Origin of the sequence: Burkholderia sp. BCC1998 (assembly GCF_905339875.1) — a bacterium.
GTDB lineage: Bacteria > Pseudomonadota > Gammaproteobacteria > Burkholderiales > Burkholderiaceae > Burkholderia.
The window spans coordinates 222,962-279,941 of record NZ_CAJPHE010000008.1; the positions used below are offsets into that span (position 1 = coordinate 222,962).

The window sequence follows — 56,980 nt, forward strand, 5'->3', positions numbered from 1 at the left end:
CCTGTACGACATGATCGGCAACGCATGGGAATGGACGAAGGACACGTACACGGGCCCGCATCAGTCGCACACGAACGGCGACACGGCGGCCGTCGCACCGCCGACGCGCCGGCACGACACGCCGATGGTGATCAAGGGCGGCTCGTTCCTGTGCTCGCGCGATTACTGCGTGCGCTATCGCGCGTCGTCGCGCGAGCAGCAGGAAGCGGATCTCGGTGCATCGCATATCGGGTTCCGCACGATTCTGAGGGATGCGTCATGAAGCGGGTGATGCATTGCGTAGCCGCGTCGCTGATCGTTGCATGCGGTGTCGCCCATTCGGGCTGGATCGTTGCGGCCGAAACCGTCACGTCGACGATCCGCGTCGGCGTGACGCGCGGCGTGCATGCGGACATCCTGGACGAGGTGAAGCGTGTCGCCGCCACGCGCGGGATGAGCGTCGACGTCGTCGAATTCGACGACGCGTCGCGCATCGATACTGCACTCGCCGACGGCAGGATCGACGCGGCGAGCTTCGAGGACGCGCAGCGCCTTGCCGCGACGCGCACGGCGAAAGGTCATGCACTGAACGCCGTCGCGCCGACCGTCACGCTGCCGATGGCGCTCTATTCGCGCAAGATCAGGAGTCTGAACGAACTGCAGCCGGGCGCGACGGTCGCGATCCCGGCCGATTCGCGCGGGATGGCTCGCGCGCTCGTGCTGCTGCAGAACGACACGCTGGTGACGCTGCGCGACCAGGCCGGCCTGCATGCGACGCTGCGCGACGTGACGGGCAACCGGCTCGCGCTGAAGCTCGTCGCGCTGCGCCGCGACCGGCTGCATGCGGCGCTCGACTCGGCCGCGTTCGTCGCGATCGACTACGAGGACGCCGCGCGCGCGGGGCTGCAGCCGGCGCGCGACAGCATCAATCTCGAGGATGCGCGCTCGCCGTATGCGAACGTGCTGACCGTGCGCGACGCCGACCGCACGAAGCCGTGGGTCGCGCAGCTCGTCGCCGCGTATCACTCGGACGACGTCGCGCATTTCATCCTGACGCGCTACCAGGACTCGGTGCGGCGGCCGTGGTAGACGACTACCGCCTCGCGTGCAATGCGTGCGGCCGCTGCTGCAACAGCGCGCCGACGCTGTCGTTGCGCGAACTGTTCCGGCATCGGCACCGCTTCGTCGGCGCGCTGACGATCCATCGTGTGCCGAAGCGGCGCATCGGTGAACGAACGCGCGCGGGCGGACGCGAGCATGCGCTCGACGCGGACGACATTGCCGCCTGCGATGCGCTCGCGAACGCGTTGTTCCACCGCGCGCGCGGCGCGAGCGACGAATGGATTGCACTGACGCTCCAGGGCTACGACTATCCGTCGCTCGGGCGCTGTCCGGCATTGGCCGACGACGGCCGCTGCAGGGTGCATGCGGACAAACCTTCGATCTGCGGCGCCGTGCCGCTCGATCCGATGCTGCCGGACCGCCTGCAATCCCGCGTGCTCGCCGGGCGGCGCGACGAGACGGCGTGGCTCGGTGCGAATTGCATCGTCGGCGCGGACGGCGGCACGGCTTCCCTCGATATGGCGTCGGCGCTGCCGCTCGTGACGGCAGGGCAGGTCGCGGACCGCGCGGCGCTCGACACGTTTCGCGATGCGCTCGCGTTCGAGCGCGCGGTATGGCGCGACGCGGTATTCGCATCGCTGATCGACGGCGGACCGCAGGTGCGCGCGGCGTTGGCGCGGCTTGCGCCCGGCGGCTACTTGACGATGTCGATCGTGCCGGTGCTGCTGGCCGTCGCATCGGTGTCCGCGCATTGCCGCGCGTTGTGCATCGACTTCATCGACGCGCAGCGCGTGTTGATCGACGCACGTATCGAGGCGGCACTCGCACGCCGTCGTCTCGACGATCGGCCGGCGACGGCCGAATTGCGCGGCTTTGCGCAGGCACTCGAACGTGCGGGGCGCGCACTCGCCGCCATGCCGGCCGCCAAGGCGGGCACGCGCACCGACGCCCCGCGCATCGATGCGTGGCTCGACGATCGGCACGCCTCCATCGCGCTCACCGCGTGACACCGGCGGCACGCCGCGCGTGCCTTACACTTGCGCTCTTTCAACCGTCTCCGATGGGGCGCGCATGTACGCATCGACCTTCATTTTCCGCGCAGGGCAATACGACGACGAATTCCACCGCCTCGACCGGCAGATCGCCGACATGGCGCGCGCGACGCCCGGCTACCTCGGCGAGGAGACGTGGGAGAACGCCGAGGCGGGGCTGATCCAGAACGTCTACTACTGGGAATCGGAGGCGGCGCTGCGGCAGTTGATGCAGCATCCCGCGCATCTGGAAGCGAAGGCGAAGCAGGCGCGCTGGCTGGACGGCTATCGCGTGGTGATCTCGCAGGTGCTGCGCGAGTACGGCGACGGCAAGCTTGCGCAGCCGCATGCGCGGCAGCCGGCGTAAGCCGATCGCCGAACGGGCGCGTCAGGCGCCGTGCGTGATCCGCCCGGCATTCCCACACCACATCAAAGCGCCTCGACCAGCAGCCGGTTGCTCTTCTCGCAATACTCGTGACACGCGGCGCGCGCCGCGATCGACGCGCCATGCACGAACTTCGGCGCGTCCGCCCGCCGCGACATCGACACGACGATCGACGGCGGCGACGGCTGCAGCGGCAGCTCGACGACCTCGCCGCTCGCGATCAGCGCATCCACGAACAGCACCGGAATCGCGGCGACGCCGAAGCCGTCGCGTACGAGCTGCACGATCACCGAGATCGACGGCGAGCCGGTGATGCGCGTCTCCGACAGCGGCACGCCATGCGCGTGCGCGAGCGTGCGCACGATGTCCTCGAGCGCACGGTGCGGCGCGGTACCGCGCCCGTAGGTCAGGATCGGCTGGCGGAGCACCTGCCGCGCGAGGCCGGTGCGCGCAGTCGGCAGCAGCCCCGCGCGCGCGATCCAGCGCACCGGATAGTTCGCGAGCGCGTCACAGACGACCGACGCTTCGTCGCTCCCCTCCACGCGAATGATCAGGTCCAGTTCGCCGGCCATCAGCCGGCGCTGCAGCACGACGCTGACGTCGACGGTCAGGTCGATCTCCAGTTGCGGATAGTCGGCGGCGAGGCGGCGCAGGTAATGCGGCAGCCAGCTGTGCACGACCGTCTCGATCACGCCGAGCCGCAGCTTGCCGCGCAGCGCGCTTTCGCCGGCCGCGGCGGCCTGCAGCTCGTGCGTCGCCTCTACGACGGCCTTCGCATAGCCGAGCAGGTACTCGCCGTTCGGCGTGAGCCGGAATTCGCGGCTGTCGCGATCGACGAGCACGGTCTGCAATTCGTCCTCGAGCGCCTTCAGGCGCTGCGAGATCGCGGCCGGAGTCGCGTGCAGCGCGGCGGCCGTCGTGCGGAAGTTGCGCAGCTTCGCGAGCGTGACGAAGGTTTCGAGGAAACGCGTGTTCATGGCGGTCGGCAAGGCGTTGGGCGCGCAGCTTGCCCCGCTGAAAAAATGAACGGGACTGGGGAAAACCCGGCTTCGTGTAAAGAAATTCTATACACGCGACGCAAAAAAACTCGTTGGCGACAAAATTTTTTCTTTTCTATTCTTCGCCGTATCCGCTGACGCAACCGTCATTCCGACGACCTATCGATCTGCCCGCGACCATCATGACGCCTTCCGAATTCCGCCAGTCCGTGCGCAACGGCACGTTCCGCAGCCCGACGGCCGGCCAGTGCGGCCCGTTCGCGCAAGCGAATCTCGCGATCCTGCCGAACGCGTACGCGCACGATTTCCTGCGCTTCTGCCAGGCGAACCCGAAGGCGTGCCCGCTGCTGGGCGTGGGCGAACCTGGCGCGTTCCGGCTCGACGTGCTCGGCGAGGATCTCGACATCCGCACCGACGTGCCGAGCTACAACGTCTACCGCGACGGGCGCCTGACCGAGCGGGTCGAATCGCTCGAAGCGCTGTGGCGCGACGATTTCGTCGTGTTCGCGATCGGCTGCTCGTTCTCGTTCGAGGACATGCTGGCGCGCGAAGGGATCGGGCTGCGCCACATCGAGGAGGGTCGCAACGTGCCGATGTACCGTACGACGATTCCGAACCGGCGCGCGGGAATCTTCGGCGGCCAGCTGGTCGTGTCGATGCGGCCGCTGCGCGGCGCCGACGCGATCCGCGCGGTGCAGATCACGAGCCGGTTCCCGGGCGTGCACGGCGCGCCGGTCCATATCGGCCATCCGCAGGAACTGGGCATCGCCGATCTCGGCGCGCCCGATTTCGGCGACGCGGTGACGGTGCGCGACGGCGAACTGCCGGTGTTCTGGGCGTGCGGCGTGACGCCGCAAACCGCGCTGATGGACGCGAAGCTGCCGCTCGCGATCGCGCATACGCCCGGCTACATGCTGATGACCGACATCACGAACGCGTCGCTGGCCGTGTTCTGACCGACCGACGCCGGCGGCCCGCACGGGCGCCGGTCCGGCCCCGACGCGGCGGCATGCCGCGACCGCAGACGATCCGCCCGCCCGGAGGGCGGCGCGCAGCCGCGGCGCGACGCGCGCAAGCAACGCACGACGCAAGCAACGCACGACGCCGACACACCACGCGAACACACGACGCAAGCAACACACGACGCAAGAAGCGCACGACAAACACGACACGCACCACCCGCACCACCCGCACCACACGCACCACACGCACCACACGCAAGGTTTCGACCGCATATTTCGACAGGAGCTTCACCATGGAAAGCAAGATCCTCGCGGCGCCCGCCGCCGACCCCGCGGGCCCCGCACGCAACGGCCTGTTCGGATGGTATGCGGACGCGCAGCCGCGCGAACGCCGCGCGTTCTGGAGCTGCAAGGTCGGCTACATGCTCGACGGGATGGATACGCAGATGCTGTCGTTCGTGATCCCGACGCTCGTCGCGACCTGGGGCATCTCGCTCGCGGACGCCGGCTTCATCGGCACGATGACGCTGCTCGCGTCGGCGCTCGGCGGCTGGATCGCGGGCATCCTGTCCGACCGGATCGGCCGCGTGCGCACGCTGCAGCTGACGGTGCTGTGGTTCGCCGTGTTCACCGCGCTGTGCGGGCTCGCGCAGAACTATCACCAGCTGCTCGCGGCGCGCGCGCTGATGGGCTTCGGCTTCGGCGGCGAATGGACGGCCGGCGCGGTGCTGATCGGCGAAGTGATCCGCGCGCGCGATCGCGGCAAGGCGGTCGGCCTCGTGCAGTCGGGCTGGGCGATCGGCTGGGGGCTGTCGGCGCTGCTGTATGCGCTGCTGTTCTCGGTGCTGCCGGCCGAACAGGCCTGGCGCGCGCTGTTCCTCGTCGGCCTCGCGCCGGCGCTGCTGGTGGTCGTGATCCGCCGCTACGTGAAGGAGCCGGACGTCTACGAGAAGGAGAAGGCCACGCAGGCGAAGGTAGCCGACGCGCCGCGCCTCACCGAAATCTTCGCGCCGAAGCTGCTGTCGACGACGCTGCGCGCGGCGCTGCTGACCACCGGCGCGCAGGGCGGCTACTACGCGATCACGACCTGGCTGCCGACCTTCCTGAAGACCGAGCGGCACCTGACCGTGATGGGCACCGGCGGCTATCTCGCGATGATCATCTTCGGCTCGTGGGTCGGCTACCTGACGAGCGCGTACCTGACCGACCGGCTCGGCCGCAAGCCGAACTTCATCCTGTTCGCGCTCGGCTCGATGGTGATCGCGTTCGCCTACACGTCGCCGGTGCTGCACCTCACGAACGCGTCGATGCTGTGGCTCGGCTTCCCGCTCGGCTTCTTCGCATCGGGCATCTTCTCCGGGATGGGCGCGTTCCTCACCGAGCTGTTCCCGACGCGGGTGCGCGGCTCGGGCCAGGGCTTCTGCTACAACGTGGGCCGCGCGATCGGCGCCCTGTTCCCGTTCCTGATCGGCGCGCTGTCGAAGCACTACGGGCTCGGCGCGAGCATCGGGATCTTCGCGGTCGCCGCCTACGGCGTGTTGATCGTCGCCGCGCTGACGCTGCCCGAGACGCGCGGCCGCGAACTCGACGCCGCATAACGCCGCATGGGCGGGCGCCCGCCCGCCGCCTTTCTACCGCTCCCTTTTCATCGAAGCCCTCACGCGGCGCGCGACGCGCGCCGTGCGGCGGCGCTCGTCCTTCGTTCAACGACGCATCGAGTTCATCGCCATGACTGACCGACACACTTTCCCCGTTTCCTCCGACGCCGCGCGCTGGCAATTCTGGATCGACCGCGGCGGCACCTTCACCGACATCGTCGCGCGCCGGCCCGACGGCTCGCTCGTCACGCACAAGCTGCTGTCGGAGAATCCCGAGCAGTATCGCGATGCGGCCGTCGCCGGCATCCGCCACCTGCTCGGCCTCGCCGACGGCGAGCCGATCACGCCCGAGCGCGTCGACATGGTGAAGATGGGCACGACGGTCGCGACCAACGCGCTGCTCGAACGCAAGGGCGAACGCACCGCGCTCGCGACGACGCGCGGCTTTCGCGACGTGCTGCGCATCGCGTACCAGAACCGGCCGCGCCTGTTCGATCTCGACATCGTGCTGCCCGATGCGCTGTACGAGACCGTCGTCGAGGTCGACGAGCGGATCGGCGCGCACGGCGACGTCGTCGTGCCGCTCGACGCGCAACGCGCGGAAGCGGCGTTGCGCCGCGTGTTCGAATCGGGCGTGCAGGCGCTGGCCATCGTGCTGATCCACGGCTATCGCTACACCGCGCACGAGCGCGCGCTGGCGGATCTCGCGCGCCGGATCGGCTTCACGCAGGTGTCGGTGTCGCACGAGGTGTCGCCGCTGATGAAGATGGTGTCGCGCGGCGATACGACCGTGGTCGACGCCTACCTGTCGCCGATCCTGCGCCGCTACGTCGAGCAGGTCGCGCACGAGATGCCCGGCGTGAACCTGCAGTTCATGCAGAGCAGCGGCGGCCTGACGCGCGCCGACGCGTTCCAGGGCAAGGACGCGATCCTGTCCGGCCCGGCCGGCGGCATCGTCGGGATGGTGCGCGCCGCGCGCGCGGCCGGCTTCGAGCGCGTGATCGGCTTCGACATGGGCGGCACGTCGACCGACGTGTCGCACTACAACGGCGAATTCGAGCGCGTGTTCGAGACGCAGGTGGCCGGCGTGCGGATGCGCGCGCCGATGATGAGCATCCACACGGTCGCGGCCGGCGGCGGTTCGGTGCTCGGCTTCGACGGCGCGCGGCTGCGCGTCGGGCCCGAATCGGCCGGCGCGAACCCGGGGCCGGCCGCCTACCGGCGCGGCGGCCCGCTGACGGTGACCGACTGCAACGTGATGCTCGGCAAGATCCAGCCCGATCACTTCCCGCGCGTGTTCGGCCCGCATGCGGACCAGCCGCTCGACCGCGACGGCGTGGCCGCGAAATTCGCGGCGCTCGCCGACGAGATTCACGCGGCGACCGGACGGCGCGACACGCCCGAGGCGCTGGCCGAAGGGTTCCTGGAAATCGCGATCGGCAGCATGGCGAACGCGATCAAGAAGATCTCGGTGCAGCGCGGCCACGACGTGTCGCGCTACGTGCTGACGACGTTCGGCGGCGCGGGCGGCCAGCACGCCTGCGGCGTGGCCGACGCGCTCGGGATGACGCAGGTGTTCGCGCATCCGCTCGCGGGCGTGCTGTCCGCTTACGGGATGGGGCTCGCCGACCAGACCGCGATGCGCGAGCGCGCGGTGGAAGCCGTGTTGTCCGATGAATCGTTGCCGGCGCTGAACGCGGCGCTCGACCGGCTGGCCGACGACGCGGTCGGCGCGCTGCTCGAACAGGGCGTGGCGCCGGAGCGCATCGCGACCGAGCGGCGCGTGCACCTGCGCTACCAGGGCACCGATTCCGCGCTCGACGTGCCGGCCGGCAGCGTCGCCGCGATGCAGCAGGCGTTCGAGGCCGCGTACCGGCAGCGCTATGCGTTCCTGATGCCCGGCACGCCGCTGGTCGCCGAGCTGGCATCGGTCGAGGCGATCGGCCGCTCGGATGCGCCGGTCGAGATCGCGCCGCTCGTGCCGCGCGACGCGGGCGCGGCGCCGCGCGCGCACAGCGCCGTGCGCTTCCATTCCGGCGGCCAATGGCACGACGCGGCGCTGTACGTGCGCGACGCGCTGCTGGCCGGCGACACGATCGACGGCCCGGCGATCGTCGCGGAGAAGAACGGCACGACCGTCGTCGAACCCGGCTGGCGCGCGCAGATGACCGCGCAAGGCAACCTCGTGCTGACCCGCACGACGCCGCTGCCGACGCGCCGCTCGCTCGGCACCGATGCCGATCCGGTGCGGCTCGAGATCTTCAACAACCTGTTCATGTCGATCGCCGAGCAGATGGGGCTGCGGCTGCAGAACACCGCGTATTCGGTGAACATCAAGGAGCGGCTCGACTTCTCGTGCGCGATCTTCGACGGCGACGGCAACCTGATCGCGAACGCGCCGCACATGCCGGTGCATCTCGGCTCGATGGGCGAAAGCATCCGCACGGTGATCGAGCGCAACCGCGGCCGCATGCGCGACGGCGACGTGTTCATGCTGAACGACCCGTATCACGGCGGCACGCACCTGCCGGATGTCACCGTCATCACGCCGGTGTTCGCGGACGGCTCGGACACGCCGCTGTTCTACGTCGGCTCGCGCGGCCACCATGCGGACATCGGCGGCACGACGCCGGGCTCGATGCCGCCCGATTCGACGCACATCGACGAAGAGGGCGTGCTGATCGACAACTGGCAGCTCGTGTCGGCGGGCGTGCTGCGCGATGCCGACACGCGCGCGCTGCTCGCATCGGGCCGCTATCCGGCGCGCAACGTCGAGCAGAACATGGCCGACCTGCGCGCGCAGATCGCGGCGAACCAGAAGGGCGTCGACGAGCTGCGGCGGATGGTCGGGCAGTTCGGCCGCGACGTCGTGCTCGCGTTCATGGGGCACGTGCAGGACAACGCGGAAGAAGCGGTGCGGCGCGTGATCGGCGCGCTGCAGGACGGCGCGTATCGTTATCCGCTCGACAACGGCGCCGAGATTCGCGTCGCGATCCGCGTCGACCGCGCGGCGCGCCGCGCGGAGATCGACTTCACCGGCACGTCCGCGCAGCTCGACAACAACTTCAACGCGCCGAAGGCCGTCTGCATGGCCGCGGTGCTGTACGTGTTCCGCACGCTGGTCGGCGACGACATCCCGCTGAACGCCGGCTGCCTGAAGCCGCTGACGGTGATCGTGCCGGCGCGCTCGATGCTGAACCCCGAGTATCCGGCGGCCGTGGTATCGGGCAACGTCGAGACGTCGTCGGCGATCACCAACGCGCTGTACGGCGCGCTCGGCTGCGTCGCATCGAGCCAGGGAACGATGAACAACTTCACGTTCGGCAATGACCGCTACCAGTACTACGAGACCATCGCCGGCGGCAGCGGCGCGGGCGACGGCTTCGCGGGCGTCGGCGCGGTGCAGACGCACATGACGAACTCGCGGCTGACCGACCCGGAGGTGCTCGAATGGCGCTATCCGGTGCGGCTCGACTCGCATCGGCTGCGCGCGGGTTCCGGCGGCGCCGGGCGCTGGCGCGGCGGCGACGGCGCGGTCCGGCGGATCCGCTTCCTCGAGCCGATGACCGCGTCGATCCTGTCGAACAACCGGATTCACGCGCCGTTCGGCGCGGCGGGCGGCGAGGCCGGCGCGCTCGGCCGCAACACGATCGAGCGGGCGGACGGCACGGTCGAGACGCTCGAGCATATCGGCCGCGCGCAGATGGCGCCGGGCGACGTGTTCGTCGTCGAGACGCCGGGCGGCGGCGGGTACGGCGCGGCGGGCTGAGCGACGGGGTGTGACGTACGCGGAAAGCGGTGCGGCGGGGCGCCCGCCGCACCGCTTTTCGCGCGTTCCGGGCGGCAATCGCACCGGTTCCATTCATGCTGCTGCATCGGCTGCGCGGCCCGGCGATCTATTCGCTCGCACCGATCGACGCGATGTTGCAACAGCGCTGGGAATAAGGGCGCGCATTCACGCACGAACGGGCAACGAGAATCCCCGATTCCGCGCGCGGCGCAATGCGATCCGACCCCGCCGCAGCGCCGTGCCGACACATCGCTGCCGGGATGCCTCGATTTCCCGCAAACCGCCGTCCGGCGGGGCGCTCCGGCGATTCCACCGGCCGGGTTCGACGCGTTCGCGACCGGCTTCGTGCCTCCCGCCGATCACGAAAAATCCGTCATGCCAACCGAGTTCCGATTCCTTGACACCCCGTTCCAAATGTGAGTGCCAATCTTCTTCGTCATTTGATAAGATGGGTTCCATCATTCGTTTGGAAAACCTGCGCGCGAGATGCGCGAACGCCGGGTCGCATTGGTTGGAAACAAGTACGGAACGAGGGCCACTGGCACGGTCATCACGACTGCCCCGCCGGGTACGCGCGCTGCGCGCGCGGGGATCGGGGGCGGCCGGCTCGCCTCCGTCTACACTGTGCGTTTTTTCTGGATCGGGGCGTGTCCATGGATGACGAAAACGATCGCGCCGTGCTCGAAGCGCATCTCGGTACGCATAGCCCGTGCTGGCGGCTCGGCAGCGACAGCAATGCACTCGAGCTGGCCGCCGTTCGCGGCCTGACCAATGTCGCGGTGGCACTGACCGGCGAGCAGGCCGCGCGGATCCGCGCGCTCACCGGCGTCACGTCGCACCTCGTGCTCGAACTCGCGCTGTTCGGCGATCCGGTCAGCCTCCATCTGGTCGGCAGGAAGGTCGACACCGCCAATTGGGCCGGCACCGCCTCCGCCTATTCCGATACCGCGTCCGTCGCGGGCGACCTCGCGCACGGGCTCGCGTTCGCCGAGCAGGTCGTGTCCGAAGTGAATTCGCTCGTCGTGATCCTCGACCGCAACGGCATGGTGCAGCGCTTCAACCGCCTGTGCGAGGAAGTGACCGGCAAGCGCGAGGTCGACGTGATCGGCCGCAGCGCGTTCGAGCTGTTCATGAGCCCCGACCAGGGTGCGCAGTCGCGCAGCAACATCACCGGCTTTTTCGCGAGCAACCGGGCGTTCGAGGTCGAGCGCTACATCAACACGGTCAACGGCCCGCGCCTGTTCCAGTTCCGCAACAAGTTCGTGCAGAGCGGCAGCGGCGCCGACGAGCAGTTCCTGATCTGCTCGGGCGTCGACGTCACCGAGGAGCGCAACGCGCAGCAGCGGCTCAGCGAACTCGCGAATTCCGACGTGCTGACCGGCTTGCCGAACCGTCATGCAATCAGCGAGCGCATCCGCGTCGCGCTGGCCGCGGACCGCACCGACGTGCGCGGCCAGGTCGGCATCCTGTTCCTCGATCTCGACAACTTCAAGCGCGTCAACGACCACTACGGGCACATCACGGGCGACCGCCTGCTGCAGGACGTGTCCGCGGTCATCGGCGGCTGCCTGCCGTCCGGCGCGACGCTCGCGCGGCTCGGCGGCGACGAATTCCTGGTGCTGTTCGAGCACGGCACGCGGCCGCTGCTCGAGGCGACCGCGCAGATCATCCTCGAGCGGCTGCGTACGCCGATCCACCTCGGGCTGGTGGAGGTCTACACGAGCTGCTCGATCGGCATCGCGATGTATCCGCAGCACGGCGACTCGCTCGAAACGCTGATCCGCAGCGCCGACACCGCGATGTACGTCGCGAAGGAAGAGGGCAAGCATACGTACCGCGTGTTCTCGCTGGAGATGAACCAGAAGGTCGCGAAGTACATGTGGCTCGACACGAACCTGCGCAAGGCGCTCGAGGAAGAGCAGTTCGTGCTGCACTACCAGCCGGTCGTCGACATCGCGACCGGCGACGTGCACGCCGTCGAGGCGCTGATCCGCTGGCAGTCGCCGGATCGCGGGCTCGTCGCGCCGATCGAGTTCATCCGCTTCGCCGAGGAATCGGGGCTGATCGCGCCGCTCGGGCGCTGGGTGATGCGCACCGCGGCCGCGCAGGCCGCCGCGTGGAAGGCGAAGGGGCTCGACGTGCGGATCGCGGTGAACGTATCCGCGCGGCAGTTGCAGGACATGAACATCGTCGATCAGTTCGCATCGATCCTCGACAGCGCCGGGTTGAAGCCGAGCCTCGTCGACATCGAGCTCACCGAAAGCAGCTTCATCGAGGATGAGGAAGCGGCGCACGAGCTGATGAAGCAGTTCCGCCACCTCGGCGCGGAGATTCACCTCGACGATTTCGGCACCGGCTATTCGTCGCTGTCGCAACTGTCGCGGCTGCCGCTCGATTCGATCAAGCTCGATCGCAGCTTCATCACGGGCATCGACCGCAACCCGCGCTCGCAGGCGCTGGTGCGCTCGGTCGTGTCGCTCGCGCGGGCGCTGAGTTTCTCGGTGGTCGCCGAGGGCGTCGAGACGCACGCGGAAGCCGAATTCCTGAAGCAGATCAACGTCGACCACGCGCAGGGTTTCTACTTCGCGCGGCCGATGCCGGCCCAGGCCTTCGAGGCCTGGCTCGCGGAAACGAGAAAGCTCAGGCTGATCGCCTGAGCTTCCCCGCATGACGGGCGCCGCCGGTTACGCGGCGGCGCGCCGCTCACGTCACACCGTGCGCAGCTTCGACACGCGCCGGTTCTGCAGCATCACCAGGCGTTCCATGTACGCGAGATCCTTCGGCTCGATCGTGAACGCCGCGTGAACCCAGTCCTCGGTGATGTCCATCAGCTCGGAACGCGTGAGATGGAACACGCGTTCGCGTGCGCGCAGCATCGCGCGGATGCCGTTCAGCTTCGGCTTCATCACGTCGATGAAGGTGCGTGTCGCGAGATATGCGTCGCCCGCGTCGAACGTCTGGTCGATCAGCCCGCGATCCTCGTACCACTCGGCCGCATGCGCCTCGCCGGACGAGATCAGCGATTCCGCGAGCCCGCGGTCCGCCTTGCGCGCGACCAGCGAATAGCCGCCCATGCCCGGGAACAGGTTGAACGCGATCTCGGGGAAGCCGAGCTTCACGCCCTTCTGCGCGAGCATGTAGTGGTGCGCGAGGGCGGCCTCGAAGCCGCCGCCCAGCGCGCTGCCCTCGATCATCGCGATCGAGATCGCCCCGGTGCCGAAGCCCGTGTAGATCTCGTATACGCCGTCGATGCACGAGCGCGCGTAGGCCATCAGCTGGTCGCGACGGCCGCTGCGGATCGCGTCGACGAAGAAGCTCAGGTCGCCGCCGACGTTGAACAGCTCGGGGACGAGCGAGCCCGTCACCCAGAAGTCGAACGGCAGGCCCGAGTCGCGAGCGACGCGCGCGAGATGGATGATGTCGGTGACGAGTTGCTGGTTGAAGCACGGCCGCGGCTCCGATCGCAGCATCATCCACATGACGTTGCGGCCTTCTTCGTAGAACGCGGTCAGCTGCGTGAGTTCGCCTGCTTCGTAAAACGGACGGCACGCCGGATGGGATTGGAGTTGCATGGTATGTCCTCGAGAGATGTGGTTTTTCAGAGACCGACGCGGCCGACGACGTGGAAACCTGCCCCCGCACGGCGCCGGCCGCGGGGCACCGCCATTGTTGCGCGCGCACAAATGTCGAATTGCGGGGAACAACGCATGACGGGGACGCGTGCGGGTATCGCGTCCGGCGCGAACCGTGCGGGTCATGCGGGCGATGCGAACGATGTGGTCGATGTGATCGCCCGGCGGGAGAACCGTGATGAGAGGTGGGCGGGATCGGGCCGGTGGTCGTCAGGGGCGGTGAAGGTGGTGAAGGCAGCGAAGGCAGCGAAGGCAGCGAAGGCAGCGAAGGCAGCGAAGGCAGCGAAGGCGGCTGCGATGACGATGCCGTGCGCGATCCGCGCGATCCGCGCGATCCGCGCGATCGGCCGACGCGCGGCGTGCCGGCCGCTTACGCGTTGAAAGCGGCGCCGTGCCGCCGACCACGTCTCATGGATTGTGCGGACTGGTGCAGCGGCCGGGCGTCGGCTAGCTTTAGAGGATGACGCCGCCGCGCCCGGCGTCCCGGGAGGGGACCGTGACCGCATTCCAGAAGATGTGGCAGCTGCTCGTCGGAAAGCCGCTGGACCCGCTCGATCCGCGCACGCGCCATGCGATCGCGGTGACGCCGTTGCTGGCCTGGGTCGGGCTCGGCGCGGACGGCCTGTCGTCGTCGTGCTACGGCCCGGAGGAGGCGTTCCTCGCGCTCGCGCACCACACGCCGCTTGCGCTGTTCCTCGCCTGCGCCACCGCGGCGACCGTGTTCATCATCGCGCTCGGCTACAACCAGGTGATCGAGCTGTTCCCGACCGGCGGCGGCGGCTATCGCGTCGCGACCTCGCTGCTCGGGTCGAAGCCGGGGCTCGTGTCGGGCGCGGCGCTGCTGGTCGACTACGTGCTGACCGTCGCGACGTCGCTCGCGAGCGGTGTCGACGCGTTCTTCAGCCTGCTGCCGGTCAGTGCGCAGGCGTTCAAGCTCACGACCGAGATCGTGCTGATCCTGCTGATGACGGGGCTCAACTTCCGCGGGATGCGCGAATCGATCATGGTGCTGCTGCCGATCTTCATCGGCTTCGTCGTGCTGCATTTCGGGCTGATCGTATACGGCGTCGCGATGCACGGCAGCGCGCTGGCGACGATCGTGCCCGACGCGGTGCACGAGGCGCACGGGATGTCGCAATCGCTCGGCGTGTTCGTGATGCTCGCATTGCTGATGCGCGCGTTCTCGCTCGGCGGCGGCACCTATACGGGCCTCGAGGCCGTGTCGAACAACGTGAACATGCTCGCGGATCCGCGCGTGCCGAACGGCAAGGCGACGATGTGGTACATGTCGACGTCGCTCGCGTTCACGGCCGGCGGCATCATCCTGCTGTACATGCTGTGGCACGCACGGCCCGTCGAAGGCGAGACGCTCAACGCGGTCGTGTTCGGCAGCGTGATCGATCATCTCGGGCTCGGCTCCGCGTTCGCGCGCCACGCGCTGCTCGCGGCGGTGCTCGCGTTCGAGGCAGGGCTGCTGCTGGTCGGCGCGCAGACGGGTTTTCTCGACGGGCCGGCGGTGCTGTCGAACATGGCGTCGGACTCGTGGGTGCCGCGCCATTTCCGCGACCTGTCGACGCGCCTCGTGCGGCAGAACGGCATCATCGTCGTCGGCCTGTCGGGCCTGCTGATCCTGCTGTGGACGCACGGCAGCGTCGACGTGCTCGTCGTGCTGTACAGCATCAACGTGTTCCTCACGTTCAGCATGTCGCTGCTGGGGCTGTGCACGTACTGGTGGCGCCATCGCAGCGAGCGCGGCTGGTTCAAGCACTTCTTCCTGTCGGCGCTCGGGTTCAGCGTGACGTCGACGGTGCTCGTCATCACGCTGATCGAGAAGTTCACGGCCGGCGGCTGGCTGACGGTGCTCGTGACGAGCGCGGTGATCGCGCTGTGCGTCATGATCAATCGCCACTACGCGTACACGCGCGCGCAGCTCGCGAAGGAAGACGCGCTGTTCTCGGGGCCGCCGCCGGCAGTCGACGAGGCGACGGCGCCGGGCAAGCCCGACCCGTCGCAGCCGACGGCTGTGCTGCTGGTCGGCAAGCATCGCGGCGCGAGCATGCATGCGCTGCTATGGGTGAACCGGCTGTTTCCCGGGCACTTTCGCAACGTGATCTTTCTCGCGGTGGGCGAGGTCGATGCGAAGGCATACGACGGGCACGAGCATCTCGAACGCCTGTGTCACACGATCACCGAAGCGCTCGACTACTACGTCGCGCACTGCCGCCGCAACGGCATCGCGGCCGACTACCGGATCGCGTTCGGCACGAACCCGGTCGTCGAATTCATGAACCTCGCGTCGTCGACGCTCGATGCCTATCCGAACGCGGTGTGCTTCGCGAGCAAGCTGATTTTCAGGCGCGTGAATTTCCTGACCGCGTGGCTGCACAACCAGACGCCGGTCGAACTGCAGGCGCGGCTGCACGTCGAGGGGCGGCAGATGGTGCTGCTGCCGATGAACGTCGGGTAGCGATGCACACGGAAGACGCCCACGCACGCTTAGAAACGATTCAACATGACGTGGCGCGTCAGAACGTTCAGTATTCGAAAGCTTTTGCCCGTTTTCCCGGAAAGATTTGATAAGATGCGCGCGCTTCGACGCCATCAACAGAACGACAAATCCTTTCCGAGGGGCTCAATGAAGAACGCAGCATCGTTCGTATTCCATTTCGCGCGCCGTGGCCGCAACGCACTGTTCGCCGCCGCGCTGCTGTCGCTTTCGTCGCTGGCGAGCGCCGGCGGCGACAAGCCGGGTGCGAAAGATCATCCGTTGCTCACGCGTTTCGCCGGCGCGACCATCACCGCATATTCGCAGACGCCGTTCGACGAGGCGTTCCTGCCGAACCAGCCGATCGATGACGAGAGGACCGCCAAGGGCCTGAATCTCGAAGGCAAGATCACGCGGATCTCGTACGCGATCGACGGCGGCCGGTCGACGCTGGAAGTCGAGCGCAACTATCTCGACGCGCTGCAGAAGGGCGGCTTCCAGATTCTGTTCCGCTGTACGGCGGAGCAGTGCGGAAAGAGCGGCGGCAGCGACTTCCAGAGCGTCGTGATCAATTCCGGCCGGCTGCGGCAGGCGGGCGGCGGCGACGCGAACTTCGGCGACAAGCACCGCACGATCCTCGCGAAGCTGCCGCGAGCGTCCGGCGATGCGTATGTGTTCCTGCACATCATGGACAGTTCGGCATCGAACAAGCGCACGCTCGTCTACGAGGAAGTCGTCGAAGTGAAGCCGATGCAGACCGGGCAAGTCAAGGTGCTCGATTCCGGTGCGCTGCAGAAGGGCCTCGTCGCGACGGGCAAGGTCGCGCTGTACGGCATCTACTTCGACACCGACAAGGCGCAGGTGAAGCCCGAGTCGAAGCCGCAGCTCGACGAGATGGCGAAGCTGCTGACGGCAAACCAGGCGCTGAAGGTGTACATCGTCGGCCATACCGACAATCAAGGGCAGTTCGCGCACAACGCCGACCTGTCGCAAAAGCGTGCGGAGGCCGTCGCGCAGGCACTGGCGACGACCTACAAGATCGCGCCGGCGCGGCTCGTCGCGAAGGGTGTCGGGTCGCTGTCGCCGGTTGCGTCCAACGGCGACGACGCCGGCCGCGCGCAGAACCGCCGCGTCGAACTCGTGCAGCAATAACGCACGCCGGACCGGACGCACGCGCTGCGCGAACGAACAGGGCCGCGGCAACGCGACCGTGACGGGCGATGTGACGCCGACGCGCTACGACCTCAACGGGCAATTGCACGGGCAGCATGCACAGGCCGGCGCATACACGCTCGCGTGGACGTGGCGCGGCAAGCGCGTCGGCGATTGCCATTGAACGCAACGACGCTCGACGCGCAAGCAGCCGGACCGCGAGCGCCCTTCTGCGCCCGTTGATGTCCTCGAGAAACATGTGCCGCCATTCCGGGGCTGTACGCTTGAAGGGGCTCGACGTGCGCGGCGCGCTTTCCGCTTACGAATGGTGATGCGTATGCGAGCGTGCCGAGCGCTGCGACGAGCGGTGCAGCAGTCGGTCGCGCGTGCGGTCGCGGCTGCGCCATTCCGCGAAGAACAGCACCGCGAATACGAGGACCGCGAGCATCAGGATGATCGCGACGATAGCGTTTTCCATGTCGCCTCCGGCAGGTAGGGGCCGGTGCCGGTCGTTCCGACCCCGGGCCGCGAACGCGCACACGGCGCAGCGGAAACGGGGGGCAAGAACGAGGGCCAGGCCGCGTTCGCGTCAGCATCGGCATCGCTTCGATCAGCGCGATTCCGAGCCGCGCGCCGATCGCGGCGCCGACACGTTCAGGATGCCACCGTTCGAGATGCAGCGCACCGATCGGGATCACGCCCGGCAGCGCGAACGCGATCACGAGATAACCGATTTCGAATTCGTGTCGATCGGCACGATGTCTCCATCCCCATGTCGGCGTGTCGAATTCACCCGATCGTCATGCGTTTCGGCGACCTCGCACGCGCGCGTTACGCGCCCAAATAATATGTCGCGACATGACATAAATGGCGATCGCGCAGCCAGCAGGGCGCGAAAGTGCGACAGTCTGCCGGCGTGACGCAGGCGCGCTTCCTCGTGCGCCCGCTGCATGGCGGCGCGGGCCGCCGCCCCGTGGCTTGACGCTCGCGGGCACGTCACCCACACTGGGTTGAACGACGGGGCGCGGCGCGCCAATGCGTGCCCGTTGCGTCCCGACCTGAGCACGAAACGCGCGGAGAGCTTCGACGTGGTGCGTTTTCCGTTCCGATCGACCGGCAGGCTGCCGGGTCGCGCCGCAACGCTCGCGGTTGCCGTGACCGCGATCGCGCTGGCGTTCGTGCGTCCCGCGTTCGCCGACGCGGGCGACGCCGCGCCCGTCACGCTCGTCAGCGACGTCCATGTATTCGTGATCCAGCACGACGGCTCGCTCGACGAGGACGACGATTCGACACTGCGCGCGAACGATGCGAACGGGATCGATGCGATCGCGCAGCGTTACGTGTGGTTCGACAAGAACCTCGAGAAGGTCGACCTGGTCGCGGCCGAGACGGTCGATCGCGACGGTGTCGCGCATCCGGTCGGTCCGGAAGGCATCCGCGATGTGCAGGAGCCGCGCTCGGCCGGCGCGCCGACGTTCCAGGACGGGCTGCTGCGCACCGTCGTGTTTCCCGGCGTCGAAGCCGGATCGAGCACGCGCATCGCGTTCCGCAAGTCGCGCACGAAGCCGGTCAACGCAGGTTACTTCGGCTACTACGTCGAACCGTCGCGCGAGCCGGTGGAGAACCAGCGGCTGATCTTCGACGTGCCGGCCGACATGCCGCTGCATGCGGACGCGCGCGGTTACGTCGCGCTGCCGCCGGTGACCGCGAACGGCCGCACGCGCTACGCATTCGAATACCGGCACGGTACGTACGACCGGATCGAGAGCGGCTCGGTCGGCTATCCGACCTACGGCGACCGGCTCGTGGTGTCCACGCTGCCCGACTACGCGGCGTTCGCCGCGCGCTACCGCAACGCGGCCGTCGACCCGGGCGCGAACGATTCGGCCGTCGTGCAGCTCGCGCGCGCGCTCACCGCCGGCGCCGCCGATCCGCGCGAGCGCGCGCGCATCCTGTACGACTGGGTGCAGGCGAACGTCCGTTACGTCGCGCTCTTTCTCGGCGAGACGGCCGCCGCGCCGCACCGCGTGACCGACATCCTGCGCAACCGCTACGGCGACTGCAAGGACCACGTCGCACTGTTCGGCGCGTTGCTCGCGGCGGCCGGCATCCGCAGCGAAGCGGTGCTGATCAATCTCGGCTCCGTGTACACGCTGCCGTCGGTGCCCGGTTACGGCGGCGGCGCGATCAATCACGCGATCACGTGGCTGCCCGATCTCGGCGTCTACGCGGACACCACGACGGCCGGCATCGCGTTCGGCTACCTGCCGCCGATCGTGATGGACCGGCCGGCGCTGCTCGTCGACACCGGCGTGCTGTCGCGCACGCCGGCCACGCAGCCGAAGCACCGCGCCGCGCGCGTGGAGATCGATGCCGCGCAACCGGGCGCCGCGCGGTTTCATGCGCGCGTCGAGGACGACGGCTGGACCGCGGAACTCGAACGCACGCTGTTTCGCCGGGCGGCGCCCGACCGCATCCGGCAACTCGCGAACGAACGCCTGCGGCAAAGCGGGCTGCGCGGCCGCGCGCAGATCGCGACGAGCGATCGCCGTGCGACGGACGGGCCGTTCGACGTCACGTATGCCGGCACGCTCGATCACTTCGTGTGGCCGGACGGCACGACCGCCGTGCCCGCGCTGTCGAGCCTCACGGGCGGCATCGCGACGCAGGTCGAGGGCTGGCTGGCCGAGCCCGTGCGCACGCAGCCGTGGGCATGCATCGGCGGCACGTTCGACGAGACCGGCCAGGTCGCGCTGCCGGCCGACGTCGCGATGACCGACCTGCCGGCCGATACGGCCGTGCACGACCGCTTCGTCGAGTTCACGTCGCATTACGTATTCGATGCGGCCGCGCATGTCGTGCAGGTCACGCGGAGGATGAAGGCCGAATTCGGCCGCCAGGTCTGCACGCCCGACGAGTTCACGGCGCTGCGCGCGTCGCTCGAACGCATCGAACGCGACACGCAGGCGCAGATCGTCGTGCGGGCCAGGCAACGTTGAAGGTCGGGCGCGGCGCACGCGGCGCCCGGTGCAATCGCGCGTGCGGCCGAAGCCGGCCGGCGCGCAGGAGACGAACATGACGGAACGGGAACACGAGATCGCCGACCTGTCGAAGGAGTTGCTGGGCCGGATCGTGCAGGGCGCGGTGACGAACGGCGCGCCGGTGGATGCGCAACAGTGCGCGGCGCTGGCCGTGGAGTGCGCGACGGCGCTGATCGACGCGCTCGACGCGCGCAGCGGCTGAGCAGGATCGTCACGCGCGGCGGCCGATCGTGCGATGCCGGGGCGACCCGGCAGGCGTTCGCTGCGCCGTGCGTTGCGCGTGACGCGTTACACGTCACGCATCGGCGTGCGTGTCGCCTTCGGCACGCACCGCGCCCGGCGGCCTGCCCACCACGCGCTTGAACGCGCGGCTGAACGCGGCGAGCGACCCGTAGCCGAGCCGGTACGCCACCGCTTCGATCGTCTCGCCCTCGCGGGCGATCCACTGCGCGGCGAGCCGCATCCGCAGTTCGGTCAGGTAACGCACCGGCGTCATCCCGGTGGCCGCGAGAAAGCGCTCGGCGAATACCGAGCGCGACACGCCCGCTTCGGCGGCCAGTTCCGCGACGCTCCAGTTGCGCCCCGGATCGCGATGCAGCGCGACGATCGCGCGACCGAGCTTCGGCTCGCGCAACGCCTGCACCCAGCCGGTCGCGTCGCCGCATCCGCACTCGACCCAGCCGCGCACGATGAACGCGGCGACCACGTCCGCGAGCCGCGCGAGGATGCCCGCGAAGCCCGCGCGCTCGGCGCACGATTCGCGCTCCATCGCGTCGAGCATCGGGCGGATTTCCGGGTAACGCGCGAGCAGCGTGCCGACGTGCATGAATTCCGGCATCGTCCCGACGAGCGGCTGCATGCCGCCGAGATCGAGCTCCATGCACGCGCTGAAGATCAGCGCATCGCCGGCGGCCGGCTCCGTCGCGGCGCAGGTCGTCGCGCCCACCGACGCGACCGTGTCGCAGATCTTCGCGGCCGCGAAGCCGCCGATCTCGCGGCACGGCGCGTCCGGATCGGACACCAGCGCATGCGTGCGGCCGTGCGGCAGCAGGATCGCGTCGCCGGCCTCGAGCCGCACCGTCGTGCCGTCCGCGTCGCGCAGCAGCACGGGCCCGCGCCCGACGAAATGGAACTGCGCGCGGCCCGGCGCATGGCCGAAGCTCAGCCCGAACGGCCGCGGCACCTGGATCCGGCGGTACTGCACGCCGCTCAGGCGCATCCCCAGCAGCAACTCGCTGACGAGGTCGTGTACGTCGGGCACGGGGGGAAGCAAGGGCTCGGACATCGCGAGATTCGGACGATCGATCAACAAGAACGGATTGTATGTCATAGACCGTCCTGCCGCTGTTCCTTACGATACGCCCTCATCAGTACTTTCCCTAACCGACACGGAACCCCGCATGAATCCCGGAATCTCCTCGGCCGCTTCGACGGCGGCCCCCCGTGAACCGGCCTGGGGCGCGGTATTCGCGATGACGCTCGGTGTGTTCGGCCTCGTCACCGCCGAATTCCTGCCCGCGAGCCTGCTCACGCCGATGGCCGACAGCCTCGGCGTGACCGAAGGCGTGGCCGGCCAGGCCGTCACGGCCACCGCGACGGTCGCGCTCGTCACGAGCCTGCTGATCTCGGCGCTGACGCGCACGATCGACCGCCGGCGCGTGCTGCTCGCGTTCTCGGTGCTGCTCGTCGCGTCCAATCTCGCGGTCGCGTTCGCGCCCGACCTGACGACGCTGCTGATCGGCCGCGTCGTGCTCGGCGTCGCGCTCGGCGGTTTCTGGACGATGGCGACGGCCACCGCGATGCGGCTCGTGCCGACCGCGATGGTGCCGCGTGCGCTGTCGATCATCTTCAGCGGCGTGGCGGTCGCGACGATCGCGTCCGCGCCGATGGGCAGTTATTTCGGGCACCTGATCGGCTGGCGCAACGTGTTCCTGATCGCGGCCGGGCTCGGCGCGCTCGCGTTCGTGTCGCAGGTCATGACGCTGCCGTCGATGCCGCCGAGCGGCACCACGCGGCTGCGCACGCTCGTCGACGTGCTGCGCCGGCCGACCGTCGGCCTCGGGATGTTCGCGACGATCCTCGTGTTCACCGGGCATTTCGCGTTCTTCACGTATCTGCGGCCGTTCCTCGAACAGGTCGCGGGCGTCGGCGTGAACGGGCTGTCGGCGATCCTGCTCGGCTACGGGATTGCGAACTTCGTCGGCACGTCGCTCGCCGGGCGCGTGCTCGAGCACCGGCTGCGGCCGATGCTGATCGGGATGCCCGCGCTGATGGTCGTGCTCGGCGTCGCGCTCGTCGCGCTCGGCCGCGCGCCGATGATCGACGCGGTGCTCGTCGCGTTGTGGGGGATGGCGTTCGGCGGCGTGCCGGTCGCCTGGTCGACGTGGGTCACGCGCACCGTGCCCGACGAAGCCGAGAGCGCGGGCGGGCTGATCGTCGCGGCGATCCAGCTCGCGATCGCGACGGGCGCGGCGGCCGGCGGCGTCGTGTTCGACGCGAACGGCGCGGGCGGCGTGTTCCTGGGCGCGGCGGCGGTGCTGGCCGTCGCGGTCGCGACGATCGTGACCGGCGTGCCGAAGCGGGTCGGCGTGGCGCCGGCGCTGGCCGAGTGACGGATTGCGGCACGCCGATGCGCGCGATCGCACATCGGCTAGTGGCGCGGCGAGGTCGCGCCGGTCGCGCAACGGCCGGCCCGGTTCATGCGGCGTGGCCGAGTCGATCGTATCAAGCAGATAGCGGGACAGACGCCGCCTGGGCGATGAGCGCCGCCGGCATGGCGGCGCGACGCCGGAAGCGTACGGAGGGCCGCGCCGCGCGCCAATCACATACCGGCTCCGCTACGCGCGTTGCTTCACCAGCGCCGCGAGCGCGTTCATCGCCTGCAGGTAAGGGTACGGCCCGTGACTGATGCGCGCGACGCCGTAGTCGGCGAGTTCGGCCAGCGTTGGCGTTTCCGACACGCGCATGATGTTCACGGGCAGCGGCGACGCGGCCGTCAGCGCGCGAATCAGCGCCGGCGACCTCAGGCCCGGCACGAACAGGCCGTCGGCGCCGGCCGCCGCGTACGCGCGTGCGCGGGTCAGCACGTCGTCGAGCAGCCGTTCGTCGTGCGTGTCGGCCGCGGCCTTGAAGAACACGTCGGTGCGCGCGTTGATGAAGTAGCCGATATCCGCGCGGTCGGCCGCGTGCCGGGCCGCCGCGAGACGCGCGGCCGCATCGTCGACGGTGCGCAGTTCCCCCGTCGCCGGAAAGCTGTCCTCGAGATTGCAGCCGATCGCGCCGGCTTCGATGCTGCGCGCGATCGTGTCGGCGAGTTCCTCCAGCCGCTCGCCATACCCGCTTTCGAGATCGACGGTGACGGGCAGGTCGGTCGCCTGCGCGATCCGCGCGAGCACGTCCATCACGCGTGCTTTGGGCATCTGCTCGCCGTCGACGAAACCGTTCGCGACCGCGACCGACCAGCTGCCGGTCGCCAGCGCGACAGCGCCCGCGTCGGCCACCGTGCGTGCACTGCCGGCGTCCCACACGTTGAACAGCGCGAGCGGCTGGCCCGCGCGGTGAAGCGAACGGAAATACGCGGCTTTTTCCTTGTTATTGCTGGTCATGCTCGCTCCTTCTGGTGAAATTCGAATCGGGGAGTGTGTCGAACGAGACGTCGACCGTGTCGAGCGCCGCGAGAAAATCGCGCGCGTCGAACAGTTCGCCGAGGCTGCGTACGCCGCCTGACGTCAGCGTCCTGCCGTCCAGCAAGCGAACCGTCGCCTCGACGATGATCGGTGCGCTGACCGCATAGATGTCGCGTCCCGACGCGGTCGCGCGATGCGTGGTGCCGTTCTGCACGACGACGGCATCCATCGCGAATCGCTGCGCCGAGCGGCCGAACGCGTCGACCGGTTGCGGCGGTGGCGTACCGGCATCGCGCACGTCGCGCAGCGCGAGCGTCGCGAGCCACGACTCGATCGTATCGATGCGCAGATGACGCGCGAGTGTCATCACTTCCGAAAACGGCAGCAGCGTCACGTCGACATCGCCGAACGGCGATGGAAACGGCCACCGGCGTTCGCGCGCGGTCGACGGCACCGCGGTCGGCTTGCCGTCCCGCTGAATCAGTCGGGTCGCGTGATTGCGCTCGCCGGTCACGCGCGTGCCGCGCGTCGGATGCCAGCTGTCGAGGCCGGTCGCGACATCGACGCGCTCGATCGGCTCGCGCGGGTCGACGACTGCCGTGACGAGCAGATCGGCCAGGCCGCCGTAGAACGCGGCGGCCGGCATGAGCGTCACGCCGGCGGAGCGTGCCCGGGCATCGCGCTGGCCGGTCAGCGCCTGGACCGACGGCTGTTCGGCCGTCAGGTCGAGATACGGGATGCCCGCTCGCAACGCCGCATCGGCGAGCGGCAGCGCGGTATCGAGGTACGGACCCGCGCAGTTGATCAACGCGTGCGCGCCGCGCAACGCGATGTCGAGCGCAGCCGGATCGTCGACCGGGGCGACGCGCCACGGCGCCGCGTCGTGGCCGCCTTGCGCGAGCCGCGCGGCATCGCGTCCGATACGGATCGCACCGCAGCCGCGCCGTGCCAGCTCGGCCAGGACGAACCGCCCGGTGTGACCCGTGGCGCCATACACCGCAACCGTCATTTGACCGTCCATGACCGACTCCGATACAGACCGGTTTGTTTTATAGTACAGACCTGTAGCGCCGTCAATCTTCGGGTGCTATCATCGGCTGCATTTTTGCGGGACAGGCGGCCCTTGGCGGCCGGGCTTGGATGAAAAAGGGAACGGACACGAACGGGAGCGCGCCCGATACGCGCGAGCGCATTCTGCAAACGGCCAGCGCGCTGTTCTATCGGGAAGGGACGCGCGCGGTCGGCGTGGACCTGATCGTCGCACAGGCGGGCGTCGCCAAAACGAGCCTGTACCGGCACTTCGCGACGAAGGACGACCTGATCGAGGCGTTTCTGCTGCGCGAGGATGCGGATTTCTGGGCGCACTGGGACGCGGTGGCCGCGCAGTACCGGCGCACGCCGCGCGAGGAACTCGATGCGCAACTGCAATGGATCGGCGAGCGGATCGAACGCCCCGGCTATCGCGGCTGTCCGCAGATCAACATCGCCGCCGAGTACGCGGACGGCAATCATCCGGCTCGCAAGGTCGCCGTCGCGCACAAGCAGGAACTGCGGCGCCGGCTGACGGAACTGGCCGGCGCGATGCGGATCGACGAACCGGGAACCTACGCGCTGCGGCTCGCGACCGTCATCGACGGCGCGCTCAGCAGCGGGGAGGCACTGCATGCGCACGGGGCCGTGCGCTTCCTGCAGGAATGCGCGCAACTGCTGATGCCGAAGAAGGGCCGGAAGTGAATGACGTGACGCGCCGCTTCAGCCGCGCGTAGCCGGATCCTCCGACAGCGCGCGCAACTGGCCGCGCAACACGTCGACTGCTTCCGGCGCGAACGGCCGTTCGATCTCGGTATGCGTCTGCTGCCAGAGCGGGAACGCTTCGGCCAGCAACCGATGACCGGCAGGCGTGAGTTCGAGCAGGCGGCTGCGCTTGTCGTCCGGATCCGCCGTGATCGTGAGCAGCCCGCGCCGCTCGAGCGGCTTGAGCGCGGCGGTCAGCGTGGTGCGATCCATCGCGAGCAATGACGCGACCGATTTCATCGCGGCCGGCTGCGGCCGGTTCAGCGACATCAGCAGCGAGAACTGGCCGTTGGTGAGATCCAGCGGACGCAACACCTCGTCGAAGATGCGCGCGAGATTGCGCGCCGCGCGCTGCATGTGCAGGCACAGGCAGCAATCGCGCACCATCAGCGTCGTTTCGAAAGGGAGCGTTTCTTTGCGTGCCATGTTGCAATTGTGTTGATATCAACCTATTGTGTCAAGGGCGAGGTGCGGCAGCCCGCCGTGCCCGCCATCGGACGGAGGAAGCATGAGTGCTCAACAGCAGTTGTATCTCGCGGTATTCCTCGGCAGCAAGGACAGCCCGGGCATGAAGGCGTGGATGGCGTTGCCGGAGGACGAGCGGCGCACGCGGGAGCGCGAAGGGATCGCCGCGTGGCATGCGTGGGTCGAGCGGCATCGCGACGCGATCGTCGAGCCCGGCGGGCCGCTCGGCAAGACCAAGACGATCGGCAAGGGCGGCGTGACGGACACCGCCAATGCGATGAGCGGCTTCACCGTGGTGCGCGCCGCATCGCACGACGCGGCCGCCGCGCTGTTCGAGGGCCATCCGCATTTCACGCTGTTCCCGGGCGATGCGATCGACGTGATGCCGGTGCTCCCCGTGCCCGGCATGTGAGCGGCGACAGGCGCTGCATGCGTGGGCGAAGCGGCCGGAGCGATCGAAGTGATCGAAGCATTCGAAGCGGCCGATTGGCCGTCGCCTGTGCGCGGCGATTTTTCCCGACATTATCGATGGAGACATTGCGATGAAGCTTTACGGATTCGCCGGCACGCGCTCGCAACGCGCGCTCTGGGGGCTCAAGGAACTGGACGCGGATTTCGAGTTCGTGTCGGTCAACCTGCTCGAGGGCGAGCACAAGCGGCCCGAATTCCTGCGCCTCAATCCGGCCGGCAAGGTGCCCGTGCTGGTGGACGGCGACCTCGTGATTCCCGAGTCGGCCGCGATCGTGCTGTATCTCGCGGACAAGTACCCGGAGAAGGCGCTGCTGCCCGTCGATCCCGCTTTGCGCGCGCAGGCGTATCGATGGGTCATGTTCGCGGTGACGGAGCTTGAACAGCCGCTGTGGCGGATTACGCGCCATTCGTTCCTCTATCCGCCGGAAAAGCGCTCGCCGGCCGATATCGAGCTGGCACGCGAGGATTTCTCGACGATGGCCGCGATCCTCGACAAGCATCTCGAAGGGCGCGAATTCATCGTCGGCGACACGCTGACGGTGGCCGATTGCGTGACGGTCTACCTGATCGACTGGGCGAGCGAATGCCACCTGATCGAACCGTTCCCGCAATTGCGTGCGTACCTCGAGCGGCTTTATGCGCGGCCGAAGGCGCCGCAACGGATCGCGGACGCACGCAAGGCGGCGTGAAGCGGCGGTCGGTCATGCCGACGGGCGTGATCGACCGCGGCCGCGCGATCTTGCGGGCTTGCGGTTACGACACCGCGTCAGGCGCACCCAGCGTGCGACACAGCACCGACAAGTCGCGAACGGTCAGATGCGCGGACGGGGCACGATGCGCAGCGTGCTCCGCTTGCGACCCTGCGTGACGTACGACCCACGCTGCCTGAAGCCCCGCATTCAATGCGCCGACGATATCGAGGTGAAAGTCGTCGCCGACGTGCAGCAGCTCCGCCGCAGGCACGCCGAGCGTCGCGGCGGCCGCATGGAAGATTTCCGGCTCGGGCTTCGCGAACCCGAACGCACGCGCGCTGAGCGTTTCACGGAAGAACTCGCCGCCGCCGGTCAGTTGAAGGTCCGCATTGCCGTTCGTCACCGCGATCAGTGGAAACCGCGCGCTCAACCACGCGAGCGCCGGCAATGCATCGTCGAAGAACTCGACCTGGTTCCGCGCCGAATAGAACACGTCGTAGGCGCGGTCGGTCAGTGAGACGTCTTCGTTCGCCCGCTCCAGCGCCAGCCGGATCGATCCGATGCGCAACGCGCGATAGTCGCCGACGAGATCCGGCCGCGAGCGTTCGTATTCGTCGCGCAGTTGAGCCAGCGTCTGCGACGTCGGCAGCACGCTCGCGGTATCGGGTGCGTGCGCGATCAGCCACGCATGCAGCGACGCCTCGGCCCGTGCGACGGAAGGGCCGAACGGCCATAGCGTGTCGTCGAGATCGAACGAGATGGCGGAAACTTTGGATAGACGCATGGCGATGGAAGATATCACGCCGTTGCCGTTCACCACGGCCACGGGATCGAGCGTCCCGTGCCGCGCTCGACGGCCTGCCGATACAGGAAGCGCGCCACGGTCAGGTCCTGCAGCGCGAGCCCCGTCATGTCGAATACGGTGATCTCGCTCGGCGAGCGATCGACCGACACGGTCCCGGCGAGCACGTCGCCGATTTCGGTGCGCGGCAGATCGGGCGCCCATTGGCACTCGCCGATGCCGCGCGCCTGCTCGTGATCGTCCACGAAAATGCGCGCGCGCTGCAGCACGCCTTCGGGAAGCTCGCGCTTGCCCGCGGTGTCCGCGCCGACGCAGGTCAGGTGGGTGCCGGGCTGAACCGCGTCCGCATCGAACAGCGGGCCGCCGCCCGGCGTGGCCGTGATGACCACGTCGCTGTCGGCCACCGCATCGTTCCGGTCTCGCGCGACGCGGATGTCGCAGCGTTCGCGGAATGCCGATTCGAACACCGCGTCCGCTTCGCCGCGCGCGTTCACGTACTGCACCGCGCACCGTTGCGGCAGCAGCCTGAGCGCACGGTCGAGCTGGACGCGCGCCTGCACGCCGGTGCCGAACACGCAGATGCGCGTACTGTCGCGGCGGGCCAGCGCCTGCAGGCCCAGGCCGCCGGCCGCGCCGGTCCGGGCGGTGGTGATCGCGTTGCCGTCCATGATGCAGAGCGGGCGGCCGGTGGCCGGATCGAACAGCATGATCGTCGCCTGGTGCGGCTCGCCGCCCCGGCTGCGATTGCCGGGCCAGAATCCGGCCGCCTTGAAGCCGAGCAGATCCTGGCTCGCGACGTCGCCCGACTTGATGCCGAACACGCCGCCGGTATGCAGCTTCTCGCGCACGACCGGGAACACGCGCCCTGCGCGTTGGCTGTGCAGCACGAAGGCTTCGCGGACCGCCGCCATCACGTGTTCGGTTTGAAGGGCCGGTTCGACGACATCCCGGTCGAGAAGAAGGAGGTGGGCGTCTATCGGCATGGTGGGGGAGCCTGTCGGATGCAATGTGAATCGCGGTTTTATAGTTTGTATAGAATTGGACAAATAGTCAATATCGGGAGGGAGGGAGGGCGGGCGCGCGGCGGCGGTTGCATCGCCGGACATCGGCGTATCACTCCGACGAATCGGCCACCGCACCGCGATGCCTGGTGCTTACCACCCGTAGAAGCGCGGCCAGTTCTGCACGGTGCCGGCGTCGCCGAGCGCGTGATATTCCGGATGTTGCGCGCCGGTCGCGCACGCGTGGTTCGGCAGAATCCGCAAACGGGTCCCGATCGGAAACCGCGTCGCGATATCCGTGTCCGGCGTCCCGATGCGGGACACGATGCCGTGCTCCTGATTGGCCGCGCTCATTACGTACTCGCCGAGCACGTCACCGTCTTCGCTACACACCTGCCCGTAGCCGAAATCCCGCGCCTGCCGCTGCGTGCCGCGATCGCGGCTCATCGCCATCCAGCCCGCGTCAACGATGACCCAGCCTTTTTCTTCCTGGTGCCCGATGACGGTGGTCAGCACCGACAGCGCGATGTCGGACAGCGCGCACACGCCGACGTTGTGCATCACGAGGTCGAACAGCACGTACACGCCCGCGCGGACTTCGGTCACGCCGTCGAGGCGCTCCGCGGACAGCGCGGTCGGCGTCGAACCGATGCTGACGACCGGGCAGGGCAGCGCGGCGGCCCTGAGGCGATCCGCGGCGTGCACGGTCCGGCTGCGCTCCTGTTCGGCGATCGCGACCAGCGCGTCGCGGGTGTCGTATTCGTAGCTGGAGCCGGCGTGCGCGAGCACGCCGCCGAGCGTCATGCCGCCGTCGACCAGCGCGCGGCCGACGTCGATCAGCAGGTCGTCGTCGGGGGCGATCCCCGAGCGATGGCCGTCGACATCGACCTCGATCCAGACTTCGAAGCGCTCGCCGTGCGCGCGCCCGAATTCGGCGATCGCGTGCGCGGCCGGCAGGCTGTCGGCGACGATCTTCAGGTCGCAGCCCTGCCGGCGCAGCGCGAGCGCCTGGCCGAGCTTCGCGGGAATCATGCCGACCGCGTAGACGATGTCGCGCACGCCGCTCGCGAAGAACTGCTCGGCTTCTTTCAGCGTCGACACCGTGATGCCTCGCGCGCCGGCCGCGACCTGCGCGTCGACGACGTGCTGGCACTTGGTGGTCTTCACGTGCGGTCGGAACCTGACGCCGAGCGCGTCCAGATGCGCCTGCATGCGCGCGATGTTGTCACGCATGCGGCCGACGTCGATCAATGCGGCGGGGGTATTGAGAAGGAGGGGAATGCCCATGATGCGTTGCCTCGGTGGATTGCCGACAGCGAACACAGTAGGGCGTTTGGCGCGCAGCGTGTTTAACGCGTGCCAAATCGAGCATTAAGCAGCATTTAATCCCGGGACCGCGCTCATGCCTTGCCGCGCCACGGCGGCGGAGCGAGGAATTGCGTCGCGGCTTCGAGGAAAACCCGCTGCCGCGCGGAGCGGCCGGTGCGCGACGGCAGCAGCGCGGTCACCGGCGCGGGCGGCAGATGCCAGTCGGGCAGCAGCCTGACCAGCTTGCCGTTCGCCAGCAGCGGCGCGACGTCCCACTCGGAGCGCTCGACGATGCCGAGCCCGGCCAGCGCCCAGTCGGTGATGACGGTGCCGTCGTTCGACGACAGCGCGCCCGTGACGCGAATCACCGCCGATCGTCTGGATTCGCCCTTGCCGTCGCCGGCTTGCGAGAAACGCCAGCGCGGAATGTCCTCGTCGTTCTCGCGCAGGCACAGGCAGTCGTAGCGGGCGAGGTCGGACGGATGGCCCAGCTGCTTGATGCGCCGCGCGTAACCGGGGCTCGCGCACAGGAAGCGCTCGTTGGGCGCGAGCGGATAGCCGATCCACGACGACGACTTCAGGCTGCCGACATGGATGACCACGTCGGCCCCCGACGCGCTGGTCAGCGGACTCTCCGACAGGTGCAGCGAGATTTCGAGCTTCGGATGCGCGCGTTGCACGTCGCGCACGATCCGCGCGACGTACTTGCGTCCGAAGCCGAACGGCGCGACGACGCGCAGCGTGCCCTGCACGTCGCCGTGATCGCCCGCGATGTTGTTCGGCAGCGCGTCCACGCGCTCGAGGATCTCCACGGCTTCCCGATAAAGCCGCTGACCTTCGTCGGTCAGCTCGATCCCTTTCGGTTGCCGCACGGCGAGCCGGACGTCCAGCCTCGCCTCCATCCGCTGCAGGCGGATCGTGACCGCGGGCGGGGTGAGGTCGAGCAGGCGCGCGGCGGATGCCAATGAACGCGACGCGCCGATCGCGCGCACGAGGCGAAGGTCGTCGAGGTCGAGCATTGCGTGTCCTTTAATGCTGGCGTTGCCGGGCATTAAACATCACATTGCATCAAGCATGTAGCGCTACGCCGCCGCGGTCCCCATGCGGGGGGCATGCGTTTCACGTCGCGCGCCCGAATTCGCGCGATTTTCGGGTGGAGGCGGCACGCCGCCGCAAGCCGCGCTGACGCGCCGCAACATCCCGGCCGACGCCCGGCCGACCCCCGATAGCCGGCAGTCCGATGCAATCCGGCGCCGCGCAAAACCCGCGCGTCGTTGTGTTCTGTCCCCCAACTTCTGCCCGGTTCGCCCGCCACAGGGCAAAATACGGGTTTTCCGCACCCGAGAGGGCGCGCCCGAATCACGCGCCGGGCGGCGGCAGTGCGCATTCGCACGCCGCCGCCCGGCGCCCAGGCAAGCTGCTCGCCGTGTCGCGAGCCCACAGGAGTCCAGACCCCATGCCCGAAACCAACCTGTCCTTCTTCGGCCGGCTGTCGCTGGCCGTCGGCACGTTCTTCTCCGTGATCGGCAACCGCGAGTTCGCGGCCGGCGTGCTGCGCGTGCGCGACGGCGCCCCGGCACCGGTCGCCCCGGCGCCGGTTGCGCCGGCCCCCGCGGCAGCCCCGGCGCCCGCGCCCGTGAAGGCGCCGGCCCCCGAGCTGCGCGAAGCGAGCCCGCAAGCCGCGCTGCAACTGCTCGGCCTGCTGCAGCGCGATGCGCGCTTCATCGACTTCGTCGAGGAAGACATCGCCGGCTACGCGGACGCCGACATCGGCGCCGCCGCACGCCTCGTGCACGACGGCTGCCGCGCCGCGCTGCGCGAGCATTTCACGATCGTGCCGGTGCGCGATGAAGCCGAAGGCAGCCGCGTGACGCTGCCGGCCGGCTTCGACGCGACGGCCGTGCGCGTGACGGGCAACGTGGTCGGCGCCGCGCCGTTCACGGGCACGGTCAGCCACCGCGGCTGGCGCGTGGCCGACGTGCGCCTGCCGAAGCTGACCGGCAGCCACGACGCCTCGGTGGTCGCACCGGCGGAGGTGGAACTGTGAACGATCCGCGCTATTCGATCGGTATCGACCTCGGTACGACCCACTGCGCGCTGTCGTACGTCGACAGCGCCGCGAGCGACGGCGAAACGATCGCGCAGCAGGTGCTGCCGATCGCGCAGCTGACCGCGCCCGGCGCGCTGGAGTCGCGCGACCTGCTGCCGTCGTTCCTCTATCTTCCGCATGAAAGCGAGCTGACGCAGGGCGACCTGACGCTGCCGTGGACGGCCTCGCGCGCGTTCGCGGTCGGCGAGATGGCGCGCACGCGTGGCGCCGGCACGCCGATCCGCCTCGTGTCGAGCGCGAAGAGCTGGCTGTGCCACCCGGGCGTCGATCGCCGCGCGGCGATCCTGCCGAGCGATGCGCCGCCGGAAGTGGCGCGCGTGTCGCCGCTGGAAAGCTCGATCCGCTACCTGACGCACCTGCGCGAAGCGTGGGACCACGCGCATCCCGACGCGCCGTTCGCCGACCAGGACGTGACGGTCACGATCCCCGCGTCGTTCGACCCGGCCGCGCGCGAGCTGACGGCGGAAGCCGCGCGTGCCGCCGGCTATTCGCGCATGACGCTGCTCGAGGAGCCGCAGGCGGCGCTCTACAGCTGGATCCAGAAGAGCGAAGGCGGCTGGCGCAAGCAGGTGCAGGTCGGCGACCTGATCCTGTGCGTGGACGTCGGCGGCGGCACCACCGACCTGTCGCTGATCGCGGTGGTCGAGCGCGACGGCAATCTCGAACTGCATCGCGTGGCGGTCGGCGAGCACATCCTGCTCGGCGGCGACAACATGGACCTCGCGCTCGCGCACGTGGTCGCGCGCAAGCTCGCGCAGCAGGGCACGCAGGCCGATCCGTGGCAATTGCGCGCGCTGACCTACGCGTGCCGCTCGGCGAAGGAAACGCTGCTGTCCGACCCGACGACCGACGCGGTGCCGCTCGTCGTGCCGAGCCGCGGCTCGAAGCTGATCGGCGGCTCGATCCGCACGGAACTGACGCGCGCGGAACTCACGCAGACGATCCTCGAAGGTTTCTTCCCGCAAGTCGACGCGGCCGCGCGCCCGGTGAGCCGCGCGCGCGTCGGCCTGACGCAGCTCGGCCTGCCGTATGCGCAGGACGCGGGCATCACGCGCCACCTCGCGGCGTTCCTCGGCCGCCAGGTCGCGGCGCTCGACGCGCTCGAAGGCGTGCAGCGTACGCTGCCGCAAGGCGCGACATTCCTGCATCCGACAGCGGTGCTGTTCAATGGCGGCGTGTTCAAGTCGCCGCTGCTCACGCAGCGCGTGCTCGATACGCTCAACAGCTGGCTCGCCGCCGAAGGCGCGCCGGCCGCGCGCCTGCTCGAAGGCGCGGACCTCGATCTGGCGGTCGCGCGTGGCGCGGCGTATTACGGCTACGTGAAGCGCGGCCGCGGCGTGCGCATTCGCGGCGGCACGGCGCGTGCGTACTACGTCGCGATCGAGTCGGCGATGCCCGCGGTGCCGGGGCTGGAGCCGCCGGTGCAGGCGCTCTGCGTCGCGCCTTTCGGGATGGAGGAAGGCTCGGATGCGGCGCTGCCGCCGCAGGAGTTCGGCCTCGTCGTCGGCGAGCCGGTGCAGTTCCGCTTCTTCGGGTCATCGGTGCGGCGCCAGGACCAGGTCGGCACGCTGCTCGACTACTGGTCGCCTGAAGAGCTGCAGGAACTCGAGGAAATCCAGGCCACGCTGCCCGCCGAAGGGCGCACGGTCGGCGAGGTCGTGCCGGTGAAGCTGCATGCGCGCGTGACCGAAGCCGGCACGCTCGAGCTCGAGGCGATCCCGAGCGGCACGAACGAGCGCTGGAAGGTCGAGTTCGACGTGCGCGGCGCCGCCTGAGCGCGATGAAGCGCTATACGGTCGGCATCGACCTCGGCACGAGCAATACGGTCGTCGCATACGTCGAGGCCGGCTCCGACGCGATCCGCGTGTTCGACGTCGAGCAGCTGGTCGGCCCCGGCGCGGTGGCGGCGCAGCCGCTGCTGCCGTCGGTGCGTTATCACCCGGCGGCGGGTGAACTGCCGCCGGACGCGCTGCGGTTGCCGTGGGCGGCCTCTAACGCAGGTGCGAAGGCTGATGCGAAGGCCAACGCGAATGCGGCCGGCGCACCGCCGGCCGTGATCGGCCGGTATGCGCGCACGCTCGGCGCGCAGGTGCCGGGGCGGCTCGTCACCAGCGCGAAGAGCTGGCTGTCGCACGCGTCGGTCGACCGGCTCGCGGCGATCCTGCCGTGGGGCGCGGCCGACGGCGTCGACAAGGTGTCGCCGGTCGACGCGAGCGCGAGCTATCTCGCGCACGTGCGGGCCGCGTGGGATGCGCGTTTTCCCGATGCGCCGCTCGCGAAGCAGGACGTCATTCTGACGGTGCCGGCGTCGTTCGACGACGGCGCCCGCGCGTTGACGGTCGAGGCGGCCAAACGCGCGAAACTGCCGGCGCTGCGCTTGCTGGAAGAACCGCAGGCCGCGTTCTACGACTGGTTGTACGGCCAGCGCGCGACGTTGCGCGACACCTTCGCCGCACCGCGCCGCGTGCTGATCTGCGACGTCGGCGGCGGCACGACCGACCTCACGCTGGTCGACGTCGCGCCGGGCGACGACGGCGAACCGGCCTTCACGCGCGTCGGCGTCGGCAATCACCTGATGCTCGGCGGCGACAACATGGACCTCGCGCTCGCGCGCCTGGTCGAGACGCGGCTGACCGAGCCCGGCACGCGGCTGTCGGCCGCGAGCCTGTCGCAGCTCGTCGAGCGCTGCCGCGCGGCGAAGGAGCGGCTGCTCGGCGACGACGCGCCGGCCTCCGTCACCGTGACGCTGCTCGGCGCGGGCAGCAAGCTCGTCGGCGGCGCACGCTCGGCCGAGCTGACGCGGCAGGAAGTCGAGCAGATCGTCGTCGACGGCTTCTTTCCGCAGGTCGAGGCCGGCGAGCTGCCGCGCCGCGCGCGGGCCGCGATCGTCGAATTCGGCTTGCCGTATGCGAGCGACCCGGCCGTCACGCGCCACGTCGCCGCGTTCCTGAATCGTCACGCGGAAGGCCCGCTGCCCGACACGCTGCTGCTCAACGGCGGCGTGTTCCGCGCGGGGGCGCTGGCCGGCCGTCTCGCGCAGACGCTCGGCGCGTGGCGCGGCGCGCCGCTCGACGTGCTGCACAACGCGCATCCGGACGTGGCGGTCGCGCGCGGCGCGGTGGCCTATGGCCTGGCGCGGGCGGGGCATGCGCCGCGCATCGGCGGTGGTTCCGCGCGCAGTTATTTCCTCGTGCTCGACGATGGCGAGGGCGCCACGGCGGCGCGCGGCGTCTGCCTGCTGCCGCGCGGTGCCGAGGAAGGCCGCGAGATCCGGCTCGAGGAACGCACGTTCGCGTTGCAGCTCGGGCAGCCGGTGCGTTTCCACCTCGTGTCGACGGTCGCCGACACCGCGTACCAGCCGGGCGATCTGGTCGAGCTGGACGGCGGCGACTTCGTGCGGCTGCCGCCGATCGCGACGGTCGTCGACGCGAAGGCCGGTAGCGATGCGCGCGAAACGCCGGTGAAACTCACCGCGTCGCTGACCGAGGTCGGCACGCTCGAAATGCACTGCATCGCGACCGACGATGCAGCGCGCCGCTGGCGGCTCGAATTCCAGTTACGTGGCGATGCGCCCGCGCAAGGCGACGATGCCGCGTTCGCGCGCCATCCGCGCGTCGATCACGCGATCGAGCTGATCGACCGCTCGTTCGGCAGCAAGGCCGCGGACGTCACGCCGAAGGACACGCGACGGTTGCGCGCGCAACTTGAACAGGTGCTCGGCCCGCGCGACGAGTGGGACGTCGCGCTCGCGCGCGAGCTGTTCGACGCGTTGCTTGCGCGCGCGCGTCGCCGGCGGCGCTCGGCCGATCACGAACGCGCGTGGCTGAACCTCGCCGGCTATTGCCTGCGCCCGGGCTTCGGCCATCCGCTCGATGCGTGGCGCATCGAGCAGCTGTGGCCGCTGTTCGACGACGGGATCCAGTACGTGAACGACGCGCAGGTGTGGTCCGAGTGGTGGACGTTGTGGCGGCGCGTGGCCGGCGGCCTCGACGACGACGCGCAGACGCAGGTGCGCGATGCGATCGCGTTCCTCGAACCGTCCGACGACAAGCGCCGCAAGCTGCCGTTCGACCCGGCCAAGGTCGGCCCGGCCGACATGACGCGCTTGTCGGCATCGCTCGAACGATTGCCGGTCGAGCGCAAGGTGGAACTGGCCGAGCGGTTGATCATGCAATTGCAGAAGCCGGCCGAGCGCACGCTGTGCGCGTGGGCGCTCGGGCGCATCGGTGCGCGCCGGCCGTTCTACGGCAGCGCGCACAGTGTCGTGCCGGCCGACGTCGCGAACCGCTGGCTCGACGCGCTGTTCGCGCTCGACTGGAAGCAGGTCGAGCCTGCGGCGTTCGCGGTCGCGCAAATCGCGCGGATGACGGGCGACCGCGAACGCGATTTGCCGGACGAAACGCGCGACGCGGTGATCAAGCGCCTGTCTTCCGCGAATGTGTCGGCCGCGTGGATCGACATGGTGCGCGAGGCGATTGCATTCGACGAAGCCGACACCGCACGTGTGTTCGGCGAAACGTTGCCGGCCGGGTTGAAGCTGCTGGGCGGTTGATGAACGGGCCGGACGATGTTTCGATCTGGTTCGTAGATCGAAGCATCGTCCGGCGGCACTATCGGACTATCCGCGTAGGATGTCCGTTCAGGCCGAAGCATTGTCCGGCGGCGCCATCGGGCTATCCGCGCAGGATGTCCGTTCAGGCCGAAGCATCGTCCGGCTGCGCCATCGGGCTATCCGCCGCAGGATGTCCGCTCAGGCGTGTGGCACCGGTTCGCGTTACCGCGCCGCCGATTCCATTTCCTTCACGTCATGTGCTGCGGCCCGCCGCGCGAGATGAATCCCCGCGAGCATGCAGCGCACCGAGCCGCCGGCCAGTTCGATCGTCGGCACGTCGAGCGGCAGCAGCCGCGCGGAGCGTTCGATCGTCGCGCGCTGGCCGCCGGTGAGGCAGTCGAACGCGCGCCGCGACAGCGCGAGCACGCGCCCGTCCTTGCCCGACAGCTCCAGCGTATTGCCCGCGAAGTTCGCGATCTGCGCATGATCGAGCGCGATCACGGTGCGGCCCGTTTCGGTCAGGCGTTGAGCGATTTCGTCGCGGCGCCGGCGCTCGGCGATCAGGTCGAGGCCGATCATCGCGAACTCGGTGGCGACGCTCATCATCACGTTCGTGTGATAGATCGGCTTGCCGTTCGCATCGGCCGTGTCGAAGCAGATCGGCTCGAAGTTGAAGTGCGTGCAGAAGCGTTCGAGCGCGACCGGATCGGCGCGGCGCGAACGCGCGGTGTACGCGATCCGCGCGACGTGGTCGAGCACCATCGCGCCGGTGCCTTCCAGGAACACGTCGTCGTATTCGAGCCCCGAGTAGTCGATCACGTCCTGCACGCGGTACTCGGCCTTCAGCATCTCGATGACGTCCGCGCGCCGCTCGCGGCGCCGGTTCGGGCTATGCATCGGAAACAACGCGATATGCCCGCCCGGATGGGTCGAGAACCAGTTGTTCGGGAACACGGAATCGGGCGTGTCGCGCTCGCCTTGGTCGTCGAACACGTGCACGCGCACGCCGGCGTCCGTGAGCGTCTGCGCGGCTGCCGTGACTTCGTCGCGCGCGGCGGCCGACACCGACAGCGTGTCGTGCGCGCCGCCGACGGCCGTGCGCTGGAACGCGTTGTCGGCCGCGGTCTGCGGATTCGGCAGGAAGCGGTGCGGACGGATCATCACGACGGCGGCCGGCGCCTGGATCGATACGAGATTCATGAACGTTTGAAGAGACAGGCGGAGAATCGGGCGGCGCGCCGGCCGCCCGGAATGACGATCAGCGTGCGAACGCGGCGACGGCTTCGGTCACGAACGCCGCATGACCCTGCGCGATCGCGGCCGGATCGTCGATCAGCGCGAACAGGTTCTTCGGATCGACGGCCGGCGGAATCAGCGCGATCTCGACGCCCGCGTTGTGCTGCTGCGCGAGCGCATACAGGTAGCGCAGCGCCGAGTAGTCCTCGAGCGCGAAGCCGACCGAGTCGAACACCGTGACTTCGTCCGCGCGCTCGCGGCCGGTCGTCTCGCCCTGCAGCACGCGCCACAGTTCGGTCACCGGGAAGTCGGCCGGCATCTGCTGGATCTCGCCCTCGATGCGCGACTGCGGCTCGAATTCGACGAACACGCGGCCCGCCTGCAGCACGCCCGCGTCGAGCTCGGTCTTGCCCGGGCAATCGCCGCCGACCGCGTTCAGGTGCATGCCGGGCTCGATCATGTCGGCCGTGACGATCGTCGCATACGCCTTGTCGGCGGTGACGGTCGTCACGATGTCGGCGCCACGCACGGCGTCGGCGGTCGACGCGGCGCGCACGACGCGCAATTCAGGGTAAGCGGCGAGGTTCTTCACGAGCTTGTCGGTCGCGAGCGGATCGACGTCGAACACGCGGATCTCGTCGATGCCGAGCAGCGTATGGAATGCGATCGCCTGGAATTCGCTCTGCGCGCCGTTGCCGATCAGCGCCATCGTGCGCGCGTCGGGGCGCGCGAGCGCCTGCGCGGCCAGCACCGATGTCGCGGCGGTGCGCAACGCGGTGGTCAGCGTGAGTTCGGCGAGCAGCAGCGGGTAGCCGGTGTCGACTTCGGCGAGCGCGCCGAACGCCATCACGGTGTGCATCCCGCGCGCGGCGTTGACGGGGTGGCCGTTCACGTACTTGAACGCGAACAGCGACGCGTTCGCGACGGGCATCAGCTCGATCACGCCGTCGCGCGAGTGGCAGGCGACGCGCGGCGACTTGTCGAAGTCGGCCCAGTGCAGGTAATCGGCGCGCAGCGTGTCGACGAGCGCGCGCAGGAACGGCGTGACGCCGGTCTGGGCGATCAGTCGGGCGGTGGCGGGAACGTCGAGGAAGCGGGTCATCGGTCTGTCTCCATTTTGTTGCCCGGACGGGTGTCCAGGCGTTCTGGTCGACCGGGGCGGGCGTGTCGGCCCGGGCCCCGGCTCCATCAAAAGCGGCGTTGCGGCCCATGCGGCCGGTCGATGGAGTCATTATTTCCGTGAGTCGAGCCAACAAAAAGACGGCAAAAATGGCAGATTTCTCGATAGACTTGGCAGATTGCTGGCCGGATATGGCAGTTTGTTCAAATCATGCTGGTCGAAATGCGTGCCGTCCGGCACGCTGGCGGCCGTGTCACGTTCAACAGGAAGGTCCGTTCATGATTACGCTCGACGACGTCGACCGGCAGCTCATCGCGCTGCTGCGCGACAACGCGCGGATGCCCGTCGTCGCCCTTGCGAAGGCGTTGCGCGTCGCGCGCGCGACCGTGCAGAACCGGCTGACGCGGCTGGAGAAGAACGGCGTGATCGTCGGCTATACGGTGCGGCTCAAGCCGGCCGCCGAGCGGCACCGGATCCGCGCGCTGATGTCGATCGCGGTGCAGGGCAATCGCGGCGCGGAAGTGGTGAAGGTGCTGCGCGGGCATCCGAACGTCGCGTCGATCCACAGTACCAACGGGCGCTGGGATCTGGTCGCCGAGCTGCACGCCGATTCGCTCGAGCATTTCGATCGCGTGCTCGGCGCGATCCGGTTGATCGACGGGATCGCGAATACGGAGACGAGCATTCTGTTGTCGACGCACAAGGCGTGACGCGCGGCGGCGCGCGTCGGCCGGTGTGGTCGCCTGCGCCAGCGCCGGCGCGGCGGCGTGTCAGTTGCCCGCTGCGGATTCGGGAAACACCGGTTCGCCCAGCGTCAGCATCAGCCGGTTCGCCCACGCGAAGATCGCGACGGCGTGCGACAGGTCGAGAATTTCTTCGTGGGTGAGCCCTTCGGCTTCGAGCGCGGCGATGTCGCGTTCGTCCACCGTGTCGGGCCGTTCGGTCAGCGCGACCGCATAGCGGACGATCGCGCGTTCGCGCGCGGTCGTGCCGGCTGTCGACGGATCGTCGAACACCTGGTCGATCGCATCGGTGCGTTTCGCGAGCTGCGCGAAGCGCTGCGCATGCACCGATGCGCAATACACGCAGCCGTTCACGCGCGACACGGCCGTGCTTGCCAGCTCGCGTTCCGCGCGCGACAGTCCGCCGGGACCATACATGATCGCGTTGAACACGCCGGAACGCTGCCGCAGGATGTCGGGCAGGTGGACGAGCAGCAGGTAGTAGTCCGACGTTTTCGCTTGCGGATGGCTCGCTTCGAGCACCGCGAGCTGGTCGGCCGTGGCGCGCTCGAGCGGCACCGTGTCGAGCCATGCACGCCAGCCGAGCGTGGCGGACGTGAAACCGTGCGTGGCCATCGTCATGCGGCCTCCCGGGCGGCACGCGCCTGCAACGCTTGCGCCGCTGCCGCGACACGAAGCTGATACGAGACGAAGGCGACGAGCTGCGACAGCGCGACGATCGCGGGTGTCGTGAACCCGGCCGACTTCAGTGCGTCGAGATCGGACGGGCGTGCGTCGGCGGGCGAGCGCGTCAGGCGCCGCGCATGCGCGAGGAGCGCGCCGAGGCGCGTGGGCAGTGCGTCGAACGCATCGGCGTCCGCGCGGGCGATGTCGTCGGGCGTGCCGCCCGCGTCGATCAGTCGTGTTCGGTAGACCGCTGCCAGCGCGTGCGCATTCGAGCGCTGCGCGACATAGCGTGCCGCATGCAATCGTTCGATCAACGAAAGATCGGGCAGCGCGGTGTCGAACAGCGCGGCTTCGCTGAGCCGCGTATGGAGCAGCACCTTGTCGCGTGCGCGACGCAGCGCGGCCACGGCATCGCCTTCGCGCAGGCCGGCGACGGCGTCGATCGTATCCGGCGCGGCGGCCGGCGGGATGGGTTCGGTCATCGTGATGGATTCCAGTCGTCGTGAGTAGCGTGGATCGCGGCGGCGCTCATGCGTCGGCGTCGCGCCATTCGTCGCCCTGCAGCTCCGCGGTCGCGAACGCGACGAGCGCGTCGTAGTGGCGGTCGCGATCGGCGTCGAACAGCCGGCTCGCGATGCCACGTGCGAGCCGCCCGGCGCCCGCGCTGATCGCGGGGATGTCGCCCGACAGCTTGCCGTGGCTAAGGCTCGCCGCATGGTTGAAGCAATGGATGCGGGTGACGGCCTGGCAGGCGCCGCGTTCGCGTTCCTGGAACGCGAACGCGGGGCCGAGATCGGGCGACTCGGCGAGCTCGTCGAGCCATGTGCCCGGTTCCGGTTGATAGCGATCCTTCCAGCGCCGCACATGCGGCCCGAACGACGCGAATTCCGCGCGTGTCGTCCAGTCGGAATGAAAGCCCGTCGCGAAGATCAGGAAGTCGACCGTGTAGCGGCCGCGCGGCGTGACGACGTCGAGGCCGTCCGCGTGTTCGACCAGCGTTTCGATCGGGCTGGCTGCATGGAAGTGTGCGTGAGCATGCCGCGACACGCGCAGCACGCTGTCGCGCGGCGGCGGTGTCTGCGACGTCAGCGCGTAGTGCATGAAGCGCCACTTCGTCGCATCGTCGAGGTCGGCATAACCGTGCACGAGGCCCGGGCTGCCGATGCCCGTCAGCTTGTTGATGCGCGGAATGTCCGCGCGACGGAAGAACAGGTCGACGCGCGCGGCGCCCGCTTCGAGCGCGGTGCCCGCATTGTCGAACGCGGACGCGCCCGCGCCGACCACGCCGACGCGCTTGCCGGCGAGCGAAGCGAAATCGATCGGCTCGGACGAATGGGCCCAACGCGAGCGCGGCGCGCGTTGCGCGACGGGCGGCACGTACGGGCCGCCGAGCCCGTCGCGGCCGGTCGCCAGCACGACGTGTCGCGCGAGTACGGTCTGCGCGTGGCCGTTCGCGCGCAGGTCGAGCGCGAGCAGGCCGTCGTCGCGCGGACGCAGTGCCACGAGCGCGGTGTCGTTGCGCACCGGCAGGTCGAGCACGCGGCGATACCAGCGCAGGTATTCCATCCATTGCGTGCGCGGAATCTTGTAGAGCGCATCCCACGCGTCGCGGCCGTATCGTGCTTCGAACCACGCGCGGAACGTCAGCGCGGGCAGGCCGAGCGCGGGGCCGGTGAGCTGCTTCGGCGAGCGCAGCGTTTCCATTCGCGCGAACGTGATCCACGGGCCTTCGTAGCCGGCCGGTGCGCGGTCGATCACGCACTGGTTGTCGATGCCGAGCAGGCGCAGTTCGGCGGATGCCGCGAGCCCCGCCATTCCGCCGCCGACGATCGCGACGTCGAGCACGCGCGTGCCGTCGACGTCGAGCGGCGGCACCCACGACGGCGAGGGCAGGTCGAGCCAGCGCAGGTCCTGGGCGAGGCGGGCTTCGAGTGCGTCGAGCGTGTCGGGTGCGTCGGGTGTGTCGGGCGTCGCCGTCATGCGGCCTCCGGGCGGGTACCGCGTGTGCGTGCGGTTCGTGTGGCGCGCGTCGCGCGAGGCGGGCGATCGATGCGCAACCGGTCGCCTCGCAACAACGCGTCGTGCACGGATGCATCGTGAAAGGTCACGTCGTCGAGCAGCGCTTGCGTCGTGTGCTGCAGCGCGTCGAGCAGCGCCTCGACGGCGGCCGTGCGCGTCTTGCCGGCGGGCGTCGCGACACCGAACGCGAACGGGATGTCGACATCGAGCGGTCGTGCGACGACGCCGTCCACCGGCAGTGCCACGCCGGTCGCCGGGTCGACGATGCCAATCCCGACGCCCGCGCGCGCGGCCATCACCGCGTTCAGCGATGCATTGGTTTCGATGAACACGTGCGCGTCGACGCGCGCGGCCGCGAATGCCGCATCGATCCGCTGGCGCAGCCGGTGCCGGTTCGCGACCGTCACGATGCGGCGGCGCGCGAGATCGCGCAGCGCGATGCGCGGCTTGCCCGCGAGCGGATCGTCGGCCGGCAGCACGGCGACGCAGGGCGTTTGCGCGATCCAGTGCACGTCGAGCCCCGCATGCGCCATCGGCAGCGTGACGACGCCGATATCGGCCGTGCCGGCGAGCACTTCGTGCACGACGTGTTCGGCCGACTCGCTGCGCAACTGGTAGTGCGGCGCCTGCGCGCCGTCGGGCAGTGCGGCGAGCGCGGCCGGCACGAGCGTGGCCGCGAGTGAAGGCGTGGCCGCGATGCGCACGGGTTCGGCGGTTTCTTCGCCGAGTGCGCGCGCCCGCGCTTCGATCGCGCGCAGGCCGACGAGCGAGCGTTCGACTTCCTCGTAGAGCAGGAATGCACGGCGCGTCGGCGTGACGCGCGGGCCGTGCCGGTCGAACAGCGCATAGCCGAGATCGGCTTCGAGCTCCTGGATCTGCCGCGTGACGGCCGGCTGCGAGCGGCCGAGCAGTTCGCCCGCGCCGGTCACGCTGCCGGCCGACATGACCGCGGAAAAGGCTTCGAGTTGATGCAACTCCATGACGCGTTCCGATGATGCGATTTGCGCATTGTAGGAGTGCGAGCATGCACGATTCATATAATGATTTTTGCTATCGACAGTGCCAAACATGCGAAGCGCACGCGCGCCGGGACGACGCGCCGTGCATGCATGCGCGTCGGCCGGCAGCGATGCTCAACGGCAAACGTCAATCGAATCAATGCGCTGCAACGCATGCCGATGCGTCGCGCGAGGCGCGCCGTGCAGGAGACCGTGGCAGTGACGTTGCGCTTCGCGCCGCGCACGATATCGATATGCGCAAAACTTCGTTGGAACGCCCTGAACCGGATGGTTACATGCCCTCACTCTTTTCGACTGACTGAAGCTGGGGGGACGCATGAACGTTTCGGGGAACGACGCACGCGGCGCATGGCGGCGCGTGCTGGGCACGGTGGCGGCACTGGCTGCCGCATGGGGCTTGTCGACGGGCGGCGCGCTCGCGGCGGGCGTGTCCGGCGAGCCGGTGGTGATCGGCGTGAGCGGGCCGCTCACCGGGCAGGACGCGCAATACGGCGAACAATGGAAGCGTGGCTTCGATCTCGCGCTCGACGAGATCAACGGCGGCGGCGGCATCCACGGCCGGCCGCTCGCGGTCGACTTCCAGGACAGCCGCAGCGATCCGCGTCAGGCGGTGGCGATCGCGCAGAAATTCGTCGCGGACCCGCGCATCGTGATCGAGCTCGGCGACTTTTCCAGCGCGACGTCGATGGCCGCGTCGCCGATCTACCAGCGCGGGCAGTTGATCCAGTTCGGCTTCACGAATTCCCATCCGGATTTCACGAAGGGCGGCGACTACCTGTGGAGCACCGCGCTGAGCCAAGCCGAGGAGCAGCCGCTGCTCGCGCGCTACGCGGTGAAGGAACTCGGCTTCAAGCGGATCGCGGTGCTGTACCTGAACACCGACTGGGGCCGCACCAGCAAGGACATCTTCGCGAAGGCGGTGACGGGGCTCGGCGCGCAGGTCGTCGCGGCCGAAGGCTACCAGCCGGCGGAGAAGGATTTCCGCTCGACGCTCGTGCGGATCGGTGCGTCGAAGCCCGATTCCATCGTGCTGATTTCCTACTACGCGGACGGCGCGCAGATCGTGCGGCAGGCGCGCACGTCGGGGCTCACGCTGCCGATCGCGGCGGTCGGCTCCGTGTATTCGCCGAAGTTCCTCGAACTCGGCGGCACGGCCGTCGAAGGCGTCTATACGGAATCGAACTTCTTCCCGGCCGAACCGCGCCCGGAGGTGCAGGCGTTCGTGCAGCGCTATCGCGCGAAATTCCATGCCGATCCCGATTCGTTCGTCGCGCGTGCATACGATGCGCTGATCCTGTCGGCCGAGGTGCTGCGCCGCTACGGCGTGACGCGCCAGGCCGCGCACGACGGCTTCGAGAAAGTGAGCGACGTGCCGAGCGTGATCTTCGGCAAGGTGCGTTTCGATCCGCAGACGCGCCGCGTCGCGGGCGCACGCACCGTGTATCTCGTCGTGAAGCAGGGGCAGTGGGCGCTGTGGGACGGCGCGAAGCCGCAGCTCGCGGCGCGCTGACCCCGACCCGGAACCGCATGCAAATGACGGACGCATCGTGATGGCTTCCTGGCTCGACTACACGCTCAACGGCCTCATCGTCGGCAACATCTACGCGCTGCTCGCGGTGGGGCTCGCGCTGATCTTCGGCGTGTCGCACCTGATCAACTTCGCGCACGGCTCGGTCTACATGGTCGGCGCCTTCATCGGCTGGCTGTGCCTGACGCGCTTCGGCTTGCCGCTGCCGGCCGCGCTCGCGGCGGTCGTCGTCGGCTGCGGCGCGCTCGGCATCGCGATCGAGCGGGTCGGGCTGCGGCCGTTGCGCCACGCCGCGCGCATCGCGCCGCTGCTCGCCACGATCGGCATCAGCTTCATCCTCGACCAGCTCGCGCAACTCGCGTTCGGCGCGGACCCGCGTGCGGTGCCGACGCCGCTGCCCGACTGGCACCTGCGGATCGCCGGCGCGACGCTCGGTGCGCTCGACCTGCTGATCGCCGGCATCGGCCTCGCGGCGGCCGCGCTGCTGTACGGCTTCCTGCGCTTCACGCGGCTCGGCTGGGCTGTGCGCGCGACCGCGCAGGATCGCGATGCGGCGCTGCAGATGGGCGTCGACGTCGATCGCGTGAACCAGACGGTGTTCGCGATCGCGTGCGCGCTCGGCGGTGTCAGCGGGCTGCTGGTCGGCATGTACTACAACAGCATCGATCCGGCGATGGGCTTCCAGGCGACGCTGAAGGGCGTCGTGGCGCTGCTGATCGGCGGGCTCGGCAACGTGCCCGGCGCGATCGCCGGCAGCCTGCTGCTCGGTCTCGTCGAAAGCTACGGCGTCGCGCTGTTCGGCACCAGCTATCGCGACCTGTTCGCGTTCGGACTGCTGATCGTGTTCCTCGTGTGGCGGCCGAACGGCCTGTTCAGCGGGAAGCGCGCGCTGCCGCCGGAGCCGATGACGGGCACCTTCCTCGCGGCCGCGAAAGCCGTGCGCGTGCCACGCCCGGTGCTCGTCGTGCTGATCGTGGCGGCGGCCGTGCTGCCGTGGTTCGGTGCATCGCCTTATGTGCTGCAGACGCTGACCAACGCGTGGCTGTACGGGCTGCTCGCGCTGAGCCTCACGCTCGTCGCGGGCACGGTCGGGCAGATCTCGCTCGGCCACGCCGCGCTGCTCGTGATCGGCGCGTATGCGTCGGCGCTGCTGTCGTCGGATCTCGGATGGTCGCCGGCCGTGACGATTCCGTGCGCGGGCGCGATCACCGCGGTGCTCGGCACGTTGCTCGTCTATCCGGCGTTCCGGCTGCGCGGGCACTACGTATCGATCGCGACACTCGGGATCGGCGAAGTGGTGAGCCTCGTGATCCTGAACTGGGACGGCCTCACGCGCGGCCCGCTCGGCATCACCGGCATCGCGCCGCTGCCGTGGGCGACGACCGCGCGCGCCGCGTACTGGTTCACGCTCGCGGTGCTCGTCGCGTTCGCGCTCGTGCAGGTGCGGCTGCTGCGCTCGCATCTCGGCCGCACGCTGCGCGCGGTGCGCGAGGACGACGTCGCCGCGCGCGCGCACGGCATCGCGCCGAACCGCTACAAGGCGATCGCGTTCGCGGTCGGCGGCGTCGCGGCCGGCGTGAGCGGCGGCATCGCCGCGCACCTGTACAGCTACATCAATTACCAGACCTTCGATTCGCAGGTGTCGATCCTCGCGCTGACGATGGTGATCCTCGGCGGGCTCGGCAACGTGCTCGGCGGCGTCGTCGGCGCGATCGCGCTGATCGGGCTGCCCGAGCTGTTCCGCTGGGCGGCCGACTACCGGATGCTGATCTACGGCCTCGTGCTGCTGCTGCTCGTCCGGTTCCGGCCGCAGGGCCTGCTCGGTACGGTATGAGGAGGATTGCGATGACCACCACTCGACCCTTGCTCGACGTACGGGGTTTGACGCGCCGCTTCGACGGCGTGACCGCGCTCGACGCGGCAAGCCTGACGCTCGCCGACGGCGAGCTGCTGAGCGTGATCGGCCCGAACGGCGCGGGCAAGTCGACGCTGTTCAACCTGATCGCGGGCGCGGACCGCCCCGATGCCGGCCGCGTGACGTTCGACGGCCGCGACATCACCGGCACGCCGCCGGAACGGCTCGCGGCGCTCGGCATCGCACGCACGTTCCAGCACGGCCGCGTGTTCGGCAACCTGAGCGTGCTCGACAACGTGCTGATCGGCGCGCACGCGCGGTTGCGCGCGGCGCGGCCGGGCTGGCCGGCGCTCGGCGCGGCGGCCGAGGTGTGGCGCGCGCTCGTGCGGCCCGCGTCGGTGCGGCGCGAGGAAGCGGCGCTGCGCGACGAGGCGCGCGACATCATCGCCGGGTTCGGCGAGCGGCTCACGCCGCGCATCGATCATCCGGCGCACAGCCTGTCGTATGCGAACCGGCGGCGTGTGGAGATCGGCCGCGCGCTCGCGCTGCATCCGCGCCTGCTGCTGCTCGACGAGCCGACCGCCGGGATGAACGAGACCGAGACCGCCGAGATGCTGCAACTGATCCAGTCGCTGAAGACGCGCGGCCTGACGATCCTGCTGATCGAGCACAAGCTCGAACTCGTGATGCGCGTGTCCGACCGCGTGATGGTGCTCGACAACGGCGTGAAGATCGCCGAAGGCGCGCCACGCGACGTGCGGCACGATCCGCGCGTGATCGAGGCTTATCTCGGTCGCCGCCATGCAGGCGGCACGACGGCCGAGCGCACCGTGCAGGCGGCCGCATGAGCGCACCTTCTTCCGGACCCGACACGACCATGACCGACGCGCTGCTGAAACTCGAACACCTCGACACGTTCTACGGCCCGGTGCAGGTGCATTTCGACGTGAACGTCGAAGTCGGTCGCGGGCAGATCGTCAGCCTGCTTGGCGGCAACGCGAGCGGCAAGTCCACGACGATGAAGCTGATTCTCGGGCTGATGCGGCCGCGTCGCGGCGTCGTGCGTTTCGACGGCGACGACGTGACCGCGCTCGCGACGCCGCAGCGCGTGCGGCGCGGGATCGCGGCCGTGCCCGAGGCGCGGCGGCTGTTCGGCGACATGAGCGTGCGCGAGAACCTGCTGATGGGCGCCTATACGCGCGGCGATCGTACGGCGGTGGCCGACGACTACGCGCGCGTGCTCGAACTGTTTCCGCGCGTGCGCGAGCGGCTCGCGCAGCGCGCGGGCACGCTGTCGGGCGGCGAGCAGCAGATGCTCGCGATGGCGCGCGCGCTGATGGCGCGGCCGAAGCTGATCTGCATGGACGAGCCGACGATGGGGTTGTCGCCGCTCTACGTCGACAAGGTGCTGGAACTGATCGACACGATCAACCGGCAGGGCGTGACGGTGTTCATGGTCGAGCAGAACGCGAGCCTCGCGCTGGAGATCGCGCATTACGGATACGTACTGCAGACGGGGCGCGTCGTGCTCGAAGGGCCCGCGAAAACGCTGCTCGACGACGAACGCGTGCGCGATGCGTATCTCGGCGGGGAGGCGGTCGCGGCGTAGTCGACGGAAGGGGCGCCGCGTCCCGCCGATTCATGCGTGACCGGCGTGCGCCGTTGCCGGCCGCGGAAACGTCAGCACTACCGCGAATCCGCCCGCATCGGGAAACGCGAACCCGACGCGCCCGCCGTGCGCCTTCATCACTTCCTGCACGATCGCGAGCCCGAGCCCCGACCCGGTGCGGCGTTCGCTGCCGTCCGGCGCGATCCGCACGAACGGCTGCAATGCCGCGTCCCAGTGCTCGCGCGGAATGCCGCGCCCGTTGTCGGTGACGGTCAGCGTCACCGCCCGATCCGCGTTGCCCGCGGTGGCGACCGACACGACGATATCGTCCGCATGCCCGTGCAGCAGCGCGTTGTGCAGCACGTTCGACAATGCCTCCTGCAGACTGATCGCATCGCCGTCGATCCACGCATGCGGCGCGTCGCTCGCGAACGCGACGGCCACGTCGCGCGCGTCCGCGAGCGGAATCGTGCGGCCGAGCACGTCCTTCGCGAGCGCGACGAGATCGACGGGCTGCAGCGGCACGACCTCGGTGCGATGAATCACCATCGCATGATTGAGCAACTGCCCGGTGAGACGCCCGACATCCGAGCAGGTCGCGCGCAACGCATCGAGCCGCGCCGCATGACGCGCGGGATCGGCTTCGCCGTCGAGCAGTTCGATCTGCGCGTCGAGCCGCGCGAGCGGCGTGCGCATCTGGTGCGCGGCGTCGGCGATGAAACGCTGCATCGCGTTGATCCGCTCGGCGAGCCGCCGCATCAGCCCGTTGATCGACCCGATGATCGCGTCGATCTCGCTCGGCGTGTCGACGGCCACCGGCCGCAGGTCGGCCGGGTCGCGCGCGGCGATGATCGTGCCGATCTGCGCGAGCGGGCGCAGCCCGCGCCGGATCGCGAGGCCGCTCGCGCCGATCGCGAGCACGCTCATCAGCAGGATCAGCGTCCACACCTTGATGCTCATGTCGTTCGTCAGCTGTTGCCGCGCATTGGTTGTCTGCGCAACCGTAACGAGCGCCCAGCCCGGCGTGCTTTCCTCCGGCATGTAGCGCGCGATGGTCGCGGTGCGGATCCGGTGACCCTGGTAGACGGCGTTCGCGAACGACGGGCCCTGTTTCGCGGCCGCGAGCGTCGCGGGGCTCGCGAGATCGTTGTAGCCGGCCACGACGACGCCGCGCGAATCGACCACCTTGTAGTAGACGAGGTCGTAGCGCGACAGCGTCGACAGCGCGGCGACGGGCGGGTTCAGCGCGAGCACGCCGCCTTGCACGTACAGGTTCTCCGCGACCTGGATCGACGCGCCGGCGAGCAGCTGGTCGTACGCGCGCTCGGCCGCGACGCCCGCGTAGTAGCGCGCGATCGCGGCTAGCGCGAGCGCGCCGGTCGCGACGACGAGCGCGATGAACAGCAGCGTGCGCCCGAACAGCGTCTTCGGGAACCAGTCAGTGCGCGGCAATCTGATACCCCATCCCGCGCGCGGTGCGGATCTCGACCGAGCTGCCTTGCAGCTTCCTGCGCACGCGCGTCACGTATTGCTCGACCGCGTTCGCGGTCGGCTCGTTGCCGAAGCTGAACAGCTGGTTCAGCAGTTCGTCCTTCGAGAAGATCCGCTGCGGACGGCTCGCGAGGATCTCCAGCAGCGCGAATTCCTGGCGCGACAGCGACAGCGGCTGGCCGTCGAGTTCGGCAAGCCGGCTGCTGCGATCGATCACGAGGCCGCCGAGCGTCAGCACGTCGTTCGCATGGCCGCTGTTGCGGCGCAGCAGCGCCTGTACACGCGCATCGAGCTCGCGGTAGTCGAACGGCTTCACGAGATAGTCGTCGGCGCCGAGGCCGAGGCCGCTCACGCGGTCGTCGATCGCCGAGCGCGCGGTGACGAGCAGCACCGGCGTCGTGCTGCCCGACGCGCGCAGGTTGCGCAGCACCGCGAAGCCGTCGAGGCCGGGCAGGTTCGCATCGAGCACGACGAGGTCGAAGCGCTCGACGCGCAGCAGGCCGTTCGCGGTCGAGCCGTCGGTTTCGAGATCGACGGCATGGCCGAGCCGCGCGAGGCGGCTGCGGATCGCCGCGCCGATTTCGGCATCGTCCTCCACGACGAGAATGCGCATGGTGCCGTTTGCAGGGTGAGGGGTTAGGGGTTTTCCCGGGGGCGGGATGTCAGTATTTTCTCAGACTCGCTCGATAACCTGTGTTCAGCCGGAGCAAGCGACGACGGCATTAATACCAGAGGAGACGGCAACATGCAGCATGTCACGGGCACGACGAAGGCGCGGCCGGATGCACGGCGTAGCCTGACGCCGGCTGCCGCGTTGCCGCTGGTCGCGCGCCGCATGGAGGCATGCGCATGAAGACGTCGCCGCGCCGCCGCGCGTTGCTCGCCGCCGGCCTCGGCATGCTTGCCGCACCGTCGCTGGTGCGCGCGAAGCCGCGCACGGTGCGGATCTCGAAAGGCTATGGCGTGTTGTACCTGCCGCTGCTCGTGATGGAGAAGCAGCGCCTGTTCGAGCGGCATGCGGCGCGGCACGGCCTGCGCGACGTCGCGGTCGACTGGGTACTGCTCGACGGCGGCAATTCCGTCAACGACGCGATGATGGCCGGCACGCTCGATTTCGCGGGTGCCGGCGCGCCGGGCTTCATCGAGCTGTGGGCGCGGGCGCGCGGGATTCCGAACGTCGAGGTGATCGGCATCAGCGGATTGTCCACGACATCGCTGTCGCTCAATGCGAACCGTCCGGGCCTGACGTCGCTGCGCGACTTCACGCCGTCCGACCGGATCGCGGTGCCGGGCATCCGCACGTCGCTGTCGGCGGTCGTGCTGCAGATGGTCGCGAGCCGGCAGCTCGGCGCGCGGCATTTCGCGCAGCTCGACTCGATCACCGTGAACCTGCCGCATCCGCAGGCGATGCAGGCGCTGATCCGCCGCGAGAACGGCGTCACCGCGCACTTCACGTCGCCGCCGTTCTCGACCCTCGAATTGCGGCAGCCGGGCATTCATCGCGTCGTGAATTCGGTCGACGTGCTCGGCCCGCTGACGCTCGACGTCGTGTTCGCGCCGAAGCGGCTCGTCGATACGGAGCCCGCGCTGGCCGCGGCGTTTCTCGGTGCGCTCGACGAAGCGAACCGCCTGATCGCGCAGGACCCGCGCGCGGCGGCCGCGCTGTATGCGGCGTCGTCGGGCGTCGCCGTGTCGCACGACGATGTGATGCAGATGCTCGCCGCGCCTGACACGCGTTTCTCGGTGCGGCCGAACCAGCTGATGGACTACGTCGAATTCCTGTATCTCGCCGGCACGATCAAGGCGAAGCCGCGCGCGTGGCACGAGATGTTCGCGCCGATGCTCGACGACTACCGGACCGGCTGACGACGGCGGCCATCCGTTTCCGGATCCCGATTTCATCGAACCCCACCGCGCCCGCGCATGCATCGCGCGCGGCGCCGATTCAACCGACAAGCAACCGCTTCACGGAGGAGCCCGCAGTGAATGCCACCGAAACCCTGGACCCCGCGTCCGCCGAAGAGCAGCGCATCATGTCGAAGATGGCGCGGCGCCTGATGCCCATCCTCGTCGTGATGTTCCTGATCGCGTTCATCGACCGGCAGAACGTCGGCTTCGCGAAACTGCAGATGGTGCACAGCCTCGGGATGACCGAGGCCGCGTTCGGTCTCGCGTCGTCGCTGTTCTTCATCGGCTACCTGCTGTTCGAGGTGCCGAGCACGCTCGCGCTGCATCGCTACGGCGCACGCGTGTGGCTCGCGCGGATCATGCTGACGTGGGGCCTCATCACCGTGCTGATGGGCTTCACGACGTCGATGCCCGCGTTCTGTTCGCTGCGCTTCCTGCTCGGGATCGCCGAGGCCGGCTTCTATCCGGGCGTGATCTATTACCTGACGCTGTGGTTCCCGCAGAGCTATCGCGCGAAGGTGCTCGGCATCTTCACGCTCGGCAGCGCGCTCGCGAACATGCTCGGCTCGCTGGTCGGCGGTGTGCTGCTGAGCCTGAACGGCGTGTGGGGGCTCGCGGGCTGGCAGTGGGTGTTCGTGGCGACGGGCATCCCGGCCGTGATCGTCGCGATCGTCGTGTTCCGCGTGCTGCCGGCGTCGTTCCGCGAGGCGCCGTTCCTCGACGAACGCGAGAAGCAGATCGTCGCGGCCGCGCTGGAGCGCGAGAAGCCGGCGCAGGCCGAGCATGCGCAGCCGTGGAAGGCGCTGCTCGATCCGCGCGTGATGCTGTTCGCGGCGACCTACATGCTGATGTCGACGTCGCTGTACGGCGTCACGTACTGGCTGCCGACGCTCGTGAAATCGTTCGGTGTGTCGAGCAGTACGAACGGTTTGCTGAGCATGCTGCCGTGGGCGCTCGCGGTGGTGCTGCTGGTGTGGCTGCCGTCGAAGCTGCGCCGCGCGAAGAGCATCCTGCGCACGATCGCGATCGTCGCGGCGCTCGGCGCGCTCGGCTTCCTGCTGAGCCTCGTGCTGCCGTCGACGCCGCTGCGCTTCGTCGCGCTCGTGCTGGGCGGGGCGTGCATCCCGCTGCTGTATCCGTGCTTCTGGTCGATGCCGCCGCGTTACTTCACCGGCGCGCGTGCGGCGGCGAGCGTCGCGGCGATCAACTCGATCGGCAACCTCGGCGGCTTCTTCAGCCAGAACCTGATGCCGTTCGCGGGCAAGGTGACGGGCACGGCGTTCGGGCCGATGATCGTGCCGATCGTGTGCCTCGCGCTGCTCGGGATCGGCGCGCTCGTCGCGTGGACGCGCTCGGAGCGGGGGATGGTGGCGGCGCGGGTGTGATGGACGGCGGCGGCCGGGGGCTGCGGTATCGCACAGTCCCTGCTGCCGATTGGGCCAACGGTCGAACAAGTCACGATCCTCACCGTTCGGCATCAGTGGGAAGAAGACTACCACTGCCCCCGCAGCAGCACACCGCCGCTACTGCTTCGCCTTTACCTCTTCCGCCCGCGACGTCCCCCGTCCGTCATGCGCGATCGCCACATGCGCCGACGCCACCGGAATATCCACCTCCACCGTCGTTCCTTCGCCGAGCGTCGTATCGATCCGCAGCGTGCCGCCGACGAGATACGCGCGCTCGCGCAGGCCGACCAGCCCGAACGATCCCGACTTGCGCGGCGCACCGGGATCGAAGCCCGCACCGTCGTCGCGAATCGTCAGCGCGATCGTCTCGTCACGGTAGACGAGCGCCACGGTCGCGCTCGACGCGGCCGCGTGCCGCGCGACGTTCGCGAGCGCTTCCTGCGCGATACGGAACACGGCCGTCGCATACGGTTCGTCGAGCAGCAATTCGCCCGGCTCGACGTGCAGCGCGCACGCGATGCCGTGACGGCGCTGGAAATCCTCCACGAGCCATTGCATCGCGGCCGCGAACCCGAGGTCGTCGAGCATCAGCGGACGCAGGTCGGACGCGATGCGCCGCGTGGCCGTCACCGCGCCGCGCGCGAGCGCATGCATCGCCGCGATCTTGCGCGCCAGCGGCGCATCGTCCTGTGGCACGCGGTCGAGCAGCCATTCGAGATCGTTCTTCAGCGCCGCGAGCGTCTGCGCGAGTTCGTCGTGCAGTTCGCGCGCGATGCGGCGCTGTTCGGCCTCGCGTGCGCTCGCGCTGATCGCCGCAATCTCGCGCAGTTCCTCGCGCGACACCTGCAGCGCCCGCTCCGCGCGCACGCGCTCCTCGACTTCGCGCCGCAGGTCGCGGTTCGACGCGCTCAACTGCGCGGTGCGCGCCGCGACGCGCTGCTCGAGCCGTTCGTTCGCCTCGTTGAGCTGCGCGCTCTTCTGCACGACGAGCAGGTGCTGATAGCGCGCGCCGGCCAGCGCGCGCACCGTCTGCGCATGCAGCCGGCCGTTCTCGAACAGCAGCGCGAACAGCACGACGCACGATGCGACGAGGCCGTAGGTCCGCCCGGCGTAGAAGCCCAGGTCGAAGCGACCGTGGTTCAGCATCGCCGACAGCGCGATGTCGAACAGCCAGGCGACGAGCACGATCATCACCCACAGATCGAGCACCGAATGACGACGCCGCAGCCGCCACATCAACACGAGCGCGGCGAGGTTCAGTGCCCAGACGATCGTGATCGCGTGCGTCATCGTCGACGCCATCCGGTTGCCCTGCATGATGCGCGGCAGCAGGTCGTGGCCGGCGGTCGCGAGCAGCGCGAGCGCGACGGTCGCGCCCGCGGCCGACGCGATGCAAAGCAGGATCGGGATCGCCGCGCGACGCTGCTCGAGCGACGGCGGTCGCGCGCGCGCCGCCGCGCGCAGCAGCACGTACGCGATGACCGTTAGCGGAAAGCCGCCGTGCCAGAACAGATAAAGCCACGCGGTGGTCTGTTCGCCCGCGCCGAGCAGGCCCGTCGGCGAGAACAGCCCCGGAAAGGTCAGCATGTGCGTGCCGGCCATGAAGCCCGTGAACAGGTAGCCGCCCGCGAGCGCGAGCAGCGATTTCTCGCGCAGGATCGCGTACTGGCCGAGCAGCAGGCCGGCCGTCACCATGTCGTTGATCACGATCGCCGACTGGTACACGGGAATGAAGCCCAACACGCGCGCGAGCGGCACGCCCGCGAACGGCGCGAGGGTGGCGAAGATCACGGCCGACACGATCACCGTCGCGATCGCGAGCCGCCGCTCGCGCCGGTCGGGCGGCAGCGACGACATGAACAGGCGCGACGGATCCGACGCGTCGTTGTCGTCGGGGGCGGCGGAGCGGACGCGGAACGCGGGCATCATGCGTCGTCGACGCCGAGGTCGAGATCGTGGCGCATCGCGTAGCGCACCAGCGCGGCTTCGTGCGGCAGTTCCATCTTCTCGAGGATGCGGGTCTTGTAGGTGCTGACCGTCTTCGCGCTCAGCGTGAGTTCCGCTGCGATCCGCGTGACCGTCTGGCCCGCGACGATGCGGCGCATCACGTCGAGTTCGCGCGCGGACAGCCGCTCGTGCGGCAGCATGTCGGCCGGCGTGCGCAGCGTGCGCGCGAGGCTCTCGGCCGCCGACCGGCTCACGTACACGCCGCCCGCCGCGACCTTGGTGACGGCCTCGACGAGTTCGGCGGTCGCGCTGTCCTTCGTCAGGTAGCCGGTTGCGCCGGCCTTGAACGTGCGCGCCGCGTACTGCGCCTCCGCATGCATCGTCAGCACCAGCATGCGCAGCGACGGCGCATGCGTCCTGACCAGCCGGATCAGCTCGATACCGGTCGGCGCGGGCATCGACAGGTCGAGCAGCAGCACGTCGGCGGCGCGACGCTCGGCCAGCGCGAGCGTGGCCGCGCCGTCGCTCGCCTCGCCGACGATTTCGAAACCGCCGGCCGTTTCCAGGATGTGACGCAGTCCGTCCCGCATGACTGCGTGATCGTCAGCCAGCATTACCCTGATCATCTAGCGGTCCTCTTCGGGATGATGCCGCGGGCTGCTCCGCCGGTAGCCGCCGCGGCCGTTCTTCTGACCAATATATTCCGCCGAAACCAAAAATGGTGCACCTGCGGGAAATTTTTGAGATACGAGAGTGTCGAATCTGTCTCAAAGCGAAATAATCGGCGTGAAATGGTACAGGCGATAGGGCCAGATGGGGCGGGTATTCCCGAGGAATGGTCGCCGTCGGGCGGGCGGCATGCGTCGCGGACCGCCCTGATTCAGAGATAAACTGGTGCCCGATTGCACCGTCCCGACCCGAGGAGCCGCCACGATGATCGATCTCGCCGACATCCTGCCGTCCGCGTTGCCCGACGCCGTCGCGTGGGCTGACGCGCAGGCGGCCCACGGGCTCGCGCAGGGCGTGCCGCTGACGCCCGCGCAGGCCGACGACGCGCGCACGGTGGGCGTCGCCCGGCCGGAGCGGATCCGCGTCGTGGTCGCCGACCGGCTGCCGTTCCCGGACACGCCGGCGCTGGGCGCGATCGCGCGCGACACCGGCCTGCTGTCGCCGGGGACGATCGGCCTCACGCTCGGCCATGCGGTGTTCGTGCTGCGCGGCCACGACACGCGACGCCTGCTCACGCACGAATTCCGTCATGTGCATCAGTACGAGGAAGCCGGGTCGATCGGCGCGTTTCTCGCGCGCTACCTGCACGAGATCGCGACCGTCGGCTACCACGACGCGCCGCTCGAGGCCGACGCGCGCCAGCACGAGTTCGACTGACACCGCCCGCCGGCACGACCGCGCGCACACGCCGATGAACCTTCCCCACGCCACCGCCGGCCCGGTGCAGACACGCCGCGCCGCCACGCCGCGCGGCCTGCGATGAGCGAC

Annotated in this window: 51 protein-coding genes (2 of these 51 cut by a window edge); 30 read left to right on the top strand and 21 right to left on the bottom strand. The window is 69.3% G+C overall.

The annotated features are described in order from the left end of the window. The 4 genes from U5A56_RS17000 to U5A56_RS17015 all read left to right on the top strand — a co-directional run. On the top strand, positions 1-262 hold the final stretch of the coding sequence (locus U5A56_RS17000) for a formylglycine-generating enzyme family protein (RefSeq protein WP_321923505.1). 788 nt of this gene lie to the left of the window's left edge; only the last 262 of its 1,050 coding nucleotides appear in the window; the start codon falls outside the window, past its left edge; the stop codon is at positions 260-262. After that, a complete protein-coding gene (locus U5A56_RS17005; protein ID WP_321923507.1) occupies positions 259-1,068 on the top strand; it encodes a MetQ/NlpA family lipoprotein in 810 nt (269 codons plus the stop codon). Before U5A56_RS17000 ends, U5A56_RS17005 begins: the two co-directional genes overlap by 4 nt. Then, on the top strand, positions 1,062-2,048 hold the full coding sequence (locus U5A56_RS17010) for a YkgJ family cysteine cluster protein (RefSeq protein ID WP_321923509.1): 987 nt from the start codon (positions 1,062-1,064) through the stop codon (positions 2,046-2,048). Before U5A56_RS17005 ends, U5A56_RS17010 begins: the two co-directional genes overlap by 7 nt. A 64-nt stretch (positions 2,049-2,112) precedes the next feature. Continuing rightward, on the top strand, positions 2,113-2,439 hold the full coding sequence (locus U5A56_RS17015) for an antibiotic biosynthesis monooxygenase family protein (RefSeq protein ID WP_044847291.1): 327 nt from the start codon (positions 2,113-2,115) through the stop codon (positions 2,437-2,439). Between the two features lie 62 nt (positions 2,440-2,501). Here U5A56_RS17015 and U5A56_RS17020 read toward each other — a convergent pair whose 3' ends face one another. Then, positions 2,502-3,434, bottom strand: coding sequence for a LysR family transcriptional regulator (locus U5A56_RS17020; protein WP_044847290.1), 933 nt, complete (start codon positions 3,432-3,434; stop codon positions 2,502-2,504). A 203-nt stretch (positions 3,435-3,637) separates the two neighbouring features. On the opposite strand from U5A56_RS17020, the gene U5A56_RS17025 reads away from it, so the two are divergent. The 4 genes from U5A56_RS17025 to pdeR all read left to right on the top strand — a co-directional run bounded on the left by U5A56_RS17025 (position 3,638) and on the right by pdeR (position 12,462). After that, positions 3,638-4,411: a putative hydro-lyase gene (locus U5A56_RS17025; protein WP_321796440.1), complete on the top strand. Its 774-nt coding sequence runs from the start codon at positions 3,638-3,640 to the stop codon at positions 4,409-4,411. 299 nt (positions 4,412-4,710) lie between these two features. Continuing rightward, positions 4,711-6,015, top strand: a complete 1,305-nt coding sequence (locus U5A56_RS17030; RefSeq protein WP_321923512.1) for an MFS transporter — start codon at positions 4,711-4,713, stop codon at positions 6,013-6,015. 130 nt (positions 6,016-6,145) lie between these two features. Further along, a complete protein-coding gene (locus U5A56_RS17035) occupies positions 6,146-9,784 on the top strand; it encodes a hydantoinase B/oxoprolinase family protein (RefSeq protein ID WP_321923514.1) in 3,639 nt (1,212 codons plus the stop codon). A gap of 674 nt (positions 9,785-10,458) precedes the next feature. Beyond that, the gene (gene pdeR, locus U5A56_RS17040) at positions 10,459-12,462 is read left to right on the top strand and encodes a cyclic di-GMP phosphodiesterase (protein ID WP_321923516.1); all 2,004 of its coding nucleotides are present in this window, start codon (positions 10,459-10,461) and stop codon (positions 12,460-12,462) included. 51 nt (positions 12,463-12,513) lie between these two features. Here the strand turns inward: pdeR and U5A56_RS17045 are convergent, their stop codons facing one another. Beyond that, on the bottom strand, positions 12,514-13,377 hold the full coding sequence (locus U5A56_RS17045) for a crotonase/enoyl-CoA hydratase family protein (protein ID WP_257771015.1): 864 nt from the start codon (positions 13,375-13,377) through the stop codon (positions 12,514-12,516). Between the two features lie 263 nt (positions 13,378-13,640). Between U5A56_RS17045 and U5A56_RS17050 the strand changes: the two genes are divergently transcribed. From U5A56_RS17050 to U5A56_RS17065, 4 genes are all read left to right on the top strand, one after another. Next, positions 13,641-13,901, top strand: coding sequence for a hypothetical protein (locus U5A56_RS17050; RefSeq protein WP_321923519.1), 261 nt, complete (start codon positions 13,641-13,643; stop codon positions 13,899-13,901). A 32-nt stretch (positions 13,902-13,933) separates the two neighbouring features. After that, positions 13,934-15,904, top strand: a complete 1,971-nt coding sequence (locus U5A56_RS17055; RefSeq protein WP_321923521.1) for an APC family permease — start codon at positions 13,934-13,936, stop codon at positions 15,902-15,904. Between the two features lie 168 nt (positions 15,905-16,072). After that, a complete protein-coding gene (locus U5A56_RS17060) occupies positions 16,073-17,074 on the top strand; it encodes an OmpA family protein (protein ID WP_321923523.1) in 1,002 nt (333 codons plus the stop codon). 58 nt (positions 17,075-17,132) lie between these two features. Continuing rightward, a complete protein-coding gene (locus U5A56_RS17065) occupies positions 17,133-17,258 on the top strand; it encodes a hypothetical protein (protein ID WP_321923596.1) in 126 nt (41 codons plus the stop codon). A gap of 135 nt (positions 17,259-17,393) precedes the next feature. On the opposite strand, the gene U5A56_RS17070 is transcribed toward U5A56_RS17065, so the two are convergent. After that, entirely contained in the window at positions 17,394-17,552 is a 159-nt protein-coding gene (locus tag U5A56_RS17070) for a hypothetical protein (protein WP_321923525.1), read from the bottom strand. A 610-nt stretch (positions 17,553-18,162) separates the two neighbouring features. Between U5A56_RS17070 and U5A56_RS17075 the strand changes: the two genes are divergently transcribed. Then, complete coding sequence (locus U5A56_RS17075; RefSeq protein WP_321923590.1) at positions 18,163-20,073, top strand: DUF3857 and transglutaminase domain-containing protein; 1,911 nt, start codon at positions 18,163-18,165, stop codon at positions 20,071-20,073. A 76-nt stretch (positions 20,074-20,149) separates the two neighbouring features. After that, entirely contained in the window at positions 20,150-20,317 is a 168-nt protein-coding gene (locus U5A56_RS17080; RefSeq protein ID WP_321923527.1) for a hypothetical protein, read from the top strand. A gap of 93 nt (positions 20,318-20,410) precedes the next feature. Here U5A56_RS17080 and U5A56_RS17085 read toward each other — a convergent pair whose 3' ends face one another. Continuing rightward, a complete protein-coding gene (locus U5A56_RS17085; RefSeq protein ID WP_321923529.1) occupies positions 20,411-21,445 on the bottom strand; it encodes an AraC family transcriptional regulator in 1,035 nt (344 codons plus the stop codon). Between the two features lie 70 nt (positions 21,446-21,515). Here U5A56_RS17085 and U5A56_RS17090 point away from each other — a divergent pair, with 70 nt between their 5' ends. Then, positions 21,516-22,727, top strand: coding sequence for an MFS transporter (locus U5A56_RS17090; protein ID WP_321811084.1), 1,212 nt, complete (start codon positions 21,516-21,518; stop codon positions 22,725-22,727). Positions 22,728-22,952: 225 nt separating this feature from the next. Here the strand turns inward: U5A56_RS17090 and U5A56_RS17095 are convergent, their stop codons facing one another. Both U5A56_RS17095 and U5A56_RS17100 read right to left on the bottom strand, forming a co-directional pair. After that, a complete protein-coding gene (locus tag U5A56_RS17095) occupies positions 22,953-23,720 on the bottom strand; it encodes an isocitrate lyase/phosphoenolpyruvate mutase family protein (protein ID WP_321923531.1) in 768 nt (255 codons plus the stop codon). Then, entirely contained in the window at positions 23,707-24,762 is a 1,056-nt protein-coding gene (locus U5A56_RS17100; protein WP_321923532.1) for a saccharopine dehydrogenase family protein, read from the bottom strand. The genes U5A56_RS17095 and U5A56_RS17100 overlap by 14 nt, the downstream gene beginning before the upstream one ends. 119 nt (positions 24,763-24,881) lie before the next feature. On the opposite strand from U5A56_RS17100, the gene U5A56_RS17105 reads away from it, so the two are divergent. Beyond that, complete coding sequence (locus tag U5A56_RS17105) at positions 24,882-25,475, top strand: TetR/AcrR family transcriptional regulator (protein ID WP_321923534.1); 594 nt, start codon at positions 24,882-24,884, stop codon at positions 25,473-25,475. A gap of 18 nt (positions 25,476-25,493) precedes the next feature. Here U5A56_RS17105 and U5A56_RS17110 read toward each other — a convergent pair whose 3' ends face one another. After that, on the bottom strand, positions 25,494-25,961 hold the full coding sequence (locus U5A56_RS17110; RefSeq protein WP_321923536.1) for a MarR family transcriptional regulator: 468 nt from the start codon (positions 25,959-25,961) through the stop codon (positions 25,494-25,496). Positions 25,962-26,043: 82 nt separating this feature from the next. Here U5A56_RS17110 and U5A56_RS17115 point away from each other — a divergent pair, with 82 nt between their 5' ends. Continuing rightward, positions 26,044-26,412 carry a hypothetical protein gene (locus U5A56_RS17115; protein WP_124487701.1) on the top strand — a complete coding sequence of 123 codons (369 nt, stop codon included), beginning with the start codon at positions 26,044-26,046 and terminating at the stop codon, positions 26,410-26,412. Positions 26,413-26,542: 130 nt separating this feature from the next. After that, positions 26,543-27,160, top strand: a complete 618-nt coding sequence (locus tag U5A56_RS17120; RefSeq protein WP_321923538.1) for a glutathione S-transferase family protein — start codon at positions 26,543-26,545, stop codon at positions 27,158-27,160. A 64-nt stretch (positions 27,161-27,224) separates the two neighbouring features. Here the strand turns inward: U5A56_RS17120 and U5A56_RS17125 are convergent, their stop codons facing one another. From U5A56_RS17125 to U5A56_RS17140, 4 genes are all read right to left on the bottom strand, one after another. Further along, positions 27,225-27,947 carry an HAD-IA family hydrolase gene (locus U5A56_RS17125; protein ID WP_321923540.1) on the bottom strand — a complete coding sequence of 241 codons (723 nt, stop codon included), beginning with the start codon at positions 27,945-27,947 and terminating at the stop codon, positions 27,225-27,227. Positions 27,948-27,976: 29 nt separating this feature from the next. Then, complete coding sequence (locus tag U5A56_RS17130; RefSeq protein ID WP_321923592.1) at positions 27,977-28,948, bottom strand: ornithine cyclodeaminase family protein; 972 nt, start codon at positions 28,946-28,948, stop codon at positions 27,977-27,979. 171 nt (positions 28,949-29,119) lie between these two features. Further along, the gene (locus U5A56_RS17135) at positions 29,120-30,253 is read right to left on the bottom strand and encodes a DSD1 family PLP-dependent enzyme (protein ID WP_321923541.1); all 1,134 of its coding nucleotides are present in this window, start codon (positions 30,251-30,253) and stop codon (positions 29,120-29,122) included. 113 nt (positions 30,254-30,366) lie between these two features. Next, a complete protein-coding gene (locus U5A56_RS17140) occupies positions 30,367-31,293 on the bottom strand; it encodes a LysR family transcriptional regulator (protein WP_321923543.1) in 927 nt (308 codons plus the stop codon). A gap of 437 nt (positions 31,294-31,730) precedes the next feature. On the opposite strand from U5A56_RS17140, the gene U5A56_RS17145 reads away from it, so the two are divergent. The 3 genes from U5A56_RS17145 to U5A56_RS17155 are packed head-to-tail and all read left to right on the top strand — an operon-like array spanning position 31,731 to position 36,936. Continuing rightward, positions 31,731-32,321 (top strand): DUF2760 domain-containing protein, encoded by a 591-nt coding sequence (locus U5A56_RS17145; protein ID WP_044845391.1) that lies wholly within the window; start codon positions 31,731-31,733, stop codon positions 32,319-32,321. Continuing rightward, positions 32,318-34,159, top strand: a complete 1,842-nt coding sequence (locus tag U5A56_RS17150; protein ID WP_321822293.1) for an Hsp70 family protein — start codon at positions 32,318-32,320, stop codon at positions 34,157-34,159. The genes U5A56_RS17145 and U5A56_RS17150 overlap by 4 nt, the downstream gene beginning before the upstream one ends. Positions 34,160-34,164: 5 nt before the next feature. Further along, entirely contained in the window at positions 34,165-36,936 is a 2,772-nt protein-coding gene (locus U5A56_RS17155; protein ID WP_321923546.1) for an Hsp70 family protein, read from the top strand. A gap of 222 nt (positions 36,937-37,158) precedes the next feature. On the opposite strand, the gene ctlX is transcribed toward U5A56_RS17155, so the two are convergent. Both ctlX and U5A56_RS17165 read right to left on the bottom strand, forming a co-directional pair. Continuing rightward, positions 37,159-38,136, bottom strand: a complete 978-nt coding sequence (gene ctlX, locus U5A56_RS17160; RefSeq protein WP_321923548.1) for a citrulline utilization hydrolase CtlX — start codon at positions 38,134-38,136, stop codon at positions 37,159-37,161. A gap of 58 nt (positions 38,137-38,194) precedes the next feature. Then, complete coding sequence (locus U5A56_RS17165; protein ID WP_044845387.1) at positions 38,195-39,274, bottom strand: ornithine cyclodeaminase; 1,080 nt, start codon at positions 39,272-39,274, stop codon at positions 38,195-38,197. 296 nt (positions 39,275-39,570) lie between these two features. Between U5A56_RS17165 and U5A56_RS17170 the strand changes: the two genes are divergently transcribed. Next, entirely contained in the window at positions 39,571-40,002 is a 432-nt protein-coding gene (locus U5A56_RS17170) for an Lrp/AsnC family transcriptional regulator (RefSeq protein ID WP_044845386.1), read from the top strand. Positions 40,003-40,062: 60 nt separating this feature from the next. Here the strand turns inward: U5A56_RS17170 and U5A56_RS17175 are convergent, their stop codons facing one another. Genes U5A56_RS17175 through U5A56_RS17190 form a run of 4 tightly spaced genes read right to left on the bottom strand, consistent with a single transcriptional unit; the run spans position 40,063 to position 43,700 of the window. Then, the gene (locus tag U5A56_RS17175; RefSeq protein WP_321923550.1) at positions 40,063-40,656 is read right to left on the bottom strand and encodes a peroxidase-related enzyme; all 594 of its coding nucleotides are present in this window, start codon (positions 40,654-40,656) and stop codon (positions 40,063-40,065) included. Continuing rightward, positions 40,653-41,183, bottom strand: a complete 531-nt coding sequence (locus tag U5A56_RS17180; protein ID WP_321923552.1) for a hypothetical protein — start codon at positions 41,181-41,183, stop codon at positions 40,653-40,655. The genes U5A56_RS17175 and U5A56_RS17180 overlap by 4 nt, the downstream gene beginning before the upstream one ends. A gap of 46 nt (positions 41,184-41,229) precedes the next feature. After that, entirely contained in the window at positions 41,230-42,681 is a 1,452-nt protein-coding gene (locus tag U5A56_RS17185; protein WP_321923554.1) for an NAD(P)/FAD-dependent oxidoreductase, read from the bottom strand. Then, positions 42,678-43,700, bottom strand: a complete 1,023-nt coding sequence (locus U5A56_RS17190) for a LysR family transcriptional regulator (RefSeq protein ID WP_321923556.1) — start codon at positions 43,698-43,700, stop codon at positions 42,678-42,680. Before U5A56_RS17190 ends, U5A56_RS17185 begins: the two co-directional genes overlap by 4 nt. Before the next feature lie 355 nt (positions 43,701-44,055). On the opposite strand from U5A56_RS17190, the gene U5A56_RS17195 reads away from it, so the two are divergent. Genes U5A56_RS17195 through U5A56_RS17210 form a run of 4 tightly spaced genes read left to right on the top strand, consistent with a single transcriptional unit; the run spans position 44,056 to position 48,731 of the window. Further along, positions 44,056-45,249, top strand: a complete 1,194-nt coding sequence (locus tag U5A56_RS17195) for an ABC transporter substrate-binding protein (RefSeq protein ID WP_044845382.1) — start codon at positions 44,056-44,058, stop codon at positions 45,247-45,249. A gap of 40 nt (positions 45,250-45,289) precedes the next feature. After that, the gene (locus U5A56_RS17200) at positions 45,290-47,101 is read left to right on the top strand and encodes an ABC transporter permease (RefSeq protein ID WP_321923594.1); all 1,812 of its coding nucleotides are present in this window, start codon (positions 45,290-45,292) and stop codon (positions 47,099-47,101) included. An 11-nt stretch (positions 47,102-47,112) separates the two neighbouring features. Continuing rightward, on the top strand, positions 47,113-47,970 hold the full coding sequence (locus tag U5A56_RS17205; RefSeq protein WP_044845380.1) for an ABC transporter ATP-binding protein: 858 nt from the start codon (positions 47,113-47,115) through the stop codon (positions 47,968-47,970). After that, a complete protein-coding gene (locus U5A56_RS17210; protein ID WP_044845379.1) occupies positions 47,967-48,731 on the top strand; it encodes an ABC transporter ATP-binding protein in 765 nt (254 codons plus the stop codon). Before U5A56_RS17205 ends, U5A56_RS17210 begins: the two co-directional genes overlap by 4 nt. A gap of 30 nt (positions 48,732-48,761) precedes the next feature. On the opposite strand, the gene U5A56_RS17215 is transcribed toward U5A56_RS17210, so the two are convergent. Together U5A56_RS17215 and U5A56_RS17220 are read right to left on the bottom strand one after the other, a co-directional pair. After that, entirely contained in the window at positions 48,762-50,183 is a 1,422-nt protein-coding gene (locus U5A56_RS17215) for a sensor histidine kinase (protein WP_321796496.1), read from the bottom strand. Continuing rightward, positions 50,170-50,835, bottom strand: coding sequence for a response regulator transcription factor (locus U5A56_RS17220; RefSeq protein WP_124521995.1), 666 nt, complete (start codon positions 50,833-50,835; stop codon positions 50,170-50,172). The genes U5A56_RS17215 and U5A56_RS17220 overlap by 14 nt, the downstream gene beginning before the upstream one ends. 236 nt (positions 50,836-51,071) lie before the next feature. On the opposite strand from U5A56_RS17220, the gene U5A56_RS17225 reads away from it, so the two are divergent. Together U5A56_RS17225 and U5A56_RS17230 are read left to right on the top strand one after the other, a co-directional pair. Continuing rightward, positions 51,072-52,088 carry an ABC transporter substrate-binding protein gene (locus U5A56_RS17225; RefSeq protein ID WP_044845401.1) on the top strand — a complete coding sequence of 339 codons (1,017 nt, stop codon included), beginning with the start codon at positions 51,072-51,074 and terminating at the stop codon, positions 52,086-52,088. 116 nt (positions 52,089-52,204) lie between these two features. Beyond that, a complete protein-coding gene (locus U5A56_RS17230) occupies positions 52,205-53,515 on the top strand; it encodes an MFS transporter (RefSeq protein ID WP_044845376.1) in 1,311 nt (436 codons plus the stop codon). Positions 53,516-53,653: 138 nt separating this feature from the next. Here U5A56_RS17230 and U5A56_RS17235 read toward each other — a convergent pair whose 3' ends face one another. Both U5A56_RS17235 and U5A56_RS17240 read right to left on the bottom strand, forming a co-directional pair. Beyond that, complete coding sequence (locus U5A56_RS17235) at positions 53,654-55,465, bottom strand: sensor histidine kinase (RefSeq protein WP_321923559.1); 1,812 nt, start codon at positions 55,463-55,465, stop codon at positions 53,654-53,656. Next, positions 55,462-56,109, bottom strand: a complete 648-nt coding sequence (locus tag U5A56_RS17240) for a response regulator transcription factor (RefSeq protein WP_044845374.1) — start codon at positions 56,107-56,109, stop codon at positions 55,462-55,464. The genes U5A56_RS17235 and U5A56_RS17240 overlap by 4 nt, the downstream gene beginning before the upstream one ends. 307 nt (positions 56,110-56,416) lie before the next feature. Between U5A56_RS17240 and U5A56_RS17245 the strand changes: the two genes are divergently transcribed. Both U5A56_RS17245 and U5A56_RS17250 read left to right on the top strand, forming a co-directional pair. Further along, positions 56,417-56,869: a hypothetical protein gene (locus tag U5A56_RS17245; RefSeq protein ID WP_044845373.1), complete on the top strand. Its 453-nt coding sequence runs from the start codon at positions 56,417-56,419 to the stop codon at positions 56,867-56,869. Between the two features lie 102 nt (positions 56,870-56,971). Continuing rightward, positions 56,972-56,980, top strand: the 5' end (the start) of a protein-coding gene (locus U5A56_RS17250; protein WP_321923561.1) for a VTT domain-containing protein. 2,010 nt of this gene lie beyond the right edge of the window; the window shows 9 of its 2,019 coding nt (coding positions 1-9); the start codon lies at positions 56,972-56,974; the stop codon falls past the right edge of the window.

Excerpts from the sequence above, each read along its gene's own strand:
- U5A56_RS17130 (WP_321923592.1), bottom strand. The coding sequence starts at position 28,948 with ATGCCGATAGACGCCCACCTCCTTCTTCTCGACCGGGATGTCGTCGAA.
- U5A56_RS17100 (WP_321923532.1), bottom strand. The coding sequence starts at position 24,762 with ATGGACGGTCAAATGACGGTTGCGGTGTATGGCGCCACGGGTCACACC.
- U5A56_RS17235 (WP_321923559.1), bottom strand. The coding sequence starts at position 55,465 with ATGATGCCCGCGTTCCGCGTCCGCTCCGCCGCCCCCGACGACAACGAC.
- U5A56_RS17115 (WP_124487701.1), top strand. The coding sequence starts at position 26,044 with ATGAGTGCTCAACAGCAGTTGTATCTCGCGGTATTCCTCGGCAGCAAG.
- U5A56_RS17210 (WP_044845379.1), top strand. The coding sequence starts at position 47,967 with ATGAGCGCACCTTCTTCCGGACCCGACACGACCATGACCGACGCGCTG.
- U5A56_RS17110 (WP_321923536.1), bottom strand. The coding sequence starts at position 25,961 with ATGGCACGCAAAGAAACGCTCCCTTTCGAAACGACGCTGATGGTGCGC.
- U5A56_RS17020 (WP_044847290.1), bottom strand. The coding sequence starts at position 3,434 with ATGAACACGCGTTTCCTCGAAACCTTCGTCACGCTCGCGAAGCTGCGC.
- U5A56_RS17190 (WP_321923556.1), bottom strand. The coding sequence starts at position 43,700 with ATGGAGTTGCATCAACTCGAAGCCTTTTCCGCGGTCATGTCGGCCGGC.
- U5A56_RS17030 (WP_321923512.1), top strand. The coding sequence starts at position 4,711 with ATGGAAAGCAAGATCCTCGCGGCGCCCGCCGCCGACCCCGCGGGCCCC.
- U5A56_RS17025 (WP_321796440.1), top strand. The coding sequence starts at position 3,638 with ATGACGCCTTCCGAATTCCGCCAGTCCGTGCGCAACGGCACGTTCCGC.
- U5A56_RS17105 (WP_321923534.1), top strand. The coding sequence starts at position 24,882 with ATGAAAAAGGGAACGGACACGAACGGGAGCGCGCCCGATACGCGCGAG.
- U5A56_RS17245 (WP_044845373.1), top strand. The coding sequence starts at position 56,417 with ATGATCGATCTCGCCGACATCCTGCCGTCCGCGTTGCCCGACGCCGTC.
- pdeR (WP_321923516.1), top strand. The coding sequence starts at position 10,459 with ATGGATGACGAAAACGATCGCGCCGTGCTCGAAGCGCATCTCGGTACG.
- U5A56_RS17205 (WP_044845380.1), top strand. The coding sequence starts at position 47,113 with ATGACCACCACTCGACCCTTGCTCGACGTACGGGGTTTGACGCGCCGC.
- U5A56_RS17165 (WP_044845387.1), bottom strand. The coding sequence starts at position 39,274 with ATGACCCGCTTCCTCGACGTTCCCGCCACCGCCCGACTGATCGCCCAG.
- U5A56_RS17045 (WP_257771015.1), bottom strand. The coding sequence starts at position 13,377 with ATGCAACTCCAATCCCATCCGGCGTGCCGTCCGTTTTACGAAGCAGGC.
- U5A56_RS17220 (WP_124521995.1), bottom strand. The coding sequence starts at position 50,835 with ATGCGCATTCTCGTCGTGGAGGACGATGCCGAAATCGGCGCGGCGATC.
- ctlX (WP_321923548.1), bottom strand. The coding sequence starts at position 38,136 with ATGAATCTCGTATCGATCCAGGCGCCGGCCGCCGTCGTGATGATCCGT.
- U5A56_RS17015 (WP_044847291.1), top strand. The coding sequence starts at position 2,113 with ATGTACGCATCGACCTTCATTTTCCGCGCAGGGCAATACGACGACGAA.
- U5A56_RS17080 (WP_321923527.1), top strand. The coding sequence starts at position 20,150 with ATGACGGAACGGGAACACGAGATCGCCGACCTGTCGAAGGAGTTGCTG.
- U5A56_RS17240 (WP_044845374.1), bottom strand. The coding sequence starts at position 56,109 with ATGATCAGGGTAATGCTGGCTGACGATCACGCAGTCATGCGGGACGGA.
- U5A56_RS17135 (WP_321923541.1), bottom strand. The coding sequence starts at position 30,253 with ATGGGCATTCCCCTCCTTCTCAATACCCCCGCCGCATTGATCGACGTC.
- U5A56_RS17140 (WP_321923543.1), bottom strand. The coding sequence starts at position 31,293 with ATGCTCGACCTCGACGACCTTCGCCTCGTGCGCGCGATCGGCGCGTCG.
- U5A56_RS17145 (WP_044845391.1), top strand. The coding sequence starts at position 31,731 with ATGCCCGAAACCAACCTGTCCTTCTTCGGCCGGCTGTCGCTGGCCGTC.
- U5A56_RS17085 (WP_321923529.1), bottom strand. The coding sequence starts at position 21,445 with ATGACATACAATCCGTTCTTGTTGATCGATCGTCCGAATCTCGCGATG.
- U5A56_RS17095 (WP_321923531.1), bottom strand. The coding sequence starts at position 23,720 with ATGACCAGCAATAACAAGGAAAAAGCCGCGTATTTCCGTTCGCTTCAC.
- U5A56_RS17125 (WP_321923540.1), bottom strand. The coding sequence starts at position 27,947 with ATGCGTCTATCCAAAGTTTCCGCCATCTCGTTCGATCTCGACGACACG.
- U5A56_RS17175 (WP_321923550.1), bottom strand. The coding sequence starts at position 40,656 with ATGACGATGGCCACGCACGGTTTCACGTCCGCCACGCTCGGCTGGCGT.
- U5A56_RS17180 (WP_321923552.1), bottom strand. The coding sequence starts at position 41,183 with ATGACCGAACCCATCCCGCCGGCCGCCGCGCCGGATACGATCGACGCC.
- U5A56_RS17185 (WP_321923554.1), bottom strand. The coding sequence starts at position 42,681 with ATGACGGCGACGCCCGACACACCCGACGCACCCGACACGCTCGACGCA.
- U5A56_RS17005 (WP_321923507.1), top strand. The coding sequence starts at position 259 with ATGAAGCGGGTGATGCATTGCGTAGCCGCGTCGCTGATCGTTGCATGC.
- U5A56_RS17195 (WP_044845382.1), top strand. The coding sequence starts at position 44,056 with ATGAACGTTTCGGGGAACGACGCACGCGGCGCATGGCGGCGCGTGCTG.
- U5A56_RS17155 (WP_321923546.1), top strand. The coding sequence starts at position 34,165 with ATGAAGCGCTATACGGTCGGCATCGACCTCGGCACGAGCAATACGGTC.
- U5A56_RS17060 (WP_321923523.1), top strand. The coding sequence starts at position 16,073 with ATGAAGAACGCAGCATCGTTCGTATTCCATTTCGCGCGCCGTGGCCGC.
- U5A56_RS17225 (WP_044845401.1), top strand. The coding sequence starts at position 51,072 with ATGAAGACGTCGCCGCGCCGCCGCGCGTTGCTCGCCGCCGGCCTCGGC.
- U5A56_RS17120 (WP_321923538.1), top strand. The coding sequence starts at position 26,543 with ATGAAGCTTTACGGATTCGCCGGCACGCGCTCGCAACGCGCGCTCTGG.
- U5A56_RS17090 (WP_321811084.1), top strand. The coding sequence starts at position 21,516 with ATGAATCCCGGAATCTCCTCGGCCGCTTCGACGGCGGCCCCCCGTGAA.
- U5A56_RS17070 (WP_321923525.1), bottom strand. The coding sequence starts at position 17,552 with ATGGAAAACGCTATCGTCGCGATCATCCTGATGCTCGCGGTCCTCGTA.
- U5A56_RS17035 (WP_321923514.1), top strand. The coding sequence starts at position 6,146 with ATGACTGACCGACACACTTTCCCCGTTTCCTCCGACGCCGCGCGCTGG.
- U5A56_RS17200 (WP_321923594.1), top strand. The coding sequence starts at position 45,290 with ATGGCTTCCTGGCTCGACTACACGCTCAACGGCCTCATCGTCGGCAAC.
- U5A56_RS17170 (WP_044845386.1), top strand. The coding sequence starts at position 39,571 with ATGATTACGCTCGACGACGTCGACCGGCAGCTCATCGCGCTGCTGCGC.